We start from the raw sequence: 55,065 nt of genomic DNA on the forward strand, positions 1-55,065 counted from the left end.
AACGTTTCTTTTAATCAACATAAACAACAGTTAACACTATGTGCAGATTGCTATCATAAAATTACTCAATCTATGAATACAACAGGAGGTATGAACCCTATGAACCAATTTTCATCCTTCGATGATTTCTTTAAACAAATGATGAACAACGGCATGAACTCAGGTTTTTCCGGCCAGCAATCCCAGCAGTCCCAACAGCAAGGTGGTGGCAGAGGCAGGGGCGGAGGTTTCCTTGACCAATTTGGCCGCAACATCAGCCAGGCTGCAAAAACCGGTCTCATCGACCCTGTGATCGGCCGTGAGGAAGAAATAAACCGTGTGATTGAAATTTTGAACCGTAGAAACAAAAACAATCCGGTTCTTATAGGGGAACCTGGGGTTGGTAAAACAGCTATTGCTGAAGGATTGGCATTGAAAATTGCCGAAGGTACAGTACCGTCCAAGCTTCTTTCCAAGGAAGTCTATTTGCTTGATGTAGCTTCTCTTGTAGCAGATACAGGTATTCGCGGACAATTTGAAGAGAGAATGAAGCAGCTGATTGCTGAGCTTCAAAAGCGTAAAAATGTCATTTTGTTCATTGACGAGATTCATCAGATCGTCGGTGCAGGATCAGCCGAGGGATCAATGGACGCCGGCAATATTTTAAAACCGGCACTTGCCCGAGGCGAACTTCAACTGGTGGGTGCAACGACACTGAAAGAGTATCGCAAAATCGAAAAAGACGCGGCATTGGAGCGCCGTTTCCAACCGGTTATCGTTAACGAACCAACTCCTGAAAAGGCATTTGAAATTCTTAAGGGTCTAGCTCCGAAATATGAGCAGTACCATGAAGTGACATTTTCAGAAGATGTTTTAAGAGCGTGTGTAGCCTTGTCTCACCGCTATATCCAGGACCGCTTCCTTCCCGATAAAGCAATCGATCTTATGGACGAAGCCGGTTCCAAAATCAACTTGCTTCATTCAGGCAATGAAACCTCTTCCATTGAAGAGCGTTTAGAGGAAATTTCAAAAGAAAAAGAACAGGCAGCAATGAATGAAAACTATGAGCTTGCTGCAAAACTCCGCCAGGAAGAGCTTCAATTGCAGGCAAAATTGAACGAGAATGAAGGCAAAGAAAAAGCGGCCGTTACCCTTGAAGATATTCAATCCATCGTTGAGCAAAAAACCGGTATTCCGGTTAAAAAACTTCAGGAAGACGAACAGGCAAAAATGAAGGACTTGGCGAAGAACCTTTCCCAAAAAGTCATCGGACAGCAAGAAGCGGTTGAAAAAGTGTCCAAAGCCATCCGCAGAAGCCGTGCCGGTCTGAAAGCGAAGAACCGTCCAATCGGATCCTTCCTGTTTGTCGGTCCGACAGGGGTAGGTAAAACCGAGTTGACCAAGTCACTCGCAGAAGAATTATTTGGTGATAAGGAAGCCATGATCCGTCTTGACATGAGTGAATACATGGAGAAACATGCCGTATCCAAGCTTATCGGCTCACCTCCTGGATATGTCGGTCATGATGAAGCCGGACAATTGACTGAAATGGTTCGCCGCAAGCCGTACAGCATTATTTTGTTGGATGAAATTGAAAAAGCGCATCCCGATGTACAGCACATGTTCCTGCAAATCCTTGAGGATGGCCGCTTAACTGACAGCCAGGGCCGTACCGTATCCTTTAAAGATACAGTTATCATCATGACAAGCAATGCCGGCAGTGGTGTAAAGCAAACCAAAAAATTAGGATTTACCAACGAAGTCGCGGAAGTACAAAAAGAAACCAATATTCTTGATGCCATTGGTTCCTACTTCAAACCAGAATTTCTGAACCGTTTTGACAGCATTGTACAGTTCCAATCTCTAAAAGAAGGTGACCTTGTACAAATTGTTGACCTGATGCTTTCCGAACTGAAAGAGAACCTGGTGGAACAGGGAATCACAATCAATTTTACGGATGAAGCGAAGAAGAAAATAGCTGAATTGGGCTACCACCCAGCATTCGGTGCACGTCCGTTGCGCAGAGTGATTCAGGAAAAAGTAGAAGATGCCGTAGCAGATGTTTTACTGGATCAGGAAGAAAACAAAGCGTTAAAAGTAGATGTTCGTGAAAATGAATTAGTCGTAGAATAAAAAAAGAGCCATGCGTGCTGACGCATGGCTTTTTTGTATAATTATGTGGGCAGACTTAATCGTTGTCCTTGGAGCGAATAATGGTCAGCACTAGCATGGAAAAACCAATCATCAACGACATTGCTTCGAATACTGTCATACCATTCCCTCCCCCTAATTGTTGGGCTAGAACGTTTTATTCGAATGAGCCGCAGTCCCTGTCTTATGTATTCCTATTTTATCCCGATTGCCAATATATAACAAGAATCGTTATAACTATTTCAAAACATTCCCAATAGTTCAATGGTACTAATTTACCAACCGAAAAGTCAGTAAATTCAGACAAATTAAAGATTTGATATGGATTCGGGACCTTTTTACCACTACCGATTTATGGGGATCTTGCTGCCATACAGCTGGCAGGAATTCTGAATGGCCATTTGTTACAATAGAGCGGGGAGGAATCCAAATGCTTAAATATAAGCTGAACGTACTGGATGTTTTTGAGGTGAAAGAGCATTATATTGAAGGAACAAAGGAAGTACACATTGACACAGTGATTCTGAATCCGGATGGAAGCGAGTTTTACCGGGGAATCACAGCGGTTAGGTTTAACACGCATGGTATTTACCCGCAATTGGACACCTTAAAAGGAATTTTTGACGATAAAAACAGCTTTATGGATTTTGTCAGTTATTTGCGCCGCTATATTAAACAACAGGTGCGGTATTTGTAGGAAGGAGTAACAGCATGAATTATGTATGGTATGCAAGTTATGGGTCAAACATGAATAAAGACAGGTTTTCCTGTTACATAGAAGGAAGACAGGCAGAAGGAAGCTCCGAACCGGAAAGAGGATGCAGGAACTGCAATCCTCCACTGGAAGATCGACCGGTTGAAATTGAATATCCGCTTTATTTTTCAAAGCAGGAAAGCAAATGGGGAGCAGGAGGAGTGGCTTTTATCGGCCATCAGCCCGCTGCTTCATCTAAAACCATCGGCCGCATGTACTTAATCACAGAGGAGCAGTTTATGGATGTTGCTTCACAGGAGAACGGCATTGACGGGCTTGAGTTTGATTTTGAAAAGATTAAAGAAGCCCGTTTTCTTCCTTTGACAGAGGGATGGTATGGCACCATTGTTTATCTAGGAGATTGTGATGGCTATCCTATTTTCTCTTTTACCTCCAATCGTGATATGGGGGAGGAAGAATATGTGGCTCCAGCTTCTGGGTATCTTCGTACCATTGCCAAAGGATTGAAGGCATTGGGAATGACGGATGAAGGAATTTTGGATTATCTGGGGGAGAAAAACGGCCTTAAGAGCGCAAAAACGAGAGAGCAGATCAAGATAGATTCTGGACTAGCGTAAAGGTCTTAGTTATATTGGTCTGATATTGAATGTTAACGGTAAAATAGGCACCAAGACGCAAGTCTCTAGATGCTTACACAATGGTGGAAAAGGTGAGATAATGTAATCCCCTATACATATGAGATGCCTTGACCAGGGCATCTCTATTTTTTTTGCAAACACCAAAAAGCACTGTCCAGGACAAGGACAGTGCTTATTTCTGCTGATAAGGTGCTTCCAAGGTTTTAATCATTTGTTTAGCAATCATTTCATGGCCTTTATCATTGGGATGAATGGCATCGTAAATCCATTCTTTTCTGTTTTCAGGTTTCAGTACCTCACTGCTCGGGATGACAATCGATGGTTTATTGTTGGCAGTGGTTTCGTAGGCGATCAGATTCCAGTCATTCAATAACTTTTTCGTGGCAGGAAAAAAAGTCTCCTCTGAGTCTACCGCGTTGTACAATTCGTTGTATACAAGGATGGCGTCAGGATTTTCTTTTCGGATGATGGAAAAGATCTTTACCAGATTATCCTTATAGGATGATTTAACATTGGCGTAATCCTGCAGTGCTTTAACCGGCCCTTCCTGTAATGCGAGTTTAACGAGATCATTGCCCCCAATATTGATCGTAATCAAATCTGCCGAATGAATCCGCTCCTTCATATCAGGGGTGGATAAAATTCTGAGCAGGTCGCCGCTTGTTGCCCCGGATATGCCCTGGTTATCCAGAATCGCTTTCTTTCCTGTAAGCGAGGATAACTCATCATTGGCTATTTTGATAAACCCACCTTCAGTCGATCCCCGTCCCTGAATGACTGAATCTCCCAGGGCAAGATGATGAATGGCCTTCCCGGGAAGGTTTCTTAAGTGGCCGATATAGGAAACATTATGGGATTCAGGCTTATCGGCTGAGTCCTGTATAGCGGCATTTTGCGCTTTCAAACGGTCAATTTTAAATTGAGGATAATAATACCATCCCCCGACAGAGACAATTATCAAACCTAAAAGGATGAGCGCCAGCCATAGCCATTTCTTCATATGCTGCCCCCTTTCAAGGTCCCCATTTTAAACCATTTCTCCCTCTCCTATCAATATATTAGCATGAAAGAAACATATGAGAGCGATATATGACTGGAAATTTAAGGAGAAGGAAAACAGCCAGACCATACAGAATGGATTAAAAAAGGGGGAGTGATGGTGGAAACTGCCGTTCAAATTGAAAAACAGCGTCCTAAAAGGAGCCGCTGGAAGAAAACAGCCATGATCATGATAACAGGGGTTCTCATAATCCTTGTGATTTCAGGGACAGCCGCTTATTGGCTCATGAGAAAAAGTCTCCCGGTGACCACCGGGACAGAAACGATTTCTTCACTAACTTCTCCAGTGAACGCCTACAGAGATAAAAATGGTGTACCGCATATTGTAGCCAAAAATCTGAAGGACTTGTATATGGCGCAAGGCTATGTAACGGCTCAGGAACGGATGTTTCAAATGGACTTAAGCAGACGACAGGCCTCAGGGCAATTAAGTGAGGTGATTGGTGAAAAGACAGTGGAGAAAGACCGTTTTTTTAGAACGATGGGTTTGCGCAGGGCAGCAGAGGCCTCCTTCGAGGTATATTCTCCGGAGGCCAAAAAAGTATTGCAATGGTATGCGGACGGTGTGAATGCCTATTTGAAGGAAGCAAAAAAGAAAAAGGCACTGCCGATCGAATTTACGCTTGTGGGCTATGAGCCGAAGAAATGGACACCGGTCGATTCGCTGACCATTGGAAAATACATGGCTTTTGATCTTGGGGGGCATTGGGAAGGGCAGGCCTTCCGACAATATCTGATTCAGCACTTTCCAAAAGAAAAGGCATTGGATCTTTTCCCGTCTTATCCGGAAAACGGAGCGGAAATCATTGGTAAGGCTATGGAAACAAAAATAGACATCAAGACCCGCCTTGCGAGCGCGGTCGTACCAAACGAGTATAATGGTTCTAATAACTGGGTTGTAGCCGGGAAGAAAACAAAATCGGGCAAGCCCTATTTGGCTGATGACCCGCATCTTGGTCTCGCCACACCCTCCATCTGGTTTGAAACACAGTTGAAGGCACCAGGTATGAATGTAAGTGGGGTGGTATTTGCCGGCGTACCCGGGATTATCGTCGGTCATAACACCAAGGTGGCCTGGGGAGTGACGAATGTAAGCCCTGATGTGCAGGATTTATATATTGAAAAAAGAAATCCCATAAACCCTGAAGAATTTCTTTATGAAGGAAAATGGGAAAAAGCGAAGATTATTGAGGAAAATATAAAAGTAAAGGACCACAAAACCATTCCCTACAAGGTAACGGTTACCCGGCATGGTCCGATCATGTCGGAATTTGCTCTCGATAAAAAGGAAGATACCGTCTTATCCCTGAAGTGGACGGCGCTTGAACCCTCCACTGAGCTTCAGGCCGTACTGATGTTTAATAAAGCGGAGAACTGGAACCAGTTTAAGAAAGCGCTTACGTACTTTCATACCCCTGCCCAGAATTTTGTCTTTGCTTCCCAGGATGGTACGATTGCTTACCGCGCCAACGGACTAATTCCCATTCGCGGTGAAAAATACGCTTCAGTACCGGTGCCCGGTTGGGATAAGAAATATGAGTGGAAAGGCTACATTCCATGGGGAAAGCTGCCAACGGTTGTTAATCCGAAGGAAGGTTTCATTGCCACCGCGAACAATAAAGTTATCGGGGAGAATTACCATTACCATATTACAGATTCATGGGCACAGCCCTACCGGGAACAGAGGATTAAGGATGTGCTTTCTTCAAAGGAAAAGCTGTCAGTGAAAGACATGAAAATGCTCCAATTTGACAGGAAAAACCTGCAGGCAGAAGAAATGCTTCCTATTCTTCTGCCGCTGATTGAAAGGGATAAGCTGGATCCAAACGAGAAGAAAGCACTGCAGATTTTGAAGGACTGGAATCATAAGGATGATAAAGAACGTGCTGCACCTTTACTGTTTAATTTATGGATGCAGGAATTCAGCAACGTGCTGTTTGAAAAAAAGATTGATCAAAAGATGATGAATCTTTTTGATGGAAAAGCTCAAGTGGTGGATGAACTTATTCGTCGTGCGACTAAAGGACAGGAAGGACCCTGGGTGAAGGAAGCTGGCGGATTGCAAGCTGTCTCCAACCGGTCATTTTCACGAACGGTAAAGGAAGTAGAAAACATACAGGGTGAGGACACGGAGAAGTGGAATTGGGGAGCTTATCATACCCTTCCTTTTGATCATCCACTCGCAGCGATTAAACCGCTTAATCTGCTGTTTAATCCGAAAGAGACGGAGATGGGCGGCAGCCGGGTGACGGTCGGAGCGGCAGGCTGGGACCCTGCGACAGGAAAAGTAAATCACGGAGCCGCCTGGCGGACGGTCGTCGATCTCTCGGACCTGTCCAAATCCTATAATGTCGTCGGTCCAGGGCAATCCGGACATGTGCTGAGCAAGTGGTACGACAACCAGATCAAGGATTGGACGACGGGAAACTATCATGTAACCAATACAAAGGAAGCTTCCTTTAAAAGCGAAGAAAAACTTGTTCTTACCCCGGATCAATAAAACAACCCCCCGGCTCTTTTGAGCAGGGGGGTTGTTTTAAGGGTCGAGCCTTCTGAAGCGTGCTTCAAAGAGCAAATAAACGCCGTAGGCTACGAGACCGAGAGCTACTATGGTCAGGAGAACCTGCCCATAGGGCTGTTTAACAAGCTCCGCAAGTGCTCCGTCCAGTCCCTTCGTCTCATCAGGGTCAGCCTGGACGGCTGAACGGATGAGAAAGATGCCCATAATGGCAAAAACCACACCATGTGCACTAATGCCGAACTTGCCGATATATCGTGCGGTCCTCCATTCCTTTTGATTCATTTCTTCACGCTTTAGCACGTTTAGATATTTTTCTTTATAGGCTTTATAAAAGTTAAATAAACCCACACCAATAATGATGGCGCCAAGAAGACCGATAATAAACTGGCCAAAAGGCTGTGCAAGGACTTTAGCTGAAAGTGTCTGATATTTCTCACTTGATGAACCTGAACTCGCTCTGAATATGATCTTGACAGCACTAACACAAAGGCCAATATAGATGCCTGCAACTATAAGATAGCTGATCCGGGCTATCCAGCCCTTTGCGTCCTTGCCTTTATGCTCGGGATCAAAGATTGCCATAATGATTTGCCACAGCGCATAGCCGGCGAGTCCGATAGCAAGCACCGCGAGGATCACTGAACCGAACGGCTGCTTGGCGACGGTGTAAAGAGCTCCGGAAGAAGTAGTCAATTTGCCGCTTAAACCAAACGCAGTCATGACGGCGAGTACTCCGATGAGAATATAAACTGCACCTTTCGACAGGTGGCCAAACCGGGCCATGCGAACGATCCATGGCTCGGCTTCTTCTTTGTATTCTTCTGCTTTTCTTTCAGCGTGTTCTTTGTGCTGTGACAAATCTTTATCCATAGGGGTTCCCCTTTCAAAGGTTCTATGTACCTAGTACCCATTTTCACCAATTCATCAAACTAACAGACAGCTGTCCACACCCATATTCCATTATTTGCATACCCTATGAAGAAAACCTTATGTAATTTGAACAAAAAGGGAGGGGTATCCATGAAAGAACATTATTATGGCTTATGCTGTCAATATATGGGGCAGGATGTTGAAATTTTAACCCAAGATGGCGGCCGCTACGTAGGAACCATCCAAAATGTTGACGCGGAAAATGTTTATTTGCTTCCCCATCAGGATGATGGTACGGGAAGGTTTTTTCCCTTATTGGGTGCAGGGCTGATCGGTCTTGGACTCGGTACTATTGCGGGCTTTGCACTCGCTCCGCGTCCACCAGTTGCCTTTGGCTACGGTTATGGTTACGGAGGGGTGGCCCCGTTCCCAGGCGCTTATGGAGGCGTGCCGGGAGGATTTGGCGGTTTCCCTGGTGGGTATGGCGGCTTCCCTGGTGGGTATGGCGGCTTCCCTGGTGGGTATGGCGGCTTTCCCGGCGGCTTTGGAGGCTTCTAAATGCACATATGAAAAACTCATCGACCATGGCGATGGGTTTTCTTTTTTCCCGGGAAGAATAAAATTTCTGCATGTCGTACAGACTTGACATTATGGCGGAAAAACTGTACTATTTTTTCCATAATCGAAGATCATAACGCAATGACAGACCAATAGTATCTGAGCCTCTTTAGATGAAGCGAACCGGGGATGGTGAAAGCCCGGGTGAATGTTCAGAGAAACGGAAGTCTCGAGCCATTAATTGACCAAAGCGGATGCAATAGTAATTGCATCAATTAGGGTGGAACCGCGTGAGTACAGCTCTCGTCCCTGGACAAACAGAATTTGTCTATGGATGAGAGCTTTTTGGTTTTTAAAAAGCTTTGGGAGCTTTTGGTTTTCAAAAAGCAAATGCGAGTAAAGGAGAGAATGACATGAGTGTGACAATGGAGCAAGTCGTCAACATGGCGAAACAGCGCGGATTTATTTTTCCGGGATCTGAAATCTACGGAGGACTTTCAAATACTTGGGACTACGGCCCGCTCGGTGTGGAGCTGAAAAACAATGTGAAAAAAGCCTGGTGGAAAAAGTTTGTTCAGGAATCCCCATACAATGTTGGGATCGACGCTGCGATCCTGATGAACCCGCAAACATGGGTGGCTTCAGGACACATTGGAAACTTCAATGATCCAATGATTGACTGCAAACAGTGTAAAGCACGCCACCGTGCGGACAAGCTGATTGAAGATGCGCTTTCCGAAAAAGGCATTGAAAAGATTGTGGATGGATTGTCATTTGACGAAATGGAAAAATTGATTGCAGAGCATAATATTGCCTGTCCTGAATGCGGAGCACATGATTTTACTTCCATCCGCCAGTTTAACCTGATGTTCAAAACATTTCAGGGGGTAACAGAGTCCAGTACGAACGAAATCTATCTTCGCCCTGAAACAGCGCAGGGAATCTTTGTAAACTTTAAAAACGTTCAGCGTACGATGAGAAAAAAGCTGCCGTTCGGTATTGCACAGGTCGGCAAAAGCTTCAGAAACGAAATCACGCCGGGTAATTTTACATTCCGTACGCGGGAATTTGAACAGATGGAACTTGAATTCTTCTGTAAACCTGGCGAGGAATTAAAATGGTTCGATTTCTGGAAACAATACGCCCACGATTTCCTGTTGAATCTTGGCATGAAGCAGCATAAGCTTCGCCTTCGTGATCATGAATCCGAAGAACTTTCTCACTACAGCAACGCCACGACTGATTTTGAATACCAGTTCCCGTTTGGATGGGGCGAGCTGTGGGGAATTGCTTCCCGCACCGACTTTGACTTGAAGCGGCACAGCGAGCATTCCGGAGAAGATTTTAATTATATTGATCAGGAAACGAATGACCGCTATATTCCGTATTGCATCGAACCATCACTTGGAGCAGATCGTGTTACACTTGCCTTCTTGATTGATGCCTATGAAGAGGAAGAGCTGGAAGGCGGAGACACACGAAATGTGCTTCATCTGCACCCTGCCCTTGCGCCGTTTAAAGCAGCGGTGCTTCCACTTTCCAAAAAGTTATCTGAGGAAGCGCGAGAAGTGTTCGCAGGTCTTGCCAGGGACTTTATGGTGGACTATGACGAAACCGGATCAATCGGAAAACGATACCGCAGACAGGATGAAATCGGAACGCCTTTCTGTATCACGTATGATTTTGATTCCAAGGAAGACCAGCAAGTAACAGTCCGTGACCGGGATACAATGGAACAGGTGCGTATGCAGGTATCTGAATTGCGTGCGTTCCTCGAGGAAAAAATCAGCTTCTAATCACTTTACATTTTTTCCGCTCGTGGTAAGATGAAAATAACTTCATATTTTAGCAACACTGGGGGAGCCTTCTGGGCTGAGACTGAATGTACTATTCTAAACCCTTTGAACCTGATCTGGATGATGCCAGCGTAGGGAAGTGACACTGCACAGCTTTGACAGCTGCTGCAGCTGATTTTAAAAAACGTGAATCAGCCACTCTTTCTGCGCAAAGAGTGGCTTTTTTGTATGGAAATGAGGATTGGAAATGGACCAAATGGAGTTCCATGTCATCACGGATGGCAAACAGAGTGAAGATCGCTGTCTTTCAGTGGCATCCATTCTCTCCCCCCACGTGACAGCTATACATATCAGAGAAAACAGCCGTGGTGCAGGCGACATTTACAGATTGTCCGAAAAGCTGAAGCAATGTGGGGTACAAAGAGAAGCCATTTATATGAATGACCGTGTGGATGTTGCGGCAGCTGCAGGACTCGGTGGCATTCATTTAAAGGAAAGCAGTCTTGCACCAGATGTGGTCAGGCATCATTTTCCCTCTTTTAGAATTGGGCGGTCAGTCCATTCAAGGGAAGGGGCCATCCAGGCGGAAAAGAAGGGGGCGGATTATCTTTTCTTTGGTCATGTTTTTTCGACCGAAAGCAAAAAGGAAAAAGAGCCAAGGGGACTTGCTCAATTGCGTGAAGTGGCCGAAGCGGTCAGCATTCCGGTTCTAGCCATAGGAGGTATTTCCCCAGAGAGAGTTGGCGCCATTCTCAGTGCAGGAGCATCTGGCATCGCTGTCATGTCAGGAATCTGGAAGGCAGATGACCCTGTTTCAATAGCTAAACAGTATAAAGCAGCTTTAATGAAAGGGAGTGATCAGGATGCGCAAACATTATGATGTCATCATCGTCGGCGGAGGGGTCATTGGCAGTTCAATCGCTTACTTTCTTCGCCGTCACACCCCTTACACCGTCCTTGTATTGGAACGAAACAAAATTGGAAGTGAAGCCTCTTCAGCGGCGGCCGGCATGCTCGGAGCCCAGGCAGAGATTCATGAAGCAGGCCCATTCTATGAGATGGCCAGACAGAGCAGGCAGCTTTTTTCAGGACTGGGTCAAGAACTGAAGGAAATCAGCGGTGTAGACATGGAATGGGTGGATAAGGGATTGCTTAAAACAGCCAAAGACGGCTGTGAGGCAGAAAGGCTTAAGGATTTGGCTGCCTTTCACAGGGCGAATGGCGAGCCTGCCGAGTGGATGGACGCGGAGGAACTGCGGGAAAAGGAACCAAATGCATCCACAGAGCTGGCGGGAGCGCTGTTTTTGCCGAAGGACGGCCAGGTGAATGCTCCCAAGCTAACGCAGGCTTATGCCCAGGCGGCCGTAAAGCTGGGTGCCGATTTTATGGAGTATACAGAGGCTGCAAACTTCGAATTCGCCCAGATGGGAACAGGGGTGCAAACCAGCGCAGGGACGTTTTATGGGGAAAAACTAGTGCTGGCTTCAGGCGTATGGACAGGGAGACTTGCTGCCCAGACAGGGCTTCATATGCCGGTCTTCCCCGTAAAAGGAGAATGTCTGTCGTTGAATTTTATGGAGCCTGTGATTACCTCAAGCATCATTTCAGAAGACTGCTACCTAGTGCCGAAACAAGGAGGCAGACTGGTGATCGGTGCAACGATGCGTTCCGGAACCTATGACCGGAAAGTAACCGCTGAAGCTGTCGGGCAATTGCTTGAAGGTGCCATAAGGGTGGTTCCAGGCATCCGGGATGGAGAATGGGAGAAGGCGTGGAGCGGCTTCCGTCCGCAGACACCGGACGGCCTGCCGTATATGGGGAAACATCCCCGCCATCCCAACATTTACTTTGCGGCCGGACATTTCAGAAACGGAATACTTCTAAGCCCGATTACCGGCCAATGGATGACCGAGCTGATTTGCGGAAGGAAAGAGGAGCAAAGTCTGGTTGAGTTTGCGCCCGACCGGTTTGTACTTGAACAAATGAAAGGATGAGGGGACATGAAGCTGATCGTAAACGGAAACACAATGGAAATCGCCCGGGTTCAGACAGTCGAAGATTTGATCAAAGAGTTAAAGCTGGCTGGCAAGGGAGCGATTGTTGAGCTAAATGAAGAAATCTTAAACAAAAGCCAGCATGCTGAAACGGTATTGGCCAACGGAGATAAGGTAGAGATTGTCCATTTTGTAGGAGGAGGATGAGCATTATGCTTAAAATTGGAAACCATGAATTTTCTTCACGTCTTCTTTTGGGAACAGGGAAATTCCCGGATTTTGATGTTCAAAAAGAAGCGGTTAATGTATCGGGCACAGAGATTCTGACATTTGCAGTCAGGAGAATGAATATTTTTGACCCGGATCAGCCGAACTTTTTGGAAAAGCTGGATGCGTCGAAATATACCCTGCTTCCCAATACGGCGGGTGCCAAAACCGCCGAAGAAGCGGTCAGGATTGCAAAGCTGGCAAAAGCATCAGGTTTATGTGATATGATTAAGGTGGAAGTTATAGGAGACTTTAAGACCCTTTTGCCTGATCCGGTAGAAACGCTGAGAGCGTCGGAGATCTTGTTGAACGAAGGATTTACGGTTCTGCCTTATGCTTCTGATGATGTACTTCTTGCAAAGAAATTAGAGGAACTTGGCGTGCATGCCATCATGCCCGGAGCTTCACCAATCGGTTCGGGCCTTGGAATCATCAACCCCTTAAATATCAGCCTGATTGTCGAGCAGGCAACCATCCCGGTTATTGTTGATGCTGGAATCGGATCCCCTGCGGATGCCGCTTTGGCGATGGAGCTCGGAGCGGATGGTGTTTTGCTGAACACAGCCGTCTCGGGCGCTGAGAATCCTGTGAAAATGGCAAAAGCGATGAAGCTTGCGATTGAAGCGGGCAGGCTTGGTTATGAAGCGGGACGAATTCCAAAGAAACGGTATGCCACGGCAAGCAGCCCGCTGGAGGGAATGAGTGTTTAATGAACGATCGCTACTCCAGGCAGATCTTATTTGATCCGATCGGAGAAGAGGGCCAGGAGCTCCTGGCAAATAAGCATGTGCTGATCATTGGTGCTGGGGCACTGGGAACGGGAAATGCTGAAGTTCTTGCCCGTGCGGGCGTTGGTAAAATTACTATCGTCGACCGGGATTATGTGGAGTGGAGCAACCTGCAGCGGCAGCAGCTGTTCAGCGAAGAAGATGCAAAATACAGGATGCCTAAAGCAGTGGCGGCAAGAGAGCGGCTGGAACAGCTCAACTCTGATATCCAGGTTGAAGGGCTTGTCATGGATGCAGGTGCCGAGGAGCTGAGAGAGCTGACAGAATATGTCCATCTCATCATTGATGCCACGGATAATTTTGATACAAGGCTTTTGATTAATGATATTTCTCAGGAAACCAAGATTCCATGGATCTATGGTGCCTGTGTAGGAAGCTATGGCCTTAGCTACACAATTTTACCTGAGGAGACTCCTTGTCTGAGCTGTTTGCTGGAAAAGGTGCCGATGGGTGGAGCGACTTGTGATACAGCAGGCATCATAGCACCTGCAGTACAGATGGTTGTAGCCCATCAGACAGCGGAAGCGTTGAAGCTGTTAACCGAAAACAAGAAAGCACTCCGGAACAAACTGGTATCCTTTGACCTTTGGAACAATCATTACATGGCGATGGATGTCAGGAAGCTTAAGAAACAGGATTGTCCTTCCTGCGGAAATCATCCAGTGTATCCTTATTTGAATCCTGAAAATCAGACAAAAACCGCAGTGCTCTGTGGAAGAGATACCGTGCAAATCCGTCCCTCTGAACATGGGGAACGGGATCTGGAGGAGCTTTCCGGGGTGCTGGCACGATTGGGAGGCAGGATTGAAGAGAATCCTTATTTGCTCTCCTATCGGGCGGATGAACAGCACCGGCTTGTTTTCTTCAAGGACGGACGAGTTTTAATCCATGGCACGAAAGATATAACTGCAGCTAAAAATCTGTACTATAGTTTGATAGGATAATTGAATAGCACTCTGCTAGGGGAGCCGTAAACGGCTGAGACTGAACACTTTGTTCTACACCCTTGGAACCTGATCTGGATGATGCCAGCGTAGGGAAGCAGGCTTGCGAAACGGTTTAAGACGAATCGATCATACAGCCGCCTTCCTTTTCTGGGAAAGGCGGTTTTTTTTGTGTGTAAAAAGCTTTGTTGTTTCTAAAAGCAGTTGCTTTCCGTTCCAGGGTGCTCGCTTTCCGAGGGCAGGCGCTGAGCCCTGCGGCCTATGCGCCACATTGGTCTCACCTGTCACGCATTTCCTGCAGGACAAGGAACGCTTCGGCAGCAATACATCGCACAAAAATGTGGTGTTGATTTTCGAGGATCTTGCATCTTGCACTTCAATCAACCGTTCAATGACGGATTATGCAAGCACGTTTTAAAGCAACTCTTTGAAAAGAAATTTGGAATAGATAAAGGAGGGTGAGTATGAGCAGTATTCAGGAGAGAATTAATAGATTGGCAGATGAAAGAAAAGAGGATTTGATGGAGATTCTTCGGTCGCTTGTGGCCTTTCGGACAGAAAGCCCGCCGGCCAGAAATACCGGGGAAGCCCAAGACTATATCAAACATCTCCTTCGGGACCTGGGGTTTGAGACAGAGGAGTGGGAGTTGTTTCCCGGTGACACGATTGTGGCTGGAACCAAAACCGGGAGAAAAAGTGAACAGTATCAAAGTCTTATCCTTAATGGGCATATCGACGTGGTAGCGGCAGGAGATGAAGCTGAATGGGAGCATCCGCCGTTTGACTTAAGGAAAGACGGAGATTTTTTGTATGGAAGAGGCACAGCCGATATGAAAGGAGGAATGGCCTCCTCTCTTTTTGCGCTGCAGCTGATACGGGAATTAGGCGTCGAATTGAAGGGCGATTTATATTTTCAATCCGTAACGGGAGAAGAAGCGGGTGAGGCTGGAACAAAATCGTGCGTCGATCGCGGCATGCATGCTGATTTTGCCATAGTTGCGGATACCTCCGATCTTGCAATCCATGGGCAGGGCGGTGTGATTACAGGCTGGATCACAATAAAAAGCAAAATCACTCATCATGATGGTCTCCGTTCGCGAATGATTCATGCCGGCGGAGGCATTGTTGGTGCAAGTGCCATTGAAAAGATGATGAAAGTCATACAGGGGCTGCAGGAACTTGAACGGCACTGGGCCGTAACCAAAGTCTATCCCGGGTTTCCGCCGGGCAGCACAACGATCAATCCTTCGGTTATTGAGGGCGGAAGAAATGCAGCTTATATTGCGGATGAGTGCAGACTTTGGATTACCGTCCATTTTTATCCGAATGAGACCTATCAAGAGGTCGCAGAGGAAATTCAGCAGCATGTGCTTGCTGTTGCCCAAGGAGATCCATGGCTGAAACACAATCCTCCTTTGTTTGAGTGGGGCGGAAAATCGATGATTGAAGACAGGGGAGAGATTTTTCCTGCTATTGATACGGATGAAAACCATCAGGGGCTCGTCATGCTAAATAATCAGCATCACCAGGTGTCCAAGCAGGAGGCTGTCGTCTCCATGTCACCCACAGTGACAGACGCCGGATGGCTGGGACAGGCGGGGATACCCACAGTTATCTACGGACCCGGAAAACTGGAAGAGGCCCATTCGCTAAATGAAAGGGTGGAACTTGGTCAGTTGATTGATCATGCCAAGGTTCTCGCCGGGTTTATTGAAAAATGGTGCAATACAGAAAGGAGCAGTACAAATGACTAAGATCAGTCAGGACCGCTTTACCCGCCAGATCCATAACCGGGTATTGCCGGTGTGGGAGCATATCCACCACCATCCGTTTGTTCTGGGAATTAAGGACGGCTCCCTGCCGATGGAGCGCTTTATGTATTACATGAAACAGGATTACGTATTTCTGAAGGATTACGCCAAGCTGTTTGCACTTGGCGCGGTAAAAGCAGAGGATACAGAAACGATAAAATGGTTCTCCAGCCTTCTGCATGAAACACTGCACACAGAGATGGATCTTCACCGGAGTTATTGCAAAGAAATCGGCATAGGTGAGGAGGAACTGGAGGCCGAAAGGGCGACGCCTATTAATCTCGCGTATACAAGGTATATGCTGACAGCGTCCCAGCAGGGCAGCCTGGCGGAACTGATTTCTTGCCTTTTGCCATGCATGTGGAGCTATCACGAGATCGGAACCATGCTGAAGAGGGAAGTGGAGAACCTGTCCGTCCATCCTTATGGCCCTTGGATTGAAATGTACGCCTCTGAAGAATTCGGCAGTCTTTCACAATGGCTGAAGGATAAGCTTGATGAATTGGCGGAGGAAAAAACCACTCGGGAGTTAGAGGGTTTGCAAAACCATTTTCTGACCACGTCACGATTTGAGTTCATGTTTTGGGACATGGTCTACTACGGGCACGAATGGCCTGTATAGTCCTGCGAAAAGGAGAGCGGATGAATGGCATTCATGATGAATAATGTTTCTTACAGCATTAGACAAGGCGGGCAGTACATGCCCATCTTAAAGAACATAAATCTCTCAGCTGCAGCAGGTGAATTTGTCTCCATTATTGGCAAAAGCGGTACAGGAAAAAGTACACTGCTTAAACTCGCGTGCGGTCTTGAGAAGCCGGATGAAGGGGAAATCACGATTCAAAATGAGCCGTCTGTCCCGGGTGCAGCAGGCTATATGCCTCAAAAGGACCTTCTCCTTCCCTGGCGTACGGTCATGGATAACCTGCTTCTGTCACCGGAGGTCCAAAAGAAGAAAAAAGAAAAGAGAAAAGAGGCGGAAGCTCTCCTGGAACGGGTGGGACTGTCGGCATATGAGAAAGCCTATCCTCATGAGCTATCCGGCGGAATGCGTCAGCGAATCGCTTTTTTGCGCACACTGCTGACGGGTAAAGAAGTGCTTTTTCTGGACGAACCATTTGGCGCTCTTGATGCGATGACCAAAAAAGATATGCATCAATGGATGGCCGCGCTTTGGAGGGAGCTGGACAAAACCATCGTCCTGGTCACACATGATCTCCACGAATCGGTTTTTTTAAGCGACAGGATTATTGTACTGCACCCATCTGGTGAGACGGAAGAAATAACGGTTCCGCTCCCAAGACCAAGAGAGACATTTTTGACCCCTGAAATAACGGAGCTGATTAACACATTGGAGAGCAGTATTAGACATGAATCGTATCAAAGCATTTCTTAAGGATTATTATTTATTTTTAATGGCAGCCATCCTCCTGCTTGGTGCTTGGGAATGGCTTGTGGATTCCGGCAGGCTGCCGTCTTTTATTCTGCCGTCACCGTATGGCATCCTGTTGTCTCTTTTTGAGAATAAGGACATATTGCTTTTGCATACATGGGCGACGTTTAAGGAAACGGTCCTTGGCTTTGTTATAGCGGCAGTGGCGGGTGTTTCGCTTGCGGTTGCCATGTTTTTTTTCAAATCGGTACAACGAACGGTTTATCCCGCGGTATTGATCTCCCAGACCATACCGATCATTGCGCTGTCACCAATTTTTGTGCTTTGGTTTGGCTACAGCATTTGGAGCAAAGTGGCGGTTACCGTTCTGATCGCATTCTTCCCCATTGTGGTGAGCACATATGACGGCCTGAACCACCATGACCGGGATTATGTAGATCTTTTGCGGTCCATGGGAGCACGGAGATGGCACATCTTTAAAAAAGTGCAGCTGCCCATGTCACTTCCCTCATTCTTTTCAGGCATCAAACTTGCTGCGGTATTTTCGGTCGTCGGTGCAACAATCGGTGAATGGCTTGGGGCAAGCGAAGGACTCGGCTACTATTCCAGACGAATGTCCGGCAGTCTGAACGCGGAAGGTGTCTTTTCCGCCATCTTCCTTTTGTCACTGCTTGGCATGTGTTTCTTTGGGGCAGCAGCGCTTGCGGAAAAACGAATGTTCAGTTGGAAAGAAATCAGAAAGGATGTACAACATGAAAAGATGGATAAAACACAGTAAATGGCTGCTTGCGGGGTGTCTGCTTCTCGCACTTGGCGCATGTTCCTCTTCCCCTTCAGAAGGAGGGAAAGGGAAAGACGGATTGAAAAAAGTGAGTCTGATGCTCGACTGGTACCCGAACGCGGTGCATGCCGGAATTTATGATGCGATCGAAAAGGGGTATTTTAAAAAGGAAGGCATTGAGGTGGATGTAAAAATGCCGGCTGAAACCAATGACCCGTTAAAGCTGGTGGCAGCCGGGCGTACGGACCTTGCATTGACCTACCAGCCGCAGGTTGTGCTTTCACGTGCGGAAAACATACCAGTGGTCTCACTTGGCGCGATGGTGAGGCATCCGCTGAATCATCTGATGGTTTCAGACAAAAGCAGCATTCACACACCTAAAGATCTTGAAGGGAAGAATGTAGGCTATCCGTCCATTCCGATTAATGAAGCCATTGTTAAAACGATGGTAAAGCATGACGGGGGAAACCCGGATAACGTAAAAATGACGGATATCGGATGGGATATCATTCCCGCGATGGCTTCCAAAAAAGTTGATGGCATCTCCGGAGGATACATCAACCATGAACAAATTTTGCTGGAAAAAGAGGGGCACCCTGTTCGGTCGATCGATCCAGTGAAATACGGTGTACCTGATTATTATGAACTGGTACTTGTTTCGAGTGAAGATGGACTGAAGAAAAACAGGAAGCTTTACCAAAAATTTTGGCGAGCTCTGTCCAAAGGGCAAGAGGATGTGCAGGAGCATCCGGAGAAAGCGTTGAATATTTTATTTCAGCATGAAAACAAAGAGTTTCCGCTCGATCAAAAGGTAGAAAAGAAAAGCCTTCAAATTCTTCTGCCTTTGATGGACAGTGGCAGCAAAGCATTTGGGTATCAGGATCAAAAGTCGTGGAATAAGGTTTCGGACTGGCTGTATGATACAGATATGATTAAAAAGAAAATAGATACCCAAAAAGCCTACATTAATCTGGAAAAATAACAGAGTAGACTCTGCCTTGTTTGGTTATGTTAAGTACCATGCAAGGAGGTGTCCGATATGGCCAAAAATGAAAAAATCCGCAAGCAAAACGCGGAGCAGCGAAAAGGAAAGGCGGATATTCCAAAGGGAACGTTTGCAGATCCAATCGCCAACCAGGGTGATATCGCCGAGATTAAGAACAATAAGGATAATCAATAATGAAGAAACACGCCCTGTTCTCAGGAGCGTGTTTTTTTGGGCTTTGGTGTATGCTAGAAAGCAGAGCAAGGAGGTGCAGGAATGCTGATATGGGAGCAGAGCGGGCTGGAGAAAGTGATGGATGAACTGGAGATTATGAACTCCAATCCGTTCTATAATGAGCTGTTTTACGGAAAAGGCAAAGTGGAGCCTAAAGATATTTTGGAGGAACTTCAAGATATAAAGCCACCCAGGTTTCGTTATGTAGTTAAAGAAAACGGCAAAAATGCAGCCATTGTTGAATACCTTTTAAATAACCCGAAGGATGGCAAGCCCTGGATCGGTTTCCTGATGGTTGCAAAAGGCTATCAGAAACAAGGGATAGCAAGAAAGGTGTATACGGCATGCGAGCAAGAGCTCAGAAAGATGAAACTTGCCGCATTACGGCTCGGAATCTTAAACGGCAATTCTCCCGCATTCAGCTTTTGGAGCAGAATGGGTTTCAGTGAAATCAATATCAAAGAAAGCCAGGGAAGAAAGATACATATTTTCGAAAAACAACTTTAGCTTCTGATGCTCCTCCTTTTCTCCTAAACTGCAGATTACCCACATATTGATGGTCAGGCGTGCATATCTTCATTGGTGTGCAAAAAAGTTAAACTGCCTTAATATGTGCTTAATCATTGCAGGTTAAAATGGCAGGGAAAAGGAATAGGAGTGGAAGGTATGAAGACATACTGCTTTTTGCAGGAAAAAATGAATTCCAGGACAATATCGAAGCTTGTTCACAAAGCGAACGAATTTGAAGAGTGTCAAATCTATTTTGAATTTGATAACTGCCAGATGAATGCCAAAAGCATGCTCAGCATGAGTAAACTTTCAGGTATGGCGGGTTTGTGCTGTATAACGGCGCAAGGCCAGGATCAGCAGGATTCCCTAGAAGGAATACGGCAGATTTGTGCGGGGAAATTAGTGTAGCCTTATGTACCTGAAAGTTCCTGGAACAGTGGATTTTACTACCCGGCTTCTGTAAACTGGTGGTAACTCAATTTCGCTCGACAGGAGGATTTGTTATGAAAAATGTAATTCCTGGTGTCCTTTTAATGGCTTTGGCTATCACATTTACAGATTTTGCTTTTCATATCGCTGCGAGTGAAAGTTTCAGCGGAACGGTCATCACCAAATCATTTATCAGGGCTCTGGTGCCTTCAATGCTGATCATGTTTTATCTTGAACGGAAAAATAGGTCCAGGAGCGGTTGACGCTCTTCTTCCTCCATGATAAAGTAAGACTAATTTAAAAAAGCTTATCCAGAGTGGTGGAGGGAAAGGCCCGATGAAACCCGGCAACCTTCAGGCAGATTGTCTGAAAAGGTGCCAAGTCCTTCAAAGGTAAAACTTTGAGAGATAAGAGATGAAACCGGAATGTAACTCTCTTATCATTGATAGGGGAGTTTTTTAGTACTAATAAAGTCATTTGCTACATAACATGTTTCAATCTCATATGTACTCTTATCCAGAGCGGCGGAGGGAAAGGCCCGATGAAGCCCGGCAACCTTCAGGCAGTTTGTCTGAAAAGGTGCTACTACCTGCAGGAGAAATCCTGGATGATAAGAGGAGGCCGGGCGCCCTCTTCTTAGGAAGGGGGCTTTTTTCATTTCGGAGCTATTCTCGAGTGGTAAGCCGATCCAATCAAACAAAGGGAGAGATATCATTGAGTGAAATTAAAATTGCATTGCTGGGACTGGGAACTGTGGGAACCGGAGTATATTCCTCACTGCTAAAAAGAAAACCTGAGATTGAACAGTTACTGGGAAAAAGGATCCGTCTGTCAGGAATATTGATCAAAAATCCGGCAAAACCAAGGTCCGATTTTCAAAAAGCGCCATTATACTCCGAGTTTGAAAAAATTCTGGGTAAAGAAGCGCCGAATGTGGTCATTGAAGCCATCGGAGGAATTGAACCGGCACGAACGTATATTACCCGGTCACTCGAAGCAGGGTGCCATGTAATTTCAGCAAACAAAGACTTGATTGCCCGTCATGGGGAAGAGCTTATACGCCTTGCGAAAGAAAAAGGGGTACGCTTTGTTTATGAAGCAAGTGTAGGCGGCGGCATTCCAGTGTTAAGGACACTGAGAGAGCTATTGCGAATAAATAAAGTACAGCATGTGGAGGGAATATTGAATGGAACGTCCAATTTTATACTCTCGCACATGAGAACGACAGGATGCACGTTTCCTGAAGCTCTGGAGCTCGCCCAGCAAAAGGGGTATGCAGAACCTGACCCGACGAATGATATTGAAGGGCTGGATGCTTTTTATAAAGCCATGGTGCTGAGCAAATGGATTTATGGTGTACAGCCGTTATGGGAGGAAGCTGAGGTAAAGGGGATTGGAAATGTGCGTCTTGAGGAAATACAGCTTGCGGAACAGCTTGGACTTCGCCTGAAACATTTGGTGCTCCTGGATGACAGTCTTGAGCTTAAGGTGAAACCGGTGTTGGTAGACAGTGAACACCCGCTTTATGGAGTGGAAGGAGTAGACAATGCCGTCCGCATTCAGACGGATCTTCTAGGCTGTTTAACCTTACAGGGACCCGGTGCGGGGGCTGAAGCAACAGCAAGTGCCATCGTCGAAGATTTTTTATCCCTGTATGAGACGGGCAGTGTTTATCAGGATAAACCGGCAGTCTCGGAAGTGGTTCAAAGAAAACAGGCCAAAGAGGGAACGACCTATCTTCTGATTGGTGAAAAAGAGCACATTTCGGGAGAAACGATTTCTGTCCTTCAACTTCAGGGAGCAGTACTCGATACGGTTTCCCTGCCGGATGCCTCCGTCATTGCGCTCCTTTATGCTGGAGACTTGCCTGTAAGCCCTTTGCCGTTCACGAGCATTTATCCTGTGAGGCTTTCGTCTGCAAGCGAGGCTGCCGAGGAAGTTCTATTATAAACAAAAAGGTCCAGGCGGACAACCGCCTGGATCTTTTTGTTGCTGCATGAACGATTAGCAGCTGCTGCTGCTTTCGCATCCGCCGTGGCCGTGACCGGACCAGCATGCACAGCCGATGATGATCAAGAGGATGAACAATACGATGATAATCGCAAATCCTCTTCCACCGCCATAGCCGTAACCATAACCTCCGTAACCGCCGCATCCGCCGGAATAACCATACCCATAAGAAGCCGTTGACACAGGTACGTTTAACGGAGCGTTCAATGGTGCATTAATCGGTGTGTTTGCATACATTTAAAATTCCTCCTTTAATATCCAATTCCAACATTCTCGATACAGTATATGTAGGAGGCTTCACTCGGTCTGGACGTTTGCCTTGTTGGCAAGCCTAATTACCGATCAATGGAAAACGCACGCTTTAGGAGAGACCATAAGCGTGCGTGCTGATTACTGTGCGAGCAGTGCTTCTATATCTTTTTTCATATCCTTCGGTGATGTTTGAGGAGAATAGCGGGATACGACTGCTCCTTGTTTGTTCACCAGGAATTTGGTGAAGTTCCATTTGATTGCCTTGGATCCTAAAATCCCAGGTGCTTCATTGGTTAAGTAGGTAAAGAGAGGGTGGACATGATCGCCTTTTACATCCACCTTGGCAAACATCGGGAAGGCTACTCCGTAATTCAGCTGGCAAAATTCCTGGATTTCCTCCTCATTTCCAGGTTCCTGGCCGGCAAACTGGTTGCATGGGAACCCCAGTATCTCAACACCCTGATCTTTGAATTCATCATAAAGCGCCTGAAGTTCCTTATATTGCGGAGTAAATCCGCACTTACTGGCGGTATTGACAATAACCAATACCTTACCTTCATACTCCTGAAGTGATTTTTCTTCACCCATGATTGTCTTGGCCTGATATTCGTAAACTGACATAGCATCCTCCCATGTGTACGGATTAACATTCATAGTAATAGTGTAGTGATTTTATTGCTGAAAAGAAAATAAAACGCTTTCCTTTTCAGGGACTATTAGCATGGGTCCAGGGACGCTATTAGTTACATGGAATCATTTTATGGTCAACAAACAATAAAAGACAAAATATTCACTCAATTCATCTTATACTGTAACTAACTTACATATTTTGCATAACAGTCGATTATTGGAGGCGATCTAATTGAAAAGTCGAAAGACAAAGAAAAAGCTCATGGCCGTGTCGATGGCTGCTGCCATTTTTCTGCCTTTGCCGCTAGATTCCGGCCATGCGGCCAGCCCTTCCGCAACGGCAAAGAATGAAGCCATGCTCGTGAAAATCCATCTGAAGAACCGTGCAGACCTGGACAAACTACTAAGCTATGGGATCGATCTTACGGAAAATCTTGACCAGCATGCTGGCCAGGGAATGGAAGCTGATGCTATTCTGACCAAAGAAGAGATGGAAATTTTGCAATTAAGAGGGTACAAGACGGATGTCATTTCCACCCAGCATGAAATTGAAACCTTGAGGCAGGAGCGCCAATTTACGGTACAGCAGGAAAAAGACCTGGCAGCAGCCAAGGACAAGGTTACCATTTTACGAGCCAACTATTTTACAAGCCAGGGCGGCAAATTCCTGTATGTTGAGGCGAAGTCGGATGCAGGCGCTCTCAACTCAACCGTACTCACTGCAACATGGGACAATGGAAAAAATACAGCACCTGGATCAGGTGGAACAGCAGCCCTTGAACGAAATGAGGACGCGGATGTCTATATGTATCATTCGATGCTGCTGCCAGTGGACACCCGTCCTTCAACCGTTAACATTACGAGCAGTCTTGGCGGCACCATGGAAGCAAAAGTGACTGACTGGATCGGTGGCAAAAAACCAACTCCAGGTAAACATTATGTATCGGATTTTACAGACCATTATATGACCCCAACCGAGCTCGATCAGCGGATTACCAAGCTGGCAAAGCATTTTTCCAGTATTGCGGAAATTGTAGAGCTGCCATATGAGACCAATGGTTATCGCCGAAAGGCACAGACGATGATTGGAGAACAGGCAAATCCAGCTTCGGCTGTTGTTCTTACCTCGAAAAAATGGGGCCATGAAGGTGGAAACAGCATCACCCTTCAGGCCGTAAAACAGGAGGGCACCAATCTTCCGCTTACCATTGATACAAAGGAAAACACCATTGTTGTGAAGCTGGCGACTGATGCCTCCGGACAAAGTTCGAGTAAAGCAAAAGACGTCATCCAAAAAATTAATGCAGAGTCAGGAAATCTGGTTACCGCCACCTCTTTTAGAGGCAACAGCGGGGAAGGATATGTTACACCAACGGAAAAACTGAAGCTCACGGATGGCTTAAAAGCGCCGGAGTCGATTTCGCGCGAACCGCATACAATGAAAGCGATTCGAATCGGAAAACATCGGGATGGCTCGAAAGCAGGAGTTCTCCTTTATTCGCAGGAACACGCCCGTGAGTGGGTGACACCGCTCGTATCCGTGGAAACGGCAGAGCGATTGCTCAGAAACTACAGTACAGACAAAGCGACGCGCAAGCTTGTGAATAACCTTGATATTTTTATCGTTCCTTCTGTCAACCCGGATGGAGCCACCTATTCTTTTTATGATTATAACTGGCAAAGAAAGAACATGACCAATCATTGCGGTCCCGAGAAATCGGATCCGGCTCTCCGCAATACATGGGGTGTCGACCTGAACCGCAATCACGGAACCGGTTCGGTGTATGATGGGTATCTGGGCTCTTCCACGGATTGTCAAAGTTCGGTTTATGGAGGTCCTGCCGAACTGTCAGAACCCGAAGCCAAAAACTTGATCTGGCTGGCCGATGAAAATCCGAATGTAAAGTTTGCTATGAATGTCCACAGCTACGGCGGCTATTTCATGTGGCCTCCGGGAGCATACAAAGCACTTGGAAGGGAAACATTGCCGCGTCCGACTGCCGGACAGGAAGCCTTTTTCTGGAGTGCGTCGGAGCGAATTCTGCAGCAAATTAAAGAGTACCGCGGAACAACCATTCTGCCAGGACGCACGGGGCCTGTACCGGATGTGCTGTATTCCGCAGCCGGAAACTCGGCAGATGCCTTGTGGTATAACTATGGCATTTATGCATGGGATTTTGAGGTGGGGGCCGATTTATGGAACGCCCGGGAGAACAAATGGGAGCCGGTTGGATTTCAGCCGCCTTTTGAGGAAGGACATGAAGAGGCCATGGAATTTTCCAACGGCCTGATCGGAATGATGGATGTTGCCTACGATTACGAGCATGACAAGAAAGCGCCAACTTCCACGCTCCACGTGAAGCGCAGTATGGATAATGCAACGCTTGAATTTTCGACATCTGAACCTGCAACGATTTACTATACAACCAATAACAAGCGGCCCACTTTTTCATCCAAGAAAATAAAAATCAGCGGTATTCGTGAAGGAGCGGAAAAACCGGTTCTTGAGCAAACTGCTACGGTCAAATGGTTTGCCATAGATGCGAGCGGCAATATCGAAAATCACTATAAACCCGAGGGAAAAAAAGATAACTACCGCTCCCAAACCGTGAAAGTCAAATAGCAAGGGAAAAGGCAGTAGCACGATAAGTGCACTGCCTTTTTTAACCTGCTTCTGAAAAACGTTCAGCCCGTGCCCGATAGAACTGGTAAAGCACAAGGGCAATGATTGATAACACGATACCTGAAATATAAGGCAGCCCTGCAGCTTTGGCAAACAGCCAGCCCCCAAGAGGGGGACCGATAATCCGACCGAGTGAATCGAAGGAAGACAGCAGGCCGGTAACACTGCCATGACCCGAGGAGGAGGTTTTTGTCAGAAGGGCGGACACACTTGGACGAATGACGCCATTTCCAATTCCGAAAATGGACAGGAAGATAGCAGCCGTCGTGAAGTTATGGACAAGAAGAATCAAGCCAAATCCGACTGCGGAGAGAACAATTCCCCCCTGAATGACCTTTCCTTCTCCATACTTTTTCGTTAAACGGCCGACAAGTCCCCCTTGCACAAGAGCACCTGCAAACCCCATGATCATGAAGATGTATCCAAGGTGATTCGTATCAAGTCCCGCTTTTTTTGCGGCAAAATAAGCAAAGGTAGCTTCGAGTCCTGATAAAGAAAGTGAAATAAACAGCTGCAGAACGAAAAGGATTGAAACCGCACCCTTGAACGCTTCCCACCTGGATGCGCTTTTTCCATTTCCGGTCGTTCTCATGTCTTTTGGCAGTGATTCCTTTAATACAAAAAGAACCAGAAAGAACGTAATGAGCGAAGACGCTCCGGCAAGATAAAAGGGAGTGTTCAGACTGGACTCGGAAAAAATACCGCCAATAGCCGGTCCAAAAATGAACCCAAGGCCAACGGCAGCTCCGACAATGCCCATGCCTTTCCCCCGGTTTTCAGGGGTTGTAATATCCGCCACGTAGGCCATCGTTGTCGGCATATTTGCAGAAGACAGCAGTCCCCCGGCAATGCGGGCCGCAAACAGCATCCAAAGCTGGCTGGAAACAGCCATTAAAAAGAAAGAAAGAGCCAGCCCGGCGATCCCGATCAGCATAACCGGCTTTCGTCCAATCCGGTCAGAAATCCGGCCCCAAACCGGGGCGAAAAGCAGCTGCATCAAAGAATATACAGCCATCAGAAAGCCGAGCTGTGCAGGACTTGCGCCGACCTTTTCCGCAAAAAAAGGAAGGACAGGAATAATGATTCCGAATCCAACCATTACTAAAAACATCACTAAAAATAAGATTGGCAACGCTTTTTTATTTTCCAATCTCAGAATCCCCCCTGATGAGATCGTTCATCTTTTTCTCTGTTCTTTTATTAACTCTATTAACGTACCTCTTTTGTTTCTTTTAATCAACTAACAGCCTATACATTTTGAGGAACGGAAGCTTCTTTTATGTGATCGGGAACCCTGCTTGTTTTTAAGAAAATGTACAAGCCGGTGCAAACCAGAAAACCGCCGGCTCCCTGAAAGAGGGAGATACTTTCATTCAGCATGAAATAAGCCAGGATGCTTGCGCCCACCGGTTCGCCAAGGATATTGACGGAGATGGTGGTTGCACTTACATAATTCATCAGCCAGTTGAACAGCACATGCCCGAATACAGTAGGGATAATGGCCAACAAAAAGAAGATGAGCCAGTCGTGGCCTCCATATCCAGTCATGGGAATGCCGGCAGCCCCATTATACATCGCAAACACAAGGACAGCTGAAATAAACACGACAAGGCTGTAGAAAAAAGAAGGGATATGACGCAATAAGTGCTGTCCGATAAGCATATGTACAGCTACGGCAAGCGTGCCGAATAGGGAAAGTAAATCCCCCAGCAAGTTTTCAGCAGAAATTCCGATATCCCCCCATCCGATAAGAGCGGCACCGCAAATTGCAACCGCCATTCCCATAAGAGAGGCAGAGGATGTTCGTTCTTTAAACAAGAAAAAAGCTCCGATTAAAACAAACACCGGCTGCAATGCCAGAATAATGGTAGAACTTGCCACCGTAGTCAGCTTGAGTGAGCCCATCCATAAAAGGAAATGAAGGGCAAGAAAAGTTCCGGATAAAAAAAGAAGCAGCCACTGTTTGGGTTGAATCAGTTTAGCTTTCTTCCATTGATTTTTTGTAAATGGAAGCATGAAAAGAATCGTAAACAGCAGACGGTACATGCCCTGAACAGAAACAGGAGCATCAGAGAGTTTCACAAAAATAGAAGAAAACGATACGGCAACAATGCCGACAATCAGCGGAATAAAAACCGGAATGGGACATTTTGTTTTTTCCATGGAGGCCTCCAGCATATACTCGATTTATCTATAAGAAGTATACAAGATTTCTGACAAAAAGCACCAAGATTCTGAAAAGATATTGCATCCATTCCAAATAAAAGCCAGTTCCAAATATGGAACCGGGCTTCTGGCGTTTACAGGAGCTATTTATTATGTGCGTTGTTTACAGGAAAAGTTTCCGCTGAAAAGGCGGCAAAGCGCATGAATGGCAAGTACGCCTGCCACCATCAGGGCAGAAAGCCGTCGTACAGAGAACATTGTACTGATCCGTGAACTGGTCTGTCGTTTTTCCATTCAGGGAAGAGCATTGGCCAGGTAATTAACAGCGAGAACGAGAGCCAGTCCTGAAGCATTGGAAAATGAGCGTATCAAATCTGATTTCATAGTATAGTCTCCTTTCAGCTGTCAGTCATGTCTTAGCAGTACCCTTTGCAAAAAGGTTCAAGCGGGTTCAAGGAATAAAGCATCCGAAAGAGAATTATGTACTTCAAGCATGACATAAAAAGGAAAAGCCAGGAGGTAAAAATTGATGAGAAAACTCGCAAATGGTGCAGCCATGCTTGATGTGAATGTGAACGGAATGCTGATTCATCCGGTCCTTGTCTGGGACGAGAAATCTGCCGTTTTGATCGACACAGGTGTGCCAGGCCAGCTGCAAAACCTTCGGAAAGAAATGGAGACGGCTGGTGTTCCCTTCCAAAATCTTACGCATGTTATTCTAACGCATCAGGACATTGACCATATCGGCAGCCTGCCAGAACTGCAGGATGCCCTTGGAGAATCTCTTACTGTATATGCACATGAAAACGACCGGCCGTTTATTGAAGGTGATAAGCCTTTAATAAAAACCGACCGCAGCCGGCTCACTGATGCAGAATTTGAGGCTCTTCCCGAGATGGCCAAAGCATTCTATGAAACACCGGCACCGGCTTCCAAGGTGCATATTCCGTTAAAAGGCGGAGAGGAACTTGAATTGGCAGGCGGCATATCTGTTATTTTAACCCCGGGGCATACACCTGGCCATATCGGCCTCTACCTGAGAAAAAGTAACGTGTTGGTTGCTGGAGATTCAATGTACAGCATTAATGGTGTCTTGTACGGACCCCACAAGGAAACGGCGCTGGATTTGGAAGAGGCCGAGAAATCCATCCAGCACTATGCCATTTATCATGTAGAACAGATTGTTTGTTATCATGGGGGGCTCTGCAGCGAAAACGCTGGGGAACAGCTGCAAAAATTGATCCATCAAACCTCTCAAGCATAAAAAAAGCAGTCCATGGCTATGGCCCTGGACTGCTTTTTTTAGTTCGCTTTGTGGACACTGCTGCTGACAAGTTCCCAGCGCATAAATTTATATTTCCAGATCGAGTCGGCAAAGGCTACAGAATCGCCATTGGCAATTCCAGATATGCGCTGGACGCCCCGCAGTTCAAACACACCGTCTCCGTTCACATCCAAAGGGGTCAGCATGCTGAATTTATTTGCAGAGATTTTGATGGGTTTAATGAGTGTCCCGTTTTTATACACCTCGGATGTTTCATATTTTTGTTTTCGTTCAGCCAGGTTGATGGATGTAATTTTACCGGTGTTTTTAACCAGAATTGTGGCGTGATAACCGTCCGTAAATCGTCCGCTGATCCCGAGAGAAGAAGGAACCGGGATTTCAACAACATGGTTGTTCTTTGATGAAACCAAATGGAAAACAGAGGTGCCGCCCCGTCCTCCGGTTTCCGCTGAAATATAGGTTTCCGGAATACGGTCGCCATTAAAATCAAAGAATTGAATGTTTGGGTGATATCCACCATCATTTAAATTCAACGTGGTAAAACGGCGGGTAGCCCCGTCCTGAAAAATCAGGAAAAGATTTTCCGAATATATATTTTCCTGCTTTTCCTTCTCACCCATTAATGTGACAATATCGGGCCGTTTGTCTCCCGTTACATCCATTTTCCGCTGATCGATCACGAAAATGGATGAACCACTTTTGCTATCAATGTTTTCTGTCTGTGGGTCGAGCGGGGTGGCATGTATGGGTGAACCAGCAGTAATCAGCAGGATGAGGAAAAGAAGCAGATTAAAAAAGATAGACTTCACGTGTGTTGCCTCCTTTTTGCCTTCTTGGCTTTAATATGCGGAAAACATTGGCATATCATACCGGGATATGTTGTTTAATGTAAAAAAAATGAAATGATCTTTTACGGATTAACCGAAGATTAATCTGGGTATAGAAGCGTAAGGAGGTAATAACAATGAAACAAACAGCCAGTATGAAACCATGGATTCTAGTTGGGCTGAGCACCTCTGCAGCAGCGGTTTGGTTATCATCCAAGCCGAACAGAATACGCACGAAATTAGCATTCAATACCATCAAAAGAAAAATAAGGCCTGACTATTCTTGTAAAACAAAAGTGTTGCCCATTGATAAAGGCGGCCAGCCGGATCCCAGTGACTATGAAGATTCAAAAATGGTTTCCGAAGGTTCTGCCTACGGAGTCCAATATTTTAATGAAAAAAAGCAGTGAAATAGTACAAAACCATTACGTTTTATTACAGCATCATGACATCAGCTAAGTTCACCTCATCCGTATGTTATATTATGTTGAAATAACATACGGATGAGGTGATTTACATGAAAACAAAAATTTTCATCTTAACCGCAATCCTTTTGTTTGTCACTTGTACGGCGTATGCAGCCGAATCCATCAGCTTGAAATCATCGGGCGGAGATAAAACATCATCTTCTGCGACATTTGATGGTTCCTATGCTACCATTTCTATTAAAAAGACTTCAGGCAGCGGAAAAATCAAGCTGGAGCTTTGGAAAAAGCACTTATTCTTTAGGAATGAAAAAGTTGGACAGACGGCTTGGGTAAGCAGTAAAGGAGTAGGCTACCAAAAGGTTTTTAATCTTGAAGATTCCGGTAATTACTATCTTAAAGTAGTAGATTCTGGAAAAGCAGGCGGCAATGGAATTGCTGTCAATTATAAAGCCACCTCATTTTTGCAATGAGATACTTAGAAAAACGGAAGCGAAGGTCTCCAGACCTTCGCTTCCGTTTTTCAGTTGCATACAAGAAATCCGAAAAAGTGACAAAAGAAAGAGAATACATCTCTGTATTCTCCAGTCCGTCATCTTTCTCCCGGGTAAAATTTTTCACCCAGTTCCCAGGATTCTACAAGCTTGTAGGCTGTTTGCTGCGGATAGCCCATCCCGTACAAATAAGCCATGGCGGCTGTCTCCCGCAAAGCATGTTCATAGGAGGTTTTTGGCGCCTCGGCCAAGCCCCGCTGAACAAACCATTCGACCGACGTCATGGTAGATAATTTTAAGGGATTGTTGTATGGTGTGTAGTAACTTCCTCCCGGCATCCCCGGGTATCCTGCACCGGCGCCAGGCGCAGCCCCTGGCATACCACCAGGGATGGCGCCAGGCATTCCTCCAGTCGCTGCGGGAAAGGGCATGGGACCGGGGTAAGGTGGATATGGATATGGCATCACGTTCGGTTCACCTCTTCTGTAAATGGCCTTCATGACATTGTAGTGTATGCCAACGCCTACTAAACGGTGCGGGTCGGATGTTTATCAACAGAAACCCATTGAATGATGCTGGATATTTAACCTAATGTAAATTTTAAGTATAATGGAATGGGTACAATAATTTGAGCATAAAGGCAGGGGAAAGCTGAATGAAAATTTTAGTTATGAACGGCAGCCCGACAGCAGAATCAAGAACAAGAGGAATCGCTGAATATGCAGCAAACGTTTTGCAGGAAAAAGGGGTGGAAGTGACGTTTTTCGACGCTGGCAAGGATCGTCTTCCATTGTATACAGGCGATACAGCGGAACAGGAAAACGAAGCGGTGCAGAAGTTGATCCAGGCAGCAGATGAAGCACAGGGCTTCTTCATTTGTACACCGGAATACCACAACGGCATGAGCGGGGCGCTAAAGAATGCGCTTGACTTCCTCACAGGCAATCAATTTAAAAACAAACCGGTGGTGATTACTGCGGCTGCCGGTGGAGGAAAAGGCGGAATCAACGCACTGAATAACTTGCGCACAGTAATGAGAGGACTCTACTCATTGGTGATCGCTGATCAGTTTGTGGCAGATCCTATTCATTTTAATGACGAACGCGAGCTTACAGAAGAACTCGCCACGCTTCGTGTGAATTCGCTAATCGATCAATTGGTGGATCTGACAAAATTGGTATCATCCCATGCTAAAAACTAAAAAACAAAAAAAGAGGCAGCTTCCCTATGGAACTGCCTCTTTTTTCTATGATTATTTAAACCAGCTTGAAAGCTCAAAGTACCAGATGACGCCGAGAAAAAGGAATCCAAGCGACAAAACAATGTATTTGACGTATTTCACAAAGATTCTCCTATCTTTTTTATCAGTATGGCCCAAAAAACCAGAGAATAAAAAAGAGTTGGCAGGGAACTTTGTATAGTTTTGTAAGTTTATCACTTCTTTTGTTGAATCCCTTCTCAAATGCTTGGTTTTTATAGATAATATCTCTGTGTATCGAATAATGATGTTGGAATTGATAGAAAAGGAGAGCATTGTGAGTGAGTACTACAGAATATCGCTTAAAAGGACTGTTGGAATCAATTGGAGCAAAGAAGGAAGAACTGATCAGGCTGGCTTTTCTCAGAGGGTTTACGAATCATGAGACGGTTCAATGCAGCCAGGAGTTGGATGGCCTGTTGAACGAATATCAAAGAAATTGCTGTTAAGACAGACTGACAAGCTTCTGGGTTAAAAGATCAACCCGTGTCAGGATAGCCCGTTTGATTAGGACCGGGTGATCGTTCCTGAATTCGCTGAGCAGTCCCCTGATTTCGGTGACCAGGTCCATCTCGCTTTCAAGAAAAGCAACCGGGTTTACTTGCCTGGGGAAGTTAATGACATTATTTTTCATCAAAACACCTCCGCGTAACATACTTCTATTTGCATATATACATTCCATAAAAAAAGCAACATCCCTGCATGAAATTGTAAATGTTTTGAAAAACGTAATTCCAGATTCCATCAGTAGCAGCCGGTTTGGCCATAACTTATGGTTTTTTGCATTTTTGTAAAAAGGTTTCCTGACAAGTGTAGCTGTTTTATTTTGACCAGTATGAAAGCAAGTCTATCAACCGGTGAAATCCGCCCTGAGCCAAGGATACAAGAGCACAGCGGTCTACGGTAATGAAGGAGGCGCAGGGCGGGCGATCAAAGATTCGGGCATTCCGAGGGAAGAGCTGTTTAATACGACGAAGGTGAATGCGACCAAGGTTATGAAACGACAATTGCCGCATTTGAGGAATTATTGAAAGACGCTTCGCAGAAAACCATGGTGGGTGTGGCACAGGTTATTCTTCGGTATTCTTCGGAGGGATCTTCAAAACAGGGGTGGTTAACACCGTATCCAGGAAAATTCCGAGTTTTTTGGTTTTGAACTCAAACAGGAAGAACTAGACAACATCAATGTGTGGAATGAAGACCGCCGAATCGGTTCAGACCCTGACAATAATGATTTTTAAAGAAATGGATAGTAAAGAGCCGCCGGTAAGGACACCGGCCGGCTCTTTGCTATGTTGATCAATTGTAATAAGCGTTCATTTCTTTGAGTGCAGAAAGAAGATATTCCCAAGTTCGGATAGTTGAAGGAATGCTCAGATGCTCTTCTGGTGTATGAACATCAAACATATCGGGGCCCAGGGAAATAGCGTCAATATGCGGCAGTTTTTCGGCAAAGATTCCGCATTCCAGCCCGGCGTGGATTGCCACAATTTCTGGGCGTTTTCCGTAACGGGCTTGATACACTTCTTCAAAAAGCTTCTGAATCTTTGAATCCTTGCGATACGGCCATTCGGGATAATCCGCCTGAGTCGTGAAAGTGGAACCTGTCACCTGGGCTATGACCTCATTTTGCTTCAGGATCTGCTCTTTTAAGCTTTTTACTGAGCTTCGGATTTCACTCACAAATGTGATGGTTGATGCAGTGCTTGAAACCACACCCAGATTGGTGGAGCTTTCGGTAAGTCCTGCAATTTCCTGGCTCATGGATTGTACCCCGTTTGGAATCAGCATGAGCGAATGGATGACAGATCGGGTGGTTTCATCGGAGTAAACCCTTTCCGGCAGGTGGTCAACTTTCTCTGCTGTTACGCTGATTTTGGGATCGGATGTTCTTAGTTCTTTTTTGAAAGTTTCCTCCCAGGCGGCTGCCACCTCCGGGAGGCGGGAGGCATGTGCTTCCGGCACATGAATAACAGCCTCTGCTTCACGAGGAATCGCATTTGATTTTAATCCGCCGGAAATGGAAGACAAGTGGAAATTGAATTCTTCAGATAAACCTTTCAAAAACCGTCCGAGAAGTTTATTGGCATTTCCCCTGCCTTTTTGTATAGACATGCCGGAATGGCCGCCAAAAAGACCGCCGATCTGAACCTGGAAAACGCTCGTTTGCTCGTGTGGAGAATCCCACTGAATGGGCAAACCTTGAGCAGCGGTGATGCCGCCTGCGCTGCTGACCAGAAGCTTGCCCTCTTCTTCAGAATCCAGGTTAATGAAGATCTCTCCGGAAAAATGCTCAGGGTTTACCTCCAGAGCTCCCTTCATTGTTGTCTCTTCTTCCGTCGTAATAACCACTTCGAGAGCGGGGTGGGGAATATCACTGGCATCTAGGAGTGCGAGCGCATAGGCAACAGCGATGCCGTTGTCCGCTCCAAGAGTAGTGCCACTCGCGTAAAGCATGTCCCCTTTGATCTGCAATTTAAGCGGTTCTGTATCAAAGTTATGGAGGGTTCCTTTATTTTTTTCACAGACCATATCCATATGGCCTTGAATAATAATAGCCGGAACATGCCCGTATCCTTCCGTTGCTTCTTTTTTTATGATAATGTTGAGGGCTTTATCCTGAATCACGGGAAGATTCCGGCTCTGCGCAAAACGAAGCAAATAGTCACTGACTCCTTTTTCATTGCCGGAGCCCCGGGGCATGGAAGAAAGTTCTGCGAAATAATGAAATACAGGGTGTTTTTTTAATTCTGCCAATGTCATGTCCATTCATTTCATCCTTTGTCCTGATTTTTCTGTAATCACATATGTCTAGAGTAGAGAAAGCTGCCGAAATAATCAATGGCACAGCACATTAACAAATGAATCTTAGTTGCTTGACTCTATTCATTTCCTCTTGTAGAATTATCAGGTAAAGAAGATTGCGAGTGCGCAGGTACACCAAGAACAGCATACTGGCTCCGTAGCTCAGTGGATAGAGCGTCGGTTTCCTAAACCGTGCGTCGCAGGTTCGATTCCTGCCGGGGCCGCCACTAGATAAAAATATAACTGGCAGCGCGGTGCTGTCTTTTTTTATGCTTTTACCGGCATAATTTGAACGTTTTCTGAACACTGTAAGAACTTAATGTGACATTTATCACAAACATGTATTAGTTCTGTTAAAATAGAGTCATACTAATGATAGATATGAAAAGATGGTGATCTTATGGGTGAAAATGCTGCTCCAAGCATTTTTAAAGACTATATACAAATTACAAAGCCTGGTATTATCACTTCAAACTTATTGGGAACCATAGCCGGCTTTTGTATCGGAGCGAGAAATTTGTCTTCTAGCCTCAGTTTATGGGAGTTGTTCTTTTGGACAGTTCTCGGGACCGTTTTTGTTATCGGATCGTCCGCCATTGTTAACAATGTTTACGATGCGGATATCGATAAGCACATGGAACGGACAAAAAACCGCCCGATTACCAATGGAAGAATTCCAAAGCGGAATGCGATTTTACTTTCCATTGTAATGATTGTGATCGGTGAATTAATTCTTGGCCTGATGGTGAATCCAATAGCTGCACTGATTGGTTTTATAGGATTTGTGTTTTACGGTTTTGTATATACCATGTCCAAGCGGGTAACAGTTGTGAACACGGAAATTGGCTGTATTTCAGGCGCCACTCCTCCCATTATTGGCTATACGGCTGTAACCGGAGAATTTGATTTGATTGCATTGCTTCTGTTTGTTTTCATGTTTGCATGGCAGCCACCTCATTTCTTTGCTCTGGCGATGAAGCGTGCGGAAGAGTATAAGAGTGTCAATGTGCCCATGCTGCCAAACAAGGTAGGCTTTAAGCAAACAAAGGTTCATATTTTAATCTATACCGTCTTTGCCGTTGCAGCTTCGTTGCTTCTGTATTTCTTTAATGTTCTGGGCATCTGGTATTTGATAGTGGCAGGTATTCTGGGAGCAGTCTTCCTGTTCCGTGCCATTCAATCCTTTAAATTTAAAGAAAAGGAAAGCGAACTGGTCTGGTCCGGGAAAATGTTCAAGTTTTCCATTATGTATTTGACGTTAATGTTTGTGACCATGATGTTTGCTCCACTTTTCGGATAATGTAACCAAATAAAGAAGGAAACCCCTGTTTCGGCAAAAACACCGAGCAGGGGTTTTTTGTGTTTTAAAGTACAGTAAACTGATTCTGCTTAGTCGCTAAATTGTAAACTTTATGGCGTTTAAGGGTATGATAAAAAAGGTATTTAACATGTAATTGAGGCATGATCAGGAGGTGCAAATGCATGCAGAAAAGTAAACCTATCATCGTTCCGCGTTACACCTTTTCAGAAATTTACGGGCCTGATCTGATTTTTAATCCCAGGCCATCGTTTGCCCATAATAAATGGATCCCGGATTGTCCGGTCAAGCTGGATTTGTTAACCGGAAGCCAGTTTGCTGTAATGGGAGATATGCCGGTCATTTGCAGCCGGTCCGTAACAACCAGGCAGGCGACTGATTTATATGAAAGGGCCGGACTTCAGCTTCGGTTTCCCATGCATTATTACTCCACTGAAGAAGATTACCGCAACTTGTTCAAAAGGCTAGAAAACGAACGGAAACAGATGGTGGTACAGCACATTCATCCGGAGGAAGAAATGTCAGCTGTAAACTACTGGATTGATCCGAAGCTGGTTCAGTTTTTGAACAATAAAGCAAATCTTGAAGAGCTGGTGCCAGAAGGGCATGCTCCAAAGCGGGTGAGCACCACTGCAGCAAAGCTTCATGAACATCTCGAAGCTTTTCCGTTTCCATGTGTTGTTAAAGCAGCGACCAATGAAGCCAATGCGGCAGGCTTTGATGTATTTATCTGCAGAACTGATGAAGATATCCAAAAGGCCGAGAAGTTTTTTGAAACCTGTGAAGGCATCGTAATCGAAGAGTTTTTGGAGATTGAACACAATTATTGCGTTCAGTTTGCCTGTACATTTGATGAGAAACTGATTTATCTTGGCAGTACCGTTCAAAATATCGATGATAACGCAAAATATAAAGGAAACTGGGTGGACGAAGATTCGGAACCCGATAGTGAAGTCATAAAAGTCGGCAGGCGAATTATGGAAGAGGGCTGTAAAAGAGGCTACAGGGGAATTGCCGGTTTTGATATTGCTGTTACGCCGGATGGCAGAAAGATTGCATTTGATTTAAATTACAGGGTCAATGGTTCCACGGCGGCCCTGCTTTTGAAGGACAGCATCACGGAGCAGCTTGGGAAAAAGGTTGTCAAATATGTCTCCTGGAAATCAGCAGGCGGAATTGAACCGTTATATGACACGGTAAAACAAGCGGTTGAAGACGGATATTTTGTACCGCTTTCCATTTATAACGGAAGCGAAAGTCCCTATGAGGATGCGGATACACTGATTCAGGGACTGGTCCTTGGGGACAGCAGGTACGAGGCTGATCAAAAAGAACATATTTTTCAACGGGCTGGTCTTTCCTGAACCCGTAACAAAAAAACTCCGGTAAGGAGTTTTTTTGTGATTGTTTAGTGAAGTGGGGTTAGGGTAATTACTAGTAAGAGAGCTATACGGATAAAGGAGGATAAGCAATGAGTAAAATGGTAATCGGGGTATATGATTCAGAAAGCGAAGCGATTGAACGCATTCAAGCATTGGTTGACCAGGGATACAATGCCAAAGACATATCCATCCTGGCTAAAGATGATGGAAAAATGGACCGGGTGGCTGACAAGACCAATGTTTCAGAAGAACATTTGGATGAAGATGTTAACGAAGCAGCCTATGGTACGATTGCCGGGTTTCTTTCGGGTATTGGCGGAGCCATTGCTGTTCCGGGTCTTGGCGTTCCAGGTATTGGGCCGCTCCTCGCAGCCGGGCCGTTTGCTTCCATGTTTTCGGAGGATTCAGAGGAAGACTTGAAAGAGCTCTTAATGTCCCTTGATTTGTCAGAACGAACGGCGGAACGCTATGTTCAGAAGGTTGAGCAGGGAAGTGTGATGGTTTTTCTGGAAAAGGATGCCGTAAAGCTTTAGGATAGGGGAATACATACTATCAATTCCAAGCGGATAGCTCGGAAAAACATTTGACAAATAGAAATCCCTGGTATATGATAGAGCACATCAAGTAAATATGACGTATTTCTTATCCAGAGAGGTGGAGGGACATGGCCCTTTGAAACCTCGGCAGCGGGTTTTTCATTTTTTGAAAAAACACTGTGCCAATTCCACCAGGTTCACTAAAGAACCTGGAAGATAAGAAGAGCAAATTCTCTATTATGGAATTAACATTCTCTTCTTGTCTTGGAAGAGAATTTTTTATTGCAAAAAAACTGAATGGTTTTCTTATCCAGAGAGGTGGAGGGACTGGCCCTTTGAAGCCTCGGCAGCGGGTTTCCGGTAAACGGAAATACTGTGCCAATTCCGGCAAGCAGTGAGCTTGGGAGATAAGAAGAGAAGCTTTAATCATTATTAACAGGCCTCTTCTTGTGTTCACAAGAAGGGGTTTTTTTATTGGAGCAGTTTGAAGGGGGAACACACGATTGATTCGATTTGAGGAAGTTACCAAGATTTATGAGAGTGGCAAAAACCAGGTCAAAGCACTCAACAATGTGAGCTTTGAAATAAATAAAGGAGAGATTTATGGAGTAGTTGGATACAGCGGTGCAGGGAAAAGCTCGCTGCTGCGGTGTGTCAATCTGCTTGAGAAGCCTACCTCCGGAAGGGTGCTGGTGGACGGAGAGAACATGGCTGACCTTTCACCGAAGGAGCTCAGGAAAAAACGGAAAAACATCGGCATGATTTTTCAGCATTTCAATCTGCTGAATGCGAAAACCGTGTTTGATAACATAGCAACGCCTCTTTATCTCCAGGGAGAAAAAAAGACTGTCATTAAAGAAAAAGTAAATAGTCTGCTTGAATTTGTCGGGCTTTCCGAACATGGACATAAATACCCTGATCAACTGTCAGGCGGTCAAAAGCAGCGGGTGGGCATTGCACGCGCGCTGTCCACGGACCCGGAGATTCTGCTGTGTGATGAGGCCACCTCGGCACTTGATCCGCAGACCACTTCAAGCATCCTGGAGCTATTAAAAAAAATCAATAAGGAATATGACATTACTATTCTGATCATCACCCATGAAATGAATGTGATCCGTGAGATTTGCAGCTCGGTCGCGGTGATGGAGAAAGGTAAAGTGATCGAGAAGGGCAGTGTTTTTGAAGTCTTTTCCCGGCCGAAAACAGAAACCGCCCGCCGATTTGTGAGCTCCGTCCTTCAGGATGAACTCCCTGATTCGCTGAAAACCATCCTGAGGAACCAGGATAAAAATCATCAGGTGTTCCGGATTGTTTTTACAGGAGCTTCTACAGGACAGCCGCTTTTATCTCAAATTTCGAAAAAATTTGATGTCGATGTCAGCGTGCTGTACGGGCATGTTACCGAACTGCAGGATGTTCCATTTGGAAATCTCGTGGTTCAGTTGATTGGGGACGAACAGGAAATCCGCAGGGCCGTCTTTTTTGCAGGACAGGTCGATGTGGAAGTAAGGGAGGTTATAGAACATGCCAGTTGATTGGAGTACATTCTGGGTCGACATCCTGGATGCGACGGGTGATACATTGATCATGGTCGGTGTTTCGTTATTGGCATCGGCAGTGATCGGCATCCTGCTTGGTATCATTCTAGTTGTAACTAGAAAAGGCCACATTCTTGAAAATCTGCCTTTATTTAATGTGCTGAATGCCATTGTGAACGTTCTCCGTTCCATACCGTTTATCATTCTCATGGTAGCCATCATTCCGTTTACACGTTTAGTCGTAGGAACATCCATCGGGACAGCGGCTGCGATCGTTCCGTTGATTGTATACGCAGGACCTTACATCGCCCGGCTGGTAGAAAACAGCTTGCTGGAAATCGACCCGGGGATCGTGGAGGCTGCGGAAGCCATGGGTGCAACGCCTTGGCAAACCATTTTCCGCATCCTGCTCCCGGAAGCCTTCAGTTCATTGATCCTGTCATTGACCACGGCGACCATCGGTTTGGTAGGTGCTTCTGCAATGGCCGGTGCAGTTGGAGGCGGTGGCCTTGGTGATTTGGCTATTGCTTACGGGTACCAGCGGTTTGATACGGACGTCATGATTGTGACGGTGGTACTGCTCATTATCCTGGTGCAAGGGTTACAAAGTTCAGGAAACGTGATTTCAAGAAAATTAAGAAGAAGATAGCAACAACAGAAAAGGGAGAGATACATCATGAAAAAATATCCACTTATCATTTTAGTCATCGGGGTGCTGCTGTCAGCTTTTTTAAGCGGATGCAGCGGCGGAAGCAAAGAGGGGCAGGAAAAAGTAAAAATGGGCATCAGCGGATCGGACAGTGATGTCTGGAAATACATTGCCGAAAAGGCTAAAAAAGAAGGAATCGATCTCGAAATTGTAGAGTTTTCCGATTATGTTCGTCCCAACCAGGCACTGGCGGACGGAGATATTGACGCAAACTCGTTCCAGACCATTTCTTACTTCAATTCCTTTAAAAGGGAACATAAATTGGATTTAGCACCGATTGCCACAACCGTGATCGCTCCGATGGGCGTTTACTCAGAAAAATACAAAGACATCAAGGATATTCCTGATGGTGCAACCATTGCCCTCCCGAATGAGGCGACAAATATGGGCCGCGGACTTCTCTTGCTGCAAAGCGCAGGTCTCATCAAGCTGGAAAAGAATTTTGACGGCAACGGAGATTTGAAAAAAGTTGTCGAGAACAAGAAGCATTTAAAGCTTAAGCCTGTGGTTGCCGGACAAACACCGCGCGTGCTTCCGGATGTCGCAGCTTCCATCATCAATAATGGGGTCGCAGTGGATGCAGGAATGAATCCAAAGAAGGATGCGATTTATCTGGAAAGCAAAACCGCCAAGCCGTACATTAATATTATTGCAGTACGAACAGAAGATAAGAATAATAAGACCTTAAAGAAAATCGCGAAGATTTATCAATCCAAGGATACTGCCAAGAAAATTAATGAAATCTATAAGGGCGCAACCATCCCAACGTTCGTCCCATTAAGTGAAATAGGAGAATAAAAGAGAGAGAAAGGATCTGAGAAAATGACTGTCATCAGCCGTACTGTAGAGGAAATTCAAGAGCTTATCACTGTGAATGTAGAGGAGAATGCAGCAACATACATTGCGACCTCGCATGAAATCCATGAAAATCCGGAAATCGGAAATGAGGAAATTTTAGCATCCAGGCTTCTGACCTCATTGCTCGAACGAGAGGGATTCAAGGTAGAACGTGGTGTAGCTGGCCATGAAACATCGTTTGTTGCCAGCAAGAAATCCGCACTGGACGGCCCAACGATCGCGTTTCTGGCCGAATACGATGCGCTGCCGGGGCTTGGGCATGCCTGCGGCCATAACATCATTGGAACCTCAAGTGCGGCTGCGGCGATTGCTCTTGGATCCGTAATTCATGAAATTGGCGGTGAAGTCAAAGTGTTTGGTACACCGGCTGAAGAAGGCGGGGAAAACGGAAGTGCAAAAGGCAGTTTTGTAAAACACGGAATGCTTGAAGGCATAGATGCAGCCCTGATGTTTCACCCGGGTAATGCCAACCGTATCACGGGAACATCCCTGGCGGTTGATCCTCTCGATTTTGAGTATATCGGTAAACCTGCCCATGCGGCAGCCGCACCGGAAAAAGGCATCAACGCTCTTGACGCCGTCATTCAACTGTTTGTCGGCATCAACGCCCTCAGGCAGCATGTACCGGATGATGTGAAAATTCACGGGATTATCACTCATGGCGGAGATGCGCCGAACATCGTTCCGGAATACGCAAAAGCGCGTTTTTACATTCGCGCCGCTACACGCGCCAAACTGGATGAGGTGACGAAAAAGGTAAAAGGGATTGCAGAAGGCGCTGCCCTTGCAACAGGTGCAACGTTAAATGTGATCGCCTTTCAAAATCAGGTAGATAATCTTTTACTGAACCGATCCTTTGATAAAGTTTTTCAAGAACAGCTCGAAAGCCTTGGTGCTGAAGTAGACAGTTCACATCGGAGCGGTCTGGGATCCACTGATGCCGGTAATATCAGTCAAGTGGTTCCAACCATTCACCCTTATCTGCAGATTGGACCAGAAAGCCTGGTTGGACATACCGATGAGTTTCGCGAGGCAGCCATTTCACCGGCAGGAGACCATGCACTCATTCTCGGGGCCAAGGCACTGGCATTAACCGCATTGAAACTTCTGACAGATGAAGAAGTGCTCTCCGGAATCAAGCAGGAATTTAAAGGAAACAAAGCGAAGGAGCTTGCTTCGGTTTAAGGTCTGTTTTTTTGGGATGATTGGATCACTTGAACCGAATTCTAAAATGATTATGAAGTAAACCTATTTCATTACTCTGACGTCTCCGAAGCGGAAAAACCTCTCAAAGAACGGGAGGTTTTTCTTTTTAACACGCAGAGTGGTACGATAATCTCAAGGAGGCGTTACATATGATAAAAAGCATTTCAGATACAGCGGTACTGCATAACGGTGTTCGGATGCCGTGGCTGGGGCTCGGCGTCTATAAAGCGGAGGATGGCCAGGAGGTCATTAACGCTATTCAATATGCACTTGAAGCAGGCTACAGAAGCATTGACACAGCTTCGTTTTACAAAAATGAAGAAGGTGTGGGAAAGGCGCTAAAGCAGTCTGATGTTTCAAGGGAAAATCTTTTTATTACTACGAAAGTATGGAATACGGAACAGGGATACGAAACCACATTGCAGTCGTTTGAAGAAAGCAGAAAGAAGCTCGGCCTCGATTATGTGGATCTGTTTTTGATCCATTGGCCCATTTCCGGCAAGTATAAAGACACTTGGCGAGCATTGGAACATCTCTATAAAGAGGGAAGGGTAAAGGCCATCGGAGTTTGCAATTTTGAAATCCACCATCTGGAGGACCTGCTCGCTGACTGCGAAATTGTACCAATGGTCAATCAGGTGGAGTTTCATCCCCGCCTGACCCAAAAGGAATTGCTGTCCTATTGCAAGGACAAAAATATTCAGCTTGAAGCATGGCGGCCCTTGTTAAAGGGAGAAATCTTCGATGAGCCTGCTTTAGTGGAACTGGCAAAAAAATATGAAAAGACGGTGGCACAGGTTATTCTCCGCTGGGATCTTCAAAATGGTGTCATCACGATACCAAAGTCTGTGAATAAGGAAAGAATCTATCAAAACAGCGATATCTTTGACTTTGAATTAAGCAGGGAAGACATGGAACAGATCGACGCATTAAATACGAATCATCGAAACGGACCCGATCCGAACGACTTTTAAAAGCAAAAGCAGTAAGATTGTCACAAAGGGCCTTCTGTTATAGAACAGAGGGCCTATTTTTTATTTTGTTATAAAAAACTGTTGCACATCTTTGTTAATGTGTTATATATTATTTTACAAGATAATAAACTGTTTTATAACAGAATAAAAACGAAGAGGAGGAAGTTAAATGGATTGTAAAGGATGCCAAGGACATGGTGAGGAAATTTGCATGGAATGCAATGGTTCAGGTAAGCACAGAAACGGGAATTGCCCGGATTGCCAGGGTGACGGATGCGTATGCTGCAAACGGTGCAACGGAAACGGAATCATTGATTAAAGAGCCAATTGAACGTTTGTGAGGTACATGATTGCCACATTAACTAAGGAGTGAAAAATGATGAATCCAAAAGAAACGGCTGAACAAATCAAGGAGAGCTGGAACGACAAGCGATGGGAAGGGATAGAAAGAACGTATACTGCAGAAGAGGTTGTCAGATTAAGAGGTTCGGTTCAAATTGAGCATACTCTTGCAAAAAGAGGGGCTGCGCGGCTATGGAAATCACTGCAGGGAGAGAGCTATGTTCATGCGCTGGGAGCTTTGACAGGGAACCAGGCCGTTCAGCAAGTAAAGGCAGGACTGAAAGCGATCTACTTAAGCGGCTGGCAGGTAGCGGCAGATGCCAACCTTTCTGGCCACATGTACCCGGATCAAAGCCTGTATCCGGCAAACAGTGTGCCTAATGTGGTGAAAAGGATTAATCAGGCCTTGCAGCGGGCCGACCAAATTGAGTTCTCCGAAGGAAAAACAGACACCGACTGGTTTGTACCTATTGTTGCAGATGCAGAAGCCGGATTTGGCGGTGCGCTTAACGTTTTTGAAATGATGAAGGCGATGATTGAGGCAGGAGCTTCCGGCGTGCATTTTGAAGATCAACTGTCCTCGGAGAAAAAATGCGGCCACCTTGGAGGAAAGGTGCTGCTGCCAACACAGCAGGCCGTGCGCCATCTGATTTCTGCAAGACTTGCCGCTGACGTGATGGGGGTGGATACGATCCTCATCGCACGGACAGATGCCAATGCAGCTAACCTGATTACAAGTGATGTTGATCCGTATGACCACCCGTTTTTAACGGGTGACCGTACAGCGGAAGGATTTTACAGAACAAGTGCTGGAATTGATCAAGCCATTGCCAGAGGACTTGCCTATGCTCCATACGCAGACCTCATCTGGTGTGAGACATCAGAGCCCAACCTTGAAGAGGCACAGAAGTTTGCAGATGCGATTCATGAACGTTTTCCTGGTAAAATGCTCGCGTACAACTGTTCACCTTCCTTTAACTGGAGAAAGAAGCTGGATGATGAAACAATTGCGACTTTCCAGCAGCAGATTGCAGCCATGGGCTACAAGTTCCAGTTTGTTACACTGGCAGGCTTTCATGCCCTTAACCATGGCATGTTCGAACTGGCCAAGGAATATAAAACAAGGGGAATGGCCGCCTACTCTGAATTGCAGCAAAAAGAGTTTGCCAGTGAAAAGGAAGGCTATACGGCTACCCGCCATCAACGAGAAGTGGGTACGGGCTACTTTGATGAAGTGGCTCAGGCAATTTCAGGGGGCTTTTCATCTACAACAGCATTAAAAGGATCAACTGAAGAAGAACAATTCACAATGATCAATTGAACAATAAAAGAAGCCTGCTTTCTCTTAAAAAGAGAGCAGGCTTTTTGTTTTGCGAAGTCTACTTTGATCAAAGGATTGTTTGATATTTCCATTTTTGTATGAGAGAATATAAGGCGTATTTTGCCAATATACTAGAATGGTAACTTTTGCCGTACATAAGGGGGTTATTTTTTGTCGCTGAATTTGAAGAATGTAAACAAATCATTTGGAAAAACCCATGCGGTTTCCGATTTTACAGTGAATCTGCCCAAGGGGCAGGTGCTGGGACTGCTTGGCCGGAATGGAGCAGGGAAGACAACCACAATTAAAATGATATTGGGTCTTCTTGTACCGGACACCGGTGAAATTTTTTGGGAGGGGGCTCCCTTGGACAGAGAAAAGATTTCGATCGGATATTTGCCAGAGGAAAGGGGTTTGTACCAAAAAAGCAAGGTATCCGACCAGCTTCGGTATTTTGCAGAGCTGGAAGGAATGGACAGGCAGAAAGCTAATCAGGCAATTGATTACTGGCTGGAAAAATTAGAAATCCCGGAGCATAAAGAAAAAAAGGCCTCTGACTTATCAAAAGGCAATCAGCAGAAAATCCAGCTGATCGCCACCCTCATTCATGACCCGGAACTGCTCATACTTGATGAGCCTTTCAGCGGCCTGGATCCTGTAAATGCCAATATGCTGGCGTCCATTATCGAGGAACAGGTTAAAATGAAAAAAACAGTTATCCTATCCTCTCACCGCATGGAGCAGATTGAAACATTTTGTGAAAAGGTTTGTCTGATGAAGGACGGTAAGACGGTGATCGAAGGCAATCTTAGTGAAATTAAGCAGGATTATGGCTATCGAAATCTCACTCTTCATAATGATGGAGAGCTTGAAAACAAGCTCCAGGAGTGGAATATGATATTCGAGAAATCACTCAATGAGGTAAAGCTTAAAGTGAGGGATGAGTCGGAAGCATTTGAGTTGTTTGGCCGGCTCCACTCGGCAAATATCCCGATTCGTTATTTTAAAATGCTTGAGCCCACATTGAACGAAATCTTCCTGGAGAAGGTGAAGTAAGATGAAAAAGTTTGCGGCTATTTATAAATTCCATTTAAAAGAAAACTTAAAATCAAAAGCATTTAAAATCTCGACGACCATCATTTTTGTCGCCATATTGGCATTCTTTGCCTACTCCAACTGGGCAAATCAGAATGACAGCGGCAATAAAGATACCATTGCCATGATCAACAAGACGGAAAGCAACATAAACGTTAACGCCCTGAACAAAAACTTGGATGAAACAAAGCTGGAATCAGCACAAAAGGATGAGGAAGAGAAGTTTCGGAAAAAGGTGGAAAAAGGCGACCTGGATGGACTGTTGCTTGTCCGTGAGGAAAAAGGGATTCCGGCCCTGACGTATATTTATAAAAACTTCCCAAACAATGAAGCGGTACCCGTGGTTTCACAAGCACTGCAGCAATCGTATATCGCTGACACGATTACGAAAAATAAAATCAATCCGAAAACCGCCACATCTCTCCTTTCAACCGTGCAGGTGAAGGAAGAGGTTCTAAAGGATACCAGTAATACGTTTGGAATCGTTTATGTGTTTGTTTTCTTTATGTATCTGTTTATTATTGCGTTCGGACAAATGATTGCCACCGCGGTTGCTGCTGAAAAATCCTCACGGGTTATGGAAATCATGATTCCGAAAGTGAAGCCCATTTTGATGATGTATGCAAAAATAGCGGCCATTTTAACAGGAGCTATCGTACAGATCATAATTATCGCAGCAGCCGGTATGATTGCCTATGTGATCGGCTGGCTCGACACCGGCGAGCTATCCATTTTTGGAGCGGGAATCGACCTGTCCAATCTGACCCCTGGCGTCATTGCAGCGTTTATTACCTACTTTATATTGGGCTACCTTCTATATTCAATGATGTATGCCGCTGTCGGTTCCATGGTCAGTCGCACAGAGGACCTGGGTTCCTCCCAGTTTCCGATCATCATGCTGATAATGGGAGCGTTTTTCATAGGGATGCGGTCGCTGTTCGATCCTTCGACAACGCTCGTTGTGGTCAGCTCATATATTCCCTTTTTCTCACCGATTGTTACATTTTCAAGAATTGTAGCAGGTGAGGCAGGAACGCTTGAAGTGATTATCACCATTGCCATCCTGCTGATCTCCTTGTTGTTCATCAACCGGCTGGCAGGAAGGATTTATGTGCATGGGGTCATGCATTACGGCGGAAAGGTAAAATTCAAAGACATGATTCAACTTGCAAAAGGCAAGTGAAAAGGAAAGCCCGCAGCATGGTCTGCAGGCTTTCTCTTTTTATCTATTAAAAGTTACTATTCATTCTTTTTAAAGGAACGTATGGGAGGCGATCAGGAAGAATGGTAAACTGATAGAAGAATAGAGGAGGCGTTATCATGCTCATACAATGGAAAAAAGAACATAAAGATCAGGCGATCCGGGATATTCAGCAGTTTTTCTATGACGAAAGAGGAGAAGAAATCGGAGAGATCGCGGCAGAAAATGTTTTGGATTTCTTTGCCTCACAATTGGGACAGCACTTTTATAATCAGGGAATCAAAGATTCATTGAATGTGGTTAGAGACCGGCTTGGGGCAGTGGAAGATGATTTGTATGCTCTTGAACGGAAATGAGTAAAAGCAGCAAGGTTGTCGGCCCTGCTGCTTTTTTAATTGCTCAGCCTCACAACGGCACGAAGACGGAAGCTGCCGCTCATCTGGATTCTCTGTGCTTGCTCAGTGGATGCGTATAAGGTGTAAAAAGCCAATTCAACATTATCGCTCAGGGTTTCAGAGCCTGTAAGTGCCGTTGTCGCTTGCATCTGAAGATCCTGGGTGCTATCCTCTGTCTCTGTCACAAGGAGGTCAGGATTTCGCCTTACCGTGAGCTTTATTGTTGCAGGTTCACAGGGAAAGCCCGCTGTCCATCCGGCCGATGCTTCGATTTCTACCTTGTCTCCTTTGGACAACTGTGTAAAATGCACTGACAGGAGGGGAATTTCTTGATTAGGCGGAAGATAATCACTTGGACTGTTCAAGTCGGCTTCTTTGATGATAGCCAGTTTTTTCTGAAACGTGCTGTATCGTTTTACATCCGTGGACCTGTTTCCAAATTTAAATTTCATGCTTGTTCCTCATTCTGCTTTTTGCTAGTTTATGTGATTCAAAGGACAAGGGATTGGACCTGCGGCCATATGAGATGGTTGCCTTATGTTTACCATTTGGGAAACTAAGGAATAAATACGGGTGCAGATGAAATTAATAAGGAGTGAAATGAAATGCCATCCAAAAAGATACTGTTTGTTGTAACCAGTCATGGTACCATTGGAGATCACAAAACGGGTTTGTGGCTTGAAGAGTTTGCCGTTCCATACAATGAATTTAAAAAACAGGGCTATGAGATCAAAGTGGCAAGCATTGCCGGGGGCGCTGTTCCACTGGATCCGAACAGTCTCGAAGGGGATACAGGAGAATTTGATGAAGCAAAAGCCCTTTTGAAAGATACCCCTCCATTAACGAGAGATGATGCCCATGGATTCGATGCGATCTTTCTGCCGGGAGGACATGGGACCGTGTTTGATTTTCCGAACAGCCACGATCTGCAGGTCGTTGTTTGTCAGTTTGCAGAAGATGACAAGGTAATTGGTTCTGTATGTCACGGTCCTTCCGGACTGGTCATGGCTGCCTGTGAAAACGGAGCCCCAATTGTAAAAGGGAAAAAGGTTTCGGCTTTCACCGATTCGGAAGAAGCAGAAATGAATCTTACCGAAGAGGTGCCTTTTCTTTTGGAAACGAGATTGCGCGAACTGGGAGCAGAATTTGTAAAAGGTGATAACTGGGCTGATTTTGCTGTTGCTGACGGAAAACTCGTTACCGGTCAGAATCCTCAGTCAAGCTTAAGCGTAGCAAAGAAGGTTATTGAAGTTCTTGAAGCATAACAATTCTTACTGAAAAAGCGGTCAGAAACCAGCGCGCTGGAGCCTGGCAGCTTTTTTTTGCAAAGATGGGTGGATAAGCGGTGCAATCCTGGAGAAGCCGAATAAGATGGTATGTACAAAGGAGGAGATAGAACATGAATCTGGACAAAGACCTAAAGCCAACAATGAATGTTGTTCCTCCCGCTGTTCTCCAAAATGCGGGCTCCCACCAACCTTATCACTATTTGCTATTATGCAGGCAATATATGGGACAGTACAGTGAATTGGAAATGATGGATGGAGAGGTCTATTCTGGACTGTTAAGTTCCTATGATAGTGAAAATCTTTATATGGCTATACCCTTGAACGGGAAAGAGGCGGAAGCAAGCCGTGTCGTGTTCCCTTTTTTTGCAGGAGAACTGCATCCGGGAGTTGGACTTTTTGGCTTTCCTTTCCATGGCATACGCCGTTTTCGGCCGTATGCCTGAAGGCCTTTTGGTTCAGATGGGCAGGATTAAATAAAATAAAGGCCGATTATCAGCATGTTCATAACCTGATAATCGGCCTTTGTGCTTGTTTTGCATCTTCTTTTGTAGTTTGGTTTTTGTTTTTCTGGTCCGCAAATCGGCAAGGGCATAAATTCCCCTTTTATCCGAAGGGTTTCTTTTCCCCTCCCTGATCAACCGGTCTCTGTGTTTCCTTGCGTTGCTCTTACTCATGGTTCATCCCTCCTATTTATAGTATACAGGTGATCACTCGATTTGAAAGGGCAACCTTTCGTCATTTTCCGGGAAATAAATAGCGGATTCTTGAGCAAATTGGAGATAAGGGGGGAAGTTAGGAAACAAGGAAGAATAATGATATAATGACCCTAAATTAGTAGAACGGTGTATCAGAAGGGAGAGGATGTTGTGAAACAGAACCTGAATCTTTTTAAGGAAAGAGTGTCATTGCTTGAGCAAGCCCTTGATTTTACTAGAGTGGGTATTACCATTACCGACCCATCGCTCCCCGACAATCCGATTATTTATGTTAATAAAGGATTCCTGTCCATGGCTGGCTATGAATATGAAGAAGTGATCGGGAAAAATTGCCGCTTTCTTCAGGGGGAAGATACGGGTGGAAATTCTGTCAGGGAAATAAAAGAGGCTTTGCTGGAGAAGAGAAAAATTTCCACTAAACTGAGAAACTACCGAAAAGACGGCACGCCGTTTTGGAACGAGTTAACGATCGATCCCTTTTATCTGGAGGAGGAGGGAAAGTACTATTTCATTGGCATCCAAAATGACATCACTAAACAGGAAGAGTATCAGGAGAAGCTGGAAATAACATTGAATGAAATTGACCGTTTGTCCACACCTCTTGTTCCTGTTACAGATAATACGCTGGTTCTTCCATTGATCGGAAATCTATCCCGTGAACGGTTTGAAAAAATCACCGAAACGGTTGTTTCTGATACAAATGTCAGACACGCTACATATTTAATACTGGATCTTTCTGGGTTAGGCATGTTTGATGATCACACTTCATCCCTGATTTTTCAACTGCATCATCTTCTTAAATTGCTTGGCACGGACCTCGTGCTGACAGGGATTTCTGCCCGGCTTGCCATGAAAGCAGGCGTCAGCCATGAATTGTATCCCTTGAAAACCTATTTGTCGGTTCAAGAAGCCATCAACGAGTTGAGCAAAATATAAAAAAACAGAGTGCCGGCATCTGGGCGCTCTGTTTTTATTTTATATACATCATACGGGAGGCAAGATTCATGCCTTTGGGATACTTGAAGCCAACGATCATCCATAAACCGAAGAAAACGAAGCAGAAAAAAACGAATACAACGAGGGAAATATCCCGTAAAAAATGGTTTTGAGGCTTTTTAAATTTATATTCAATATGCCAATTTCCATCTCCCAGATTAAGAGTGTTATCGACTTTTCCTTTTGCTTTTGAAAATACATAGACGGGAACAGCGGTGCTTTTATTTCCTTTGACTGGTTTTTGCGAAAAAACAGCCAAATACTCCAGCCCTTCGATCTTTGAGGCAATGGACGAAATTTGTTCTTTGGCGGGTGAAGATAATATCTTTGAATCCTGCTGATCCAGTATTTTAAAGATTTCATTGGGGTTATGAGAAAAAAGAGTGGTGCGCTTATAGTCCTGCCATATAAAAATGGCAAACACCAAAAAACTTACACTCATAAACAGCAAGGTGAACCGGAGAAGCAAGCGGGTTGAACCTGGGGTTCCCCGTTTTTTTCGTTTCTTCTTTTTATACTCAGAAAGAAGGATAACTTTCGGATGATTCTCCATCATTTCTCACAAACCCCCTTTAAATAAATTGAATAATCATATATTCTACAAAATTTCGAATAATCCTACGATTACTTGAATGGTTATTAGGGTAAATATCTCATGGGACTATCGTTTGGCATCTGGGTATTCATGTGCTTTTTGGAAATCGGGCACGAATATATACCCATGATAGTACAATCTCTCTAGTACTTTTGTGGCTAGTATTTAGAGATTCAACTACGTTACCATTGAATTAGTCAGAACTATCAAACACTACAAAAGGAGGAAAAGCAGTGAAAAAGTTCTATTTGCCAATGTTGTTAATTGCTGCAATGATTTTGTCGATTGCCGGCTGCGGGTCCTCGACATCCAAAACGGCGAGCGGAGATGAGGTGGAACTGAAAGAAGATGGCGTTTTTTCCTTTGTCGTATCAGGCGAATTTTATCCGTTCAGCTATTCGGATAAGAATGGTAAGCTTGATGGATTTGATGTTGCAGTTGGAAAGGCTCTTGCAAAGGAAATGGGATTGAAGGCAAAAGTGGACAAGCAGAAATTCCATGGAATTGTTACGGCGGTAAAGACCAACCGGTTTGATGCAGCTGTTGCCAGCCATACCATTACTCCTGAACGAAAGAAAGCGGTAAATTTCAGTACACCATATTATTATTCCGGACCGGTTTTGTTTGTTCAAAAGGGCAGTGGCATTAAGAGTGCAAAGGACCTTAAAGGCAAAAATATTGCTGTGGCAAAAGGCTCTACATACGAAAGTGAAGCACAGAAATACTCCAAAGACATATCAGTATACGATAGTGATGTAACCGCATTGCGTGCCTTAAGCGAAAAGAAACATGATGGTGTTATTACGGATTCCATTACCGGCAAACAGGCCATCGCAAAAGGGTTTAAAGTAGAAGAAGCAGAAACACTGGGTACAAGTGAACAGGCAATTGCAGTTTCAAAGAAAGACAAGCAGCTGTTAAAAGCGATCAATAAGGCATTGGAGCAATTAAGGAAAGACGGCACATTGAAGGAAATAAGCGAAAAGTACTTGAAAACCGATATTACAAAAAAACCATAAAAATCAATGAAGAATGTGTGTTCCAATGCACATTCTTTTCTTTACAAAGGAGATGAACCAAGATTACGCATTTTTTTGAAACTTTTATTGACAGCTATCCGCTCTTCATGAAGGGATTGCTGCTTACCTTACAAATTACTGTGGTTTCTGTTTTAATTGGTACGGTAGTCGGATTGCTGTTTGCCTTTTTTAAGCTGTCAAACAGCAAAATTCTTAATTGGATTGCCAACGTGTACATAGCCATTATCAGAGGTACGCCATTGATCGTGCAGATTTTCTTCTTTTATTTTGGACTGGCGGAACTCGGCATTTCTTCATACTGGTGTGCAACGCTTGGTTTGGCGCTGCATAACAGTGCCTACATTGCGGAGATTTTCAGGGGCTCCATCCAGTCTATTAATAAAGGGCAACTCGAAGCAGGCCGTTCACTTGGGATGAGCACTGCACTTGCTATGAGGCGAATTGTGCTTCCTCAGGCATTTCGGCGCGCGTTGCCTCCGCTTGGCAACCAGTTTATCATCGGACTGAAGGACTCATCATTGGCCGCTTTTATTTCGTCTTCAGAATTATTTAATGTGGCCACCACCCAGGGGTCAAGAACGTTTGAAGAAATGACGTATCTTTTAATCGTTGCGATTTACTATCTGGTACTGGTATTGTTGTTCACCCTTTTGGTTAACAAACTGGAAAGGAAAATTGCCGGAGGAGACGAGTAGGGGGGAAAAGGTGTGGAACAGAGAAAAGTAATGATAAATGTCAACAACTTGAATAAGTCGTTTGGTGAACTTCACGTTTTGAAGGATGTGAATCTTGAAGTTCATGAGCAGGATGTTGTGGTTTTGATTGGTGCCAGTGGTTCAGGCAAAAGTACATTGCTCCGCTGTTTAAACTATTTGGAGTACAAAGAGAGCGGCACCATAACCATTGATGGAAAAGTTATTGAACCGGATCAAACTGATTTGAACAAAGTACGTCAGGAAGTGGGAATGGTTTTTCAGCATTTTAATCTTTTCCCTCATAAGACGGTATTGGAAAATGTGATTGAAGCTCCGGTAATGGTTAAAAAAATTCCAAAAGAAGAGGCAATAGAGGAAGGCAGAGCGCTTTTGAAAAAAGTGGGGTTGGCTGACAAGGAACATGTCTACCCATCCAAGCTTTCGGGAGGTCAGAAACAAAGGGTGGCAATTGCAAGATCTCTGGCGATGAAGCCAAAAATCATGTTGTTTGATGAGCCGACTTCCGCCCTCGATCCCGAATTGGTTGGAGAAGTGCTGTCGACGATGAAGGATCTGGCGAGGGAAGGAATGACCATGCTCGTCGTTACACACGAAATGGGCTTTGCACGAGAAGCAGCCGATACTGTGGTGTATATGCATGACGGCAAAATTGTGGAAAAGGGTACACCGAGCGATATTTTTTCCCAGCCAAAGCATCAGCGCACAAAAGATTTTCTTGGAACCATCCTGTAAATAAAAAATAAGAAGGCCAGGCCCTCAAAGAAAAGGCCTGGCTTTTTATGCTTGTTTTTTCAAATACGAGTCAAAAACGAAGGGACCAAAGGGAAGGACTGAAGCGACAAGAGCTCCCACGACGAGAGGGAATGACCAACGGTTTTTAAAGGTGGCATAAGCCAGTGCAATCAGATAAAGAACAAAAAACAGCCCATGCAGAGAACCAGCAATGGTAACAGCCAACGGAAGATCGGCAAAGTATTTGAGCGGCATGGCAATGGCAAGCAAAACAAGAAAGGAGATGCCTTCCAGTGTTCCAATGAGAATAAAACGTTTGAGGGATGGATTCATACCCGATAACCTCCTGTATCTTATGTCCCTATTAATTTACCATAACGACAGAGAATATTGAGCAGGAAACCACAGAGAGATGTGAATCCTTTTTGTCTATTTTTTATTCCAGATACTCCGCTTCCAAATCTTTGTTTAGGTAGCGCCCCATAGCTGTTATTGCCTTTTTCAGTCCAGCCTTTTCATAAAAGGGCTGGTTTCCCGATGTGGAGATCAGATGCACACAGGAAATGTCCTGTAGCTGATAAAGAAGATCTTCAACAACAAGCTTCCCAACTCCCTTTCTTTGAAATTGCGGGTGTATAATCACGTCATAAATGGCTGCATTGAAGACACCATCAGATAGTGCTCTCCCAATGCCTGCAAGCTGGTTATCAGCATAAGCAACAGTAACATGGCTGCTGTTGCTGTATATAGTTTGCAAATCTATAAGGGTATGCCGGGTCCAGCCTACAGCGTGGTAGATGGACAATACCTCATTCCAATCGAGGCCCGTAATGGTTCTATCAATCTTG

The 55,065-nt window shown here is 45.2% G+C and carries 63 protein-coding genes, 1 tRNA gene and 6 riboswitches (1 of these 70 only partly in view); of the genes, 48 read left to right on the forward strand and 16 right to left on the reverse strand.

Annotation, left to right across the window (positions count from 1 at the left end; genetic code table 11):
* On the forward strand, positions 1–2,112 hold a 2,112-nt coding region (locus tag BLT53_RS00005; protein WP_211516902.1), incomplete at its 5' end, for an ATP-dependent Clp protease ATP-binding subunit.
* Between the two features lie 55 nt (positions 2,113–2,167).
* Here BLT53_RS00005 and BLT53_RS25745 read toward each other — a convergent pair.
* Positions 2,168–2,251: a putative holin-like toxin gene (locus tag BLT53_RS25745; RefSeq protein ID WP_353051312.1), complete on the reverse strand. Its 84-nt coding sequence runs from the start codon at positions 2,249–2,251 to the stop codon at positions 2,168–2,170.
* A 309-nt stretch (positions 2,252–2,560) separates the two neighbouring features.
* Between BLT53_RS25745 and BLT53_RS00010 the strand changes: the two genes are divergently transcribed.
* On the forward strand, positions 2,561–2,827 hold the full coding sequence (locus tag BLT53_RS00010; RefSeq protein ID WP_090231818.1) for a hypothetical protein: 267 nt from the start codon (positions 2,561–2,563) through the stop codon (positions 2,825–2,827).
* Positions 2,828–2,841: 14 nt separating this feature from the next.
* The gene (locus tag BLT53_RS00015; protein ID WP_090231819.1) at positions 2,842–3,462 is read left to right on the forward strand and encodes a hypothetical protein; all 621 of its coding nucleotides are present in this window, start codon (positions 2,842–2,844) and stop codon (positions 3,460–3,462) included.
* A gap of 193 nt (positions 3,463–3,655) precedes the next feature.
* Here the strand turns inward: BLT53_RS00015 and BLT53_RS00020 are convergent, their stop codons facing one another.
* Entirely contained in the window at positions 3,656–4,483 is an 828-nt protein-coding gene (locus BLT53_RS00020; RefSeq protein WP_090231820.1) for a GDSL-type esterase/lipase family protein, read from the reverse strand.
* A gap of 156 nt (positions 4,484–4,639) precedes the next feature.
* Between BLT53_RS00020 and BLT53_RS00025 the strand changes: the two genes are divergently transcribed.
* Positions 4,640–7,042: a penicillin acylase family protein gene (locus BLT53_RS00025; protein WP_090231822.1), complete on the forward strand. Its 2,403-nt coding sequence runs from the start codon at positions 4,640–4,642 to the stop codon at positions 7,040–7,042.
* Between the two features lie 36 nt (positions 7,043–7,078).
* Here BLT53_RS00025 and BLT53_RS00030 read toward each other — a convergent pair whose 3' ends face one another.
* On the reverse strand, positions 7,079–7,933 hold the full coding sequence (locus BLT53_RS00030; protein WP_090231823.1) for a DUF1206 domain-containing protein: 855 nt from the start codon (positions 7,931–7,933) through the stop codon (positions 7,079–7,081).
* A 150-nt stretch (positions 7,934–8,083) separates the two neighbouring features.
* Here BLT53_RS00030 and BLT53_RS25265 point away from each other — a divergent pair, with 150 nt between their 5' ends.
* From BLT53_RS25265 to BLT53_RS00110, 17 genes are all read left to right on the forward strand, one after another.
* The gene (locus tag BLT53_RS25265) at positions 8,084–8,491 is read left to right on the forward strand and encodes a hypothetical protein (RefSeq protein ID WP_139168352.1); all 408 of its coding nucleotides are present in this window, start codon (positions 8,084–8,086) and stop codon (positions 8,489–8,491) included.
* Positions 8,492–8,904: 413 nt separating this feature from the next.
* Positions 8,905–10,287 carry a glycine--tRNA ligase gene (locus BLT53_RS00040; protein WP_090231825.1) on the forward strand — a complete coding sequence of 461 codons (1,383 nt, stop codon included), beginning with the start codon at positions 8,905–8,907 and terminating at the stop codon, positions 10,285–10,287.
* 50 nt (positions 10,288–10,337) lie between these two features.
* Positions 10,338–10,442, forward strand: a riboswitch (TPP riboswitch).
* 92 nt (positions 10,443–10,534) lie between these two features.
* The gene (locus BLT53_RS00045; RefSeq protein WP_090231827.1) at positions 10,535–11,167 is read left to right on the forward strand and encodes a DUF561 domain-containing protein; all 633 of its coding nucleotides are present in this window, start codon (positions 10,535–10,537) and stop codon (positions 11,165–11,167) included.
* Positions 11,151–12,281 carry a glycine oxidase ThiO gene (gene thiO, locus BLT53_RS00050; protein WP_090231828.1) on the forward strand — a complete coding sequence of 377 codons (1,131 nt, stop codon included), beginning with the start codon at positions 11,151–11,153 and terminating at the stop codon, positions 12,279–12,281. The genes BLT53_RS00045 and thiO overlap by 17 nt, the downstream gene beginning before the upstream one ends.
* 6 nt (positions 12,282–12,287) lie before the next feature.
* Positions 12,288–12,488: a sulfur carrier protein ThiS gene (thiS, locus tag BLT53_RS00055; protein WP_090231830.1), complete on the forward strand. Its 201-nt coding sequence runs from the start codon at positions 12,288–12,290 to the stop codon at positions 12,486–12,488.
* A gap of 5 nt (positions 12,489–12,493) precedes the next feature.
* Entirely contained in the window at positions 12,494–13,258 is a 765-nt protein-coding gene (locus BLT53_RS00060; protein ID WP_090236580.1) for a thiazole synthase, read from the forward strand.
* Entirely contained in the window at positions 13,258–14,280 is a 1,023-nt protein-coding gene (locus BLT53_RS00065) for a thiazole biosynthesis adenylyltransferase ThiF (protein WP_090231832.1), read from the forward strand. Before BLT53_RS00060 ends, BLT53_RS00065 begins: the two co-directional genes overlap by 1 nt.
* A gap of 7 nt (positions 14,281–14,287) precedes the next feature.
* Positions 14,288–14,393: riboswitch (TPP riboswitch) on the forward strand.
* A 351-nt stretch (positions 14,394–14,744) separates the two neighbouring features.
* On the forward strand, positions 14,745–16,034 hold the full coding sequence (locus tag BLT53_RS00070) for an acetylornithine deacetylase (protein ID WP_170834174.1): 1,290 nt from the start codon (positions 14,745–14,747) through the stop codon (positions 16,032–16,034).
* The gene (tenA, locus tag BLT53_RS00075) at positions 16,027–16,713 is read left to right on the forward strand and encodes a thiaminase II (RefSeq protein WP_090231834.1); all 687 of its coding nucleotides are present in this window, start codon (positions 16,027–16,029) and stop codon (positions 16,711–16,713) included. The genes BLT53_RS00070 and tenA overlap by 8 nt, the downstream gene beginning before the upstream one ends.
* A 24-nt stretch (positions 16,714–16,737) precedes the next feature.
* Entirely contained in the window at positions 16,738–17,487 is a 750-nt protein-coding gene (locus BLT53_RS00080; protein WP_090231836.1) for an ABC transporter ATP-binding protein, read from the forward strand.
* Entirely contained in the window at positions 17,462–18,262 is an 801-nt protein-coding gene (locus tag BLT53_RS00085) for an ABC transporter permease (protein ID WP_090231838.1), read from the forward strand. The genes BLT53_RS00080 and BLT53_RS00085 overlap by 26 nt, the downstream gene beginning before the upstream one ends.
* On the forward strand, positions 18,237–19,247 hold the full coding sequence (locus BLT53_RS00090; protein WP_090231839.1) for an ABC transporter substrate-binding protein: 1,011 nt from the start codon (positions 18,237–18,239) through the stop codon (positions 19,245–19,247). The genes BLT53_RS00085 and BLT53_RS00090 overlap by 26 nt, the downstream gene beginning before the upstream one ends.
* Positions 19,248–19,304: 57 nt before the next feature.
* The gene (locus tag BLT53_RS24850; RefSeq protein ID WP_170834175.1) at positions 19,305–19,445 is read left to right on the forward strand and encodes a hypothetical protein; all 141 of its coding nucleotides are present in this window, start codon (positions 19,305–19,307) and stop codon (positions 19,443–19,445) included.
* Positions 19,446–19,526: 81 nt separating this feature from the next.
* Positions 19,527–19,991, forward strand: coding sequence for a GNAT family N-acetyltransferase (locus BLT53_RS00095; protein WP_090231841.1), 465 nt, complete (start codon positions 19,527–19,529; stop codon positions 19,989–19,991).
* A gap of 159 nt (positions 19,992–20,150) precedes the next feature.
* Positions 20,151–20,402, forward strand: a complete 252-nt coding sequence (locus BLT53_RS00100; protein ID WP_090231843.1) for an HPr family phosphocarrier protein — start codon at positions 20,151–20,153, stop codon at positions 20,400–20,402.
* Between the two features lie 95 nt (positions 20,403–20,497).
* Positions 20,498–20,686: a hypothetical protein gene (locus BLT53_RS00105; RefSeq protein ID WP_090231844.1), complete on the forward strand. Its 189-nt coding sequence runs from the start codon at positions 20,498–20,500 to the stop codon at positions 20,684–20,686.
* Positions 20,687–20,727: 41 nt separating this feature from the next.
* A riboswitch (SAM riboswitch) is annotated at positions 20,728–20,837 on the forward strand.
* 95 nt (positions 20,838–20,932) lie between these two features.
* Positions 20,933–21,040, forward strand: a riboswitch (SAM riboswitch).
* 97 nt (positions 21,041–21,137) lie between these two features.
* Positions 21,138–22,373, forward strand: coding sequence for a homoserine dehydrogenase (locus BLT53_RS00110; RefSeq protein ID WP_090231846.1), 1,236 nt, complete (start codon positions 21,138–21,140; stop codon positions 22,371–22,373).
* A 54-nt stretch (positions 22,374–22,427) separates the two neighbouring features.
* On the opposite strand, the gene yjcZ is transcribed toward BLT53_RS00110, so the two are convergent.
* Together yjcZ and BLT53_RS00120 are read right to left on the reverse strand one after the other, a co-directional pair.
* Complete coding sequence (gene yjcZ, locus BLT53_RS00115; protein ID WP_244520451.1) at positions 22,428–22,616, reverse strand: sporulation protein YjcZ; 189 nt, start codon at positions 22,614–22,616, stop codon at positions 22,428–22,430.
* Positions 22,617–22,823: 207 nt separating this feature from the next.
* The gene (locus BLT53_RS00120; protein WP_090231850.1) at positions 22,824–23,306 is read right to left on the reverse strand and encodes a glutathione peroxidase; all 483 of its coding nucleotides are present in this window, start codon (positions 23,304–23,306) and stop codon (positions 22,824–22,826) included.
* Positions 23,307–23,547: 241 nt separating this feature from the next.
* On the opposite strand from BLT53_RS00120, the gene BLT53_RS00125 reads away from it, so the two are divergent.
* Positions 23,548–25,938, forward strand: coding sequence for a M14 family metallopeptidase (locus BLT53_RS00125; protein ID WP_090231851.1), 2,391 nt, complete (start codon positions 23,548–23,550; stop codon positions 25,936–25,938).
* A 40-nt stretch (positions 25,939–25,978) separates the two neighbouring features.
* Here the strand turns inward: BLT53_RS00125 and BLT53_RS00130 are convergent, their stop codons facing one another.
* Together BLT53_RS00130 and BLT53_RS00135 are read right to left on the reverse strand one after the other, a co-directional pair.
* The gene (locus tag BLT53_RS00130) at positions 25,979–27,148 is read right to left on the reverse strand and encodes an MFS transporter (protein WP_090231853.1); all 1,170 of its coding nucleotides are present in this window, start codon (positions 27,146–27,148) and stop codon (positions 25,979–25,981) included.
* A 98-nt stretch (positions 27,149–27,246) separates the two neighbouring features.
* Positions 27,247–28,161 carry a DMT family transporter gene (locus tag BLT53_RS00135; RefSeq protein WP_090231855.1) on the reverse strand — a complete coding sequence of 305 codons (915 nt, stop codon included), beginning with the start codon at positions 28,159–28,161 and terminating at the stop codon, positions 27,247–27,249.
* 532 nt (positions 28,162–28,693) lie between these two features.
* Between BLT53_RS00135 and BLT53_RS00140 the strand changes: the two genes are divergently transcribed.
* Entirely contained in the window at positions 28,694–29,428 is a 735-nt protein-coding gene (locus BLT53_RS00140) for an MBL fold metallo-hydrolase (RefSeq protein ID WP_090231857.1), read from the forward strand.
* Positions 29,429–29,466: 38 nt separating this feature from the next.
* Here BLT53_RS00140 and BLT53_RS00145 read toward each other — a convergent pair whose 3' ends face one another.
* Positions 29,467–30,258: a VCBS repeat-containing protein gene (locus tag BLT53_RS00145; RefSeq protein WP_090231858.1), complete on the reverse strand. Its 792-nt coding sequence runs from the start codon at positions 30,256–30,258 to the stop codon at positions 29,467–29,469.
* A gap of 155 nt (positions 30,259–30,413) precedes the next feature.
* Here BLT53_RS00145 and BLT53_RS24595 point away from each other — a divergent pair, with 155 nt between their 5' ends.
* Together BLT53_RS24595 and BLT53_RS00155 are read left to right on the forward strand one after the other, a co-directional pair.
* Positions 30,414–30,686: a hypothetical protein gene (locus tag BLT53_RS24595; protein ID WP_139168353.1), complete on the forward strand. Its 273-nt coding sequence runs from the start codon at positions 30,414–30,416 to the stop codon at positions 30,684–30,686.
* A gap of 107 nt (positions 30,687–30,793) precedes the next feature.
* Positions 30,794–31,174, forward strand: coding sequence for a hypothetical protein (locus BLT53_RS00155; RefSeq protein WP_090231860.1), 381 nt, complete (start codon positions 30,794–30,796; stop codon positions 31,172–31,174).
* 119 nt (positions 31,175–31,293) lie between these two features.
* Here BLT53_RS00155 and BLT53_RS00160 read toward each other — a convergent pair whose 3' ends face one another.
* Positions 31,294–31,662 (reverse strand): hypothetical protein, encoded by a 369-nt coding sequence (locus BLT53_RS00160; RefSeq protein WP_425284640.1) that lies wholly within the window; start codon positions 31,660–31,662, stop codon positions 31,294–31,296.
* Between the two features lie 188 nt (positions 31,663–31,850).
* On the opposite strand from BLT53_RS00160, the gene BLT53_RS00165 reads away from it, so the two are divergent.
* Positions 31,851–32,396, forward strand: a complete 546-nt coding sequence (locus BLT53_RS00165; RefSeq protein WP_090231861.1) for an NADPH-dependent FMN reductase — start codon at positions 31,851–31,853, stop codon at positions 32,394–32,396.
* Between the two features lie 338 nt (positions 32,397–32,734).
* Positions 32,735–32,902 (forward strand): aspartyl-phosphate phosphatase Spo0E family protein, encoded by a 168-nt coding sequence (locus BLT53_RS00175; protein ID WP_090231865.1) that lies wholly within the window; start codon positions 32,735–32,737, stop codon positions 32,900–32,902.
* Here the strand turns inward: BLT53_RS00175 and BLT53_RS00180 are convergent.
* Entirely contained in the window at positions 32,899–33,087 is a 189-nt protein-coding gene (locus tag BLT53_RS00180; protein WP_090231866.1) for a hypothetical protein, read from the reverse strand. The genes BLT53_RS00175 and BLT53_RS00180 overlap by 4 nt on opposite strands.
* A gap of 223 nt (positions 33,088–33,310) precedes the next feature.
* On the opposite strand from BLT53_RS00180, the gene BLT53_RS24855 reads away from it, so the two are divergent.
* Positions 33,311–33,484 carry a hypothetical protein gene (locus BLT53_RS24855; RefSeq protein ID WP_170834176.1) on the forward strand — a complete coding sequence of 58 codons (174 nt, stop codon included), beginning with the start codon at positions 33,311–33,313 and terminating at the stop codon, positions 33,482–33,484.
* A gap of 268 nt (positions 33,485–33,752) precedes the next feature.
* Here the strand turns inward: BLT53_RS24855 and BLT53_RS00190 are convergent, their stop codons facing one another.
* Positions 33,753–35,222 (reverse strand): aminoacyl-histidine dipeptidase, encoded by a 1,470-nt coding sequence (locus BLT53_RS00190; RefSeq protein ID WP_090231868.1) that lies wholly within the window; start codon positions 35,220–35,222, stop codon positions 33,753–33,755.
* 187 nt (positions 35,223–35,409) lie between these two features.
* Here BLT53_RS00190 and BLT53_RS00195 point away from each other — a divergent pair.
* The 14 genes from BLT53_RS00195 (at position 35,410) to BLT53_RS00255 (ending at position 48,094) form a co-directional block, all read left to right on the forward strand.
* Positions 35,410–35,485, forward strand: a tRNA-Arg gene (locus tag BLT53_RS00195).
* A gap of 173 nt (positions 35,486–35,658) precedes the next feature.
* Complete coding sequence (gene cyoE / locus BLT53_RS00200) at positions 35,659–36,558, forward strand: heme o synthase (RefSeq protein WP_090231869.1); 900 nt, start codon at positions 35,659–35,661, stop codon at positions 36,556–36,558.
* A 182-nt stretch (positions 36,559–36,740) separates the two neighbouring features.
* Positions 36,741–37,940 (forward strand): ATP-grasp domain-containing protein, encoded by a 1,200-nt coding sequence (locus tag BLT53_RS00205; RefSeq protein ID WP_090231872.1) that lies wholly within the window; start codon positions 36,741–36,743, stop codon positions 37,938–37,940.
* 107 nt (positions 37,941–38,047) lie between these two features.
* Positions 38,048–38,491 carry a YflT domain-containing protein gene (locus BLT53_RS00210; RefSeq protein ID WP_090231873.1) on the forward strand — a complete coding sequence of 148 codons (444 nt, stop codon included), beginning with the start codon at positions 38,048–38,050 and terminating at the stop codon, positions 38,489–38,491.
* A gap of 106 nt (positions 38,492–38,597) precedes the next feature.
* A riboswitch (SAM riboswitch) is annotated at positions 38,598–38,717 on the forward strand.
* A gap of 80 nt (positions 38,718–38,797) precedes the next feature.
* Positions 38,798–38,908: riboswitch (SAM riboswitch) on the forward strand.
* A gap of 89 nt (positions 38,909–38,997) precedes the next feature.
* Complete coding sequence (locus BLT53_RS00215) at positions 38,998–40,029, forward strand: methionine ABC transporter ATP-binding protein (RefSeq protein ID WP_090231875.1); 1,032 nt, start codon at positions 38,998–39,000, stop codon at positions 40,027–40,029.
* Positions 40,019–40,681, forward strand: a complete 663-nt coding sequence (locus tag BLT53_RS00220) for a methionine ABC transporter permease (RefSeq protein ID WP_090231877.1) — start codon at positions 40,019–40,021, stop codon at positions 40,679–40,681. Before BLT53_RS00215 ends, BLT53_RS00220 begins: the two co-directional genes overlap by 11 nt.
* Positions 40,682–40,708: 27 nt before the next feature.
* Positions 40,709–41,539: a MetQ/NlpA family ABC transporter substrate-binding protein gene (locus tag BLT53_RS00225; protein WP_090231878.1), complete on the forward strand. Its 831-nt coding sequence runs from the start codon at positions 40,709–40,711 to the stop codon at positions 41,537–41,539.
* A gap of 24 nt (positions 41,540–41,563) precedes the next feature.
* Complete coding sequence (locus tag BLT53_RS00230) at positions 41,564–42,784, forward strand: M20 family metallopeptidase (protein ID WP_090231880.1); 1,221 nt, start codon at positions 41,564–41,566, stop codon at positions 42,782–42,784.
* Between the two features lie 170 nt (positions 42,785–42,954).
* Positions 42,955–43,779, forward strand: coding sequence for an aldo/keto reductase (locus BLT53_RS00235; protein WP_090231882.1), 825 nt, complete (start codon positions 42,955–42,957; stop codon positions 43,777–43,779).
* A gap of 194 nt (positions 43,780–43,973) precedes the next feature.
* Positions 43,974–44,120 (forward strand): hypothetical protein, encoded by a 147-nt coding sequence (locus BLT53_RS24860; protein ID WP_170834177.1) that lies wholly within the window; start codon positions 43,974–43,976, stop codon positions 44,118–44,120.
* Between the two features lie 35 nt (positions 44,121–44,155).
* Entirely contained in the window at positions 44,156–45,442 is a 1,287-nt protein-coding gene (aceA, locus tag BLT53_RS00240) for an isocitrate lyase (protein WP_090231883.1), read from the forward strand.
* Between the two features lie 171 nt (positions 45,443–45,613).
* On the forward strand, positions 45,614–46,498 hold the full coding sequence (locus tag BLT53_RS00245; protein ID WP_090231884.1) for an ABC transporter ATP-binding protein: 885 nt from the start codon (positions 45,614–45,616) through the stop codon (positions 46,496–46,498).
* Position 46,499: 1 nt separating this feature from the next.
* A complete protein-coding gene (locus BLT53_RS00250; RefSeq protein ID WP_090231885.1) occupies positions 46,500–47,720 on the forward strand; it encodes an ABC transporter permease in 1,221 nt (406 codons plus the stop codon).
* 137 nt (positions 47,721–47,857) lie between these two features.
* Complete coding sequence (locus tag BLT53_RS00255; protein WP_090231887.1) at positions 47,858–48,094, forward strand: DUF2164 domain-containing protein; 237 nt, start codon at positions 47,858–47,860, stop codon at positions 48,092–48,094.
* Between the two features lie 35 nt (positions 48,095–48,129).
* Here the strand turns inward: BLT53_RS00255 and BLT53_RS00260 are convergent, their stop codons facing one another.
* Entirely contained in the window at positions 48,130–48,585 is a 456-nt protein-coding gene (locus BLT53_RS00260; RefSeq protein ID WP_090231889.1) for a hypothetical protein, read from the reverse strand.
* Positions 48,586–48,738: 153 nt separating this feature from the next.
* Between BLT53_RS00260 and BLT53_RS00265 the strand changes: the two genes are divergently transcribed.
* Both BLT53_RS00265 and BLT53_RS00270 read left to right on the forward strand, forming a co-directional pair.
* On the forward strand, positions 48,739–49,398 hold the full coding sequence (locus BLT53_RS00265; protein ID WP_090231890.1) for a type 1 glutamine amidotransferase domain-containing protein: 660 nt from the start codon (positions 48,739–48,741) through the stop codon (positions 49,396–49,398).
* A 134-nt stretch (positions 49,399–49,532) separates the two neighbouring features.
* On the forward strand, positions 49,533–49,865 hold the full coding sequence (locus tag BLT53_RS00270; RefSeq protein ID WP_090231891.1) for an LSm family protein: 333 nt from the start codon (positions 49,533–49,535) through the stop codon (positions 49,863–49,865).
* Positions 49,866–49,877: 12 nt separating this feature from the next.
* Here the strand turns inward: BLT53_RS00270 and BLT53_RS00275 are convergent, their stop codons facing one another.
* The gene (locus BLT53_RS00275) at positions 49,878–50,096 is read right to left on the reverse strand and encodes a hypothetical protein (RefSeq protein WP_090231892.1); all 219 of its coding nucleotides are present in this window, start codon (positions 50,094–50,096) and stop codon (positions 49,878–49,880) included.
* A gap of 192 nt (positions 50,097–50,288) precedes the next feature.
* Here BLT53_RS00275 and ytvA point away from each other — a divergent pair, with 192 nt between their 5' ends.
* Entirely contained in the window at positions 50,289–51,074 is a 786-nt protein-coding gene (gene ytvA, locus BLT53_RS00280; RefSeq protein WP_090231894.1) for a YtvA family blue-light photoreceptor, read from the forward strand.
* 34 nt (positions 51,075–51,108) lie between these two features.
* On the opposite strand, the gene BLT53_RS00285 is transcribed toward ytvA, so the two are convergent.
* On the reverse strand, positions 51,109–51,690 hold the full coding sequence (locus tag BLT53_RS00285) for a hypothetical protein (RefSeq protein WP_090231895.1): 582 nt from the start codon (positions 51,688–51,690) through the stop codon (positions 51,109–51,111).
* Between the two features lie 293 nt (positions 51,691–51,983).
* On the opposite strand from BLT53_RS00285, the gene BLT53_RS00290 reads away from it, so the two are divergent.
* The 3 genes from BLT53_RS00290 to BLT53_RS00300 all read left to right on the forward strand — a co-directional run bounded on the left by BLT53_RS00290 (position 51,984) and on the right by BLT53_RS00300 (position 54,217).
* On the forward strand, positions 51,984–52,748 hold the full coding sequence (locus BLT53_RS00290) for a transporter substrate-binding domain-containing protein (protein ID WP_090236585.1): 765 nt from the start codon (positions 51,984–51,986) through the stop codon (positions 52,746–52,748).
* A gap of 107 nt (positions 52,749–52,855) precedes the next feature.
* Positions 52,856–53,464: an amino acid ABC transporter permease gene (locus BLT53_RS00295; protein ID WP_090231897.1), complete on the forward strand. Its 609-nt coding sequence runs from the start codon at positions 52,856–52,858 to the stop codon at positions 53,462–53,464.
* 30 nt (positions 53,465–53,494) lie between these two features.
* Positions 53,495–54,217 carry an amino acid ABC transporter ATP-binding protein gene (locus tag BLT53_RS00300; protein ID WP_090236587.1) on the forward strand — a complete coding sequence of 241 codons (723 nt, stop codon included), beginning with the start codon at positions 53,495–53,497 and terminating at the stop codon, positions 54,215–54,217.
* Between the two features lie 45 nt (positions 54,218–54,262).
* Here the strand turns inward: BLT53_RS00300 and BLT53_RS00305 are convergent, their stop codons facing one another.
* Positions 54,263–54,550, reverse strand: coding sequence for a DUF3817 domain-containing protein (locus BLT53_RS00305; RefSeq protein ID WP_090231899.1), 288 nt, complete (start codon positions 54,548–54,550; stop codon positions 54,263–54,265).
* 103 nt (positions 54,551–54,653) lie between these two features.
* Positions 54,654–55,065, reverse strand: partial view of a GNAT family N-acetyltransferase gene (locus BLT53_RS00310; RefSeq protein WP_090231901.1) — the 3' portion only. It continues 5 nt past the right edge of the window; only the last 412 of its 417 coding nucleotides appear in the window; its start codon lies beyond the right edge, outside the window; the stop codon is at positions 54,654–54,656.

Origin of the sequence: Fictibacillus solisalsi, assembly GCF_900103485.1 — a bacterium.
Classification (GTDB): domain Bacteria; phylum Bacillota; class Bacilli; order Bacillales; family Fictibacillaceae; genus Fictibacillus_C; species Fictibacillus_C solisalsi.

Bases quoted from the DNA above. Each gene is read 5' to 3' on its own strand.
- BLT53_RS24860 (WP_170834177.1), top strand. From the start codon at position 43,974: ATGGTGAGGAAATTTGCATGGAATGCAATGGTTCAGGTAAGCACAGAA.
- BLT53_RS00190 (WP_090231868.1), bottom strand. From the start codon at position 35,222: ATGGACATGACATTGGCAGAATTAAAAAAACACCCTGTATTTCATTAT.
- BLT53_RS00120 (WP_090231850.1), bottom strand. From the start codon at position 23,306: ATGTCAGTTTACGAATATCAGGCCAAGACAATCATGGGTGAAGAAAAA.
- BLT53_RS00220 (WP_090231877.1), top strand. From the start codon at position 40,019: ATGCCAGTTGATTGGAGTACATTCTGGGTCGACATCCTGGATGCGACG.
- BLT53_RS00060 (WP_090236580.1), top strand. From the start codon at position 12,494: ATGCTTAAAATTGGAAACCATGAATTTTCTTCACGTCTTCTTTTGGGA.
- BLT53_RS00070 (WP_170834174.1), top strand. From the start codon at position 14,745: ATGAGCAGTATTCAGGAGAGAATTAATAGATTGGCAGATGAAAGAAAA.
- thiS (WP_090231830.1), top strand. From the start codon at position 12,288: ATGAAGCTGATCGTAAACGGAAACACAATGGAAATCGCCCGGGTTCAG.
- BLT53_RS00065 (WP_090231832.1), top strand. From the start codon at position 13,258: ATGAACGATCGCTACTCCAGGCAGATCTTATTTGATCCGATCGGAGAA.
- BLT53_RS00225 (WP_090231878.1), top strand. From the start codon at position 40,709: ATGAAAAAATATCCACTTATCATTTTAGTCATCGGGGTGCTGCTGTCA.
- BLT53_RS24595 (WP_139168353.1), top strand. From the start codon at position 30,414: ATGAAACAAACAGCCAGTATGAAACCATGGATTCTAGTTGGGCTGAGC.
- BLT53_RS00210 (WP_090231873.1), top strand. From the start codon at position 38,048: ATGAGTAAAATGGTAATCGGGGTATATGATTCAGAAAGCGAAGCGATT.
- BLT53_RS00305 (WP_090231899.1), bottom strand. From the start codon at position 54,550: ATGAATCCATCCCTCAAACGTTTTATTCTCATTGGAACACTGGAAGGC.
- BLT53_RS00080 (WP_090231836.1), top strand. From the start codon at position 16,738: ATGGCATTCATGATGAATAATGTTTCTTACAGCATTAGACAAGGCGGG.
- BLT53_RS00090 (WP_090231839.1), top strand. From the start codon at position 18,237: ATGAAAAGATGGATAAAACACAGTAAATGGCTGCTTGCGGGGTGTCTG.
- BLT53_RS00135 (WP_090231855.1), bottom strand. From the start codon at position 28,161: ATGGAAAAAACAAAATGTCCCATTCCGGTTTTTATTCCGCTGATTGTC.
- BLT53_RS00010 (WP_090231818.1), top strand. From the start codon at position 2,561: ATGCTTAAATATAAGCTGAACGTACTGGATGTTTTTGAGGTGAAAGAG.
- BLT53_RS00255 (WP_090231887.1), top strand. From the start codon at position 47,858: ATGCTCATACAATGGAAAAAAGAACATAAAGATCAGGCGATCCGGGAT.
- BLT53_RS00300 (WP_090236587.1), top strand. From the start codon at position 53,495: ATGATAAATGTCAACAACTTGAATAAGTCGTTTGGTGAACTTCACGTT.
- BLT53_RS00230 (WP_090231880.1), top strand. From the start codon at position 41,564: ATGACTGTCATCAGCCGTACTGTAGAGGAAATTCAAGAGCTTATCACT.
- BLT53_RS00290 (WP_090236585.1), top strand. From the start codon at position 51,984: ATGTTGTTAATTGCTGCAATGATTTTGTCGATTGCCGGCTGCGGGTCC.
- BLT53_RS24850 (WP_170834175.1), top strand. From the start codon at position 19,305: ATGGCCAAAAATGAAAAAATCCGCAAGCAAAACGCGGAGCAGCGAAAA.
- BLT53_RS25265 (WP_139168352.1), top strand. From the start codon at position 8,084: ATGAAAGAACATTATTATGGCTTATGCTGTCAATATATGGGGCAGGAT.
- BLT53_RS00275 (WP_090231892.1), bottom strand. From the start codon at position 50,096: ATGAGTAAGAGCAACGCAAGGAAACACAGAGACCGGTTGATCAGGGAG.
- thiO (WP_090231828.1), top strand. From the start codon at position 11,151: ATGCGCAAACATTATGATGTCATCATCGTCGGCGGAGGGGTCATTGGC.
- BLT53_RS00155 (WP_090231860.1), top strand. From the start codon at position 30,794: ATGAAAACAAAAATTTTCATCTTAACCGCAATCCTTTTGTTTGTCACT.
- BLT53_RS00260 (WP_090231889.1), bottom strand. From the start codon at position 48,585: ATGAAATTTAAATTTGGAAACAGGTCCACGGATGTAAAACGATACAGC.
- BLT53_RS00235 (WP_090231882.1), top strand. From the start codon at position 42,955: ATGATAAAAAGCATTTCAGATACAGCGGTACTGCATAACGGTGTTCGG.
- cyoE (WP_090231869.1), top strand. From the start codon at position 35,659: ATGGGTGAAAATGCTGCTCCAAGCATTTTTAAAGACTATATACAAATT.
- BLT53_RS00020 (WP_090231820.1), bottom strand. From the start codon at position 4,483: ATGAAGAAATGGCTATGGCTGGCGCTCATCCTTTTAGGTTTGATAATT.
- BLT53_RS00140 (WP_090231857.1), top strand. From the start codon at position 28,694: ATGAGAAAACTCGCAAATGGTGCAGCCATGCTTGATGTGAATGTGAAC.
- BLT53_RS00030 (WP_090231823.1), bottom strand. From the start codon at position 7,933: ATGGATAAAGATTTGTCACAGCACAAAGAACACGCTGAAAGAAAAGCA.
- BLT53_RS00105 (WP_090231844.1), top strand. From the start codon at position 20,498: ATGAAAAATGTAATTCCTGGTGTCCTTTTAATGGCTTTGGCTATCACA.
- BLT53_RS00025 (WP_090231822.1), top strand. From the start codon at position 4,640: ATGGTGGAAACTGCCGTTCAAATTGAAAAACAGCGTCCTAAAAGGAGC.
- BLT53_RS00095 (WP_090231841.1), top strand. From the start codon at position 19,527: ATGCTGATATGGGAGCAGAGCGGGCTGGAGAAAGTGATGGATGAACTG.
- BLT53_RS00085 (WP_090231838.1), top strand. From the start codon at position 17,462: ATGAATCGTATCAAAGCATTTCTTAAGGATTATTATTTATTTTTAATG.
- aceA (WP_090231883.1), top strand. From the start codon at position 44,156: ATGATGAATCCAAAAGAAACGGCTGAACAAATCAAGGAGAGCTGGAAC.
- BLT53_RS00205 (WP_090231872.1), top strand. From the start codon at position 36,741: ATGCAGAAAAGTAAACCTATCATCGTTCCGCGTTACACCTTTTCAGAA.
- tenA (WP_090231834.1), top strand. From the start codon at position 16,027: ATGACTAAGATCAGTCAGGACCGCTTTACCCGCCAGATCCATAACCGG.
- BLT53_RS00250 (WP_090231885.1), top strand. From the start codon at position 46,500: ATGAAAAAGTTTGCGGCTATTTATAAATTCCATTTAAAAGAAAACTTA.
- BLT53_RS00040 (WP_090231825.1), top strand. From the start codon at position 8,905: ATGAGTGTGACAATGGAGCAAGTCGTCAACATGGCGAAACAGCGCGGA.
- BLT53_RS00180 (WP_090231866.1), bottom strand. From the start codon at position 33,087: ATGAAAAATAATGTCATTAACTTCCCCAGGCAAGTAAACCCGGTTGCT.
- BLT53_RS00045 (WP_090231827.1), top strand. From the start codon at position 10,535: ATGGACCAAATGGAGTTCCATGTCATCACGGATGGCAAACAGAGTGAA.
- BLT53_RS00100 (WP_090231843.1), top strand. From the start codon at position 20,151: ATGAAGACATACTGCTTTTTGCAGGAAAAAATGAATTCCAGGACAATA.
- BLT53_RS00165 (WP_090231861.1), top strand. From the start codon at position 31,851: ATGAAAATTTTAGTTATGAACGGCAGCCCGACAGCAGAATCAAGAACA.
- BLT53_RS00285 (WP_090231895.1), bottom strand. From the start codon at position 51,690: ATGATGGAGAATCATCCGAAAGTTATCCTTCTTTCTGAGTATAAAAAG.
- BLT53_RS00270 (WP_090231891.1), top strand. From the start codon at position 49,533: ATGAATCTGGACAAAGACCTAAAGCCAACAATGAATGTTGTTCCTCCC.
- BLT53_RS00265 (WP_090231890.1), top strand. From the start codon at position 48,739: ATGCCATCCAAAAAGATACTGTTTGTTGTAACCAGTCATGGTACCATT.
- BLT53_RS00015 (WP_090231819.1), top strand. From the start codon at position 2,842: ATGAATTATGTATGGTATGCAAGTTATGGGTCAAACATGAATAAAGAC.
- BLT53_RS25745 (WP_353051312.1), bottom strand. From the start codon at position 2,251: ATGACAGTATTCGAAGCAATGTCGTTGATGATTGGTTTTTCCATGCTA.
- BLT53_RS00295 (WP_090231897.1), top strand. From the start codon at position 52,856: ATGAAGGGATTGCTGCTTACCTTACAAATTACTGTGGTTTCTGTTTTA.